Origin of the sequence: Pseudomonas sp. Root401, from assembly GCF_001425105.1 — a bacterium.
GTDB classification, from domain to species: domain Bacteria; phylum Pseudomonadota; class Gammaproteobacteria; order Pseudomonadales; family Pseudomonadaceae; genus Aquipseudomonas; species Aquipseudomonas brassicacearum.
In genome coordinates this window covers 1-57,671 of the sequence record NZ_LMDO01000022.1, presented here as the reverse complement: position 1 = coordinate 57,671, position 57,671 = coordinate 1, and the positions used below count along the sequence as shown (strand labels likewise).

Annotated in this window: 43 protein-coding genes (1 of these 43 running past the window's edge); 29 read left to right on the top strand and 14 right to left on the bottom strand. The window is 62.1% G+C overall.

The annotated features are described in order from the left end of the window. The 4 genes from ASC85_RS16860 to ASC85_RS16845 all read left to right on the top strand — a co-directional run. Positions 1-2, top strand: a 2-nt sliver of a protein-coding gene (locus ASC85_RS16860; RefSeq protein WP_057450562.1) for a TauD/TfdA dioxygenase family protein. Its footprint begins 901 nt before the window's first position; just 2 of its 903 coding nucleotides fall inside the window; its start codon lies off the left edge, out of view; only part of the stop codon is in view: it crosses the left edge, with 2 bases visible at positions 1-2. Between the two features lie 37 nt (positions 3-39). After that, positions 40-1,065 (top strand): ABC transporter substrate-binding protein, encoded by a 1,026-nt coding sequence (locus tag ASC85_RS16855; RefSeq protein WP_057450561.1) that lies wholly within the window; start codon positions 40-42, stop codon positions 1,063-1,065. A gap of 5 nt (positions 1,066-1,070) precedes the next feature. Next, positions 1,071-1,931 (top strand): ABC transporter ATP-binding protein, encoded by an 861-nt coding sequence (locus ASC85_RS16850; RefSeq protein ID WP_057450560.1) that lies wholly within the window; start codon positions 1,071-1,073, stop codon positions 1,929-1,931. Positions 1,932-2,073: 142 nt separating this feature from the next. Then, on the top strand, positions 2,074-2,940 hold the full coding sequence (locus ASC85_RS16845; RefSeq protein WP_057450559.1) for an ABC transporter permease: 867 nt from the start codon (positions 2,074-2,076) through the stop codon (positions 2,938-2,940). 167 nt (positions 2,941-3,107) lie between these two features. Here the strand turns inward: ASC85_RS16845 and ASC85_RS16840 are convergent, their stop codons facing one another. After that, positions 3,108-3,476 carry a DUF6124 family protein gene (locus ASC85_RS16840; protein ID WP_003196566.1) on the bottom strand — a complete coding sequence of 123 codons (369 nt, stop codon included), beginning with the start codon at positions 3,474-3,476 and terminating at the stop codon, positions 3,108-3,110. Positions 3,477-4,078: 602 nt separating this feature from the next. On the opposite strand from ASC85_RS16840, the gene ASC85_RS16835 reads away from it, so the two are divergent. The 7 genes from ASC85_RS16835 to ASC85_RS16805 all read left to right on the top strand — a co-directional run bounded on the left by ASC85_RS16835 (position 4,079) and on the right by ASC85_RS16805 (position 13,778). Then, entirely contained in the window at positions 4,079-4,567 is a 489-nt protein-coding gene (locus ASC85_RS16835; protein ID WP_057450558.1) for a hypothetical protein, read from the top strand. Next, positions 4,560-6,002 carry a TIGR01777 family oxidoreductase gene (locus tag ASC85_RS16830; RefSeq protein ID WP_057450557.1) on the top strand — a complete coding sequence of 481 codons (1,443 nt, stop codon included), beginning with the start codon at positions 4,560-4,562 and terminating at the stop codon, positions 6,000-6,002. Before ASC85_RS16835 ends, ASC85_RS16830 begins: the two co-directional genes overlap by 8 nt. 9 nt (positions 6,003-6,011) lie before the next feature. After that, the gene (locus ASC85_RS16825; protein ID WP_057450556.1) at positions 6,012-8,447 is read left to right on the top strand and encodes an alpha/beta fold hydrolase; all 2,436 of its coding nucleotides are present in this window, start codon (positions 6,012-6,014) and stop codon (positions 8,445-8,447) included. A 606-nt stretch (positions 8,448-9,053) separates the two neighbouring features. Continuing rightward, complete coding sequence (locus tag ASC85_RS16820) at positions 9,054-9,830, top strand: efflux RND transporter periplasmic adaptor subunit (RefSeq protein ID WP_046065226.1); 777 nt, start codon at positions 9,054-9,056, stop codon at positions 9,828-9,830. After that, positions 9,827-11,146 (top strand): efflux RND transporter periplasmic adaptor subunit, encoded by a 1,320-nt coding sequence (locus ASC85_RS16815; protein ID WP_057450555.1) that lies wholly within the window; start codon positions 9,827-9,829, stop codon positions 11,144-11,146. The genes ASC85_RS16820 and ASC85_RS16815 overlap by 4 nt, the downstream gene beginning before the upstream one ends. Position 11,147: 1 nt before the next feature. Continuing rightward, the gene (locus tag ASC85_RS16810; protein ID WP_057450554.1) at positions 11,148-13,244 is read left to right on the top strand and encodes a biotin/lipoyl-binding protein; all 2,097 of its coding nucleotides are present in this window, start codon (positions 11,148-11,150) and stop codon (positions 13,242-13,244) included. Between the two features lie 9 nt (positions 13,245-13,253). Then, entirely contained in the window at positions 13,254-13,778 is a 525-nt protein-coding gene (locus ASC85_RS16805) for a GNAT family N-acetyltransferase (protein WP_057450553.1), read from the top strand. Positions 13,779-13,885: 107 nt separating this feature from the next. Here ASC85_RS16805 and ASC85_RS16800 read toward each other — a convergent pair whose 3' ends face one another. Together ASC85_RS16800 and ASC85_RS16795 are read right to left on the bottom strand one after the other, a co-directional pair. Next, the gene (locus ASC85_RS16800; protein ID WP_057450552.1) at positions 13,886-14,197 is read right to left on the bottom strand and encodes a DUF6916 family protein; all 312 of its coding nucleotides are present in this window, start codon (positions 14,195-14,197) and stop codon (positions 13,886-13,888) included. Positions 14,198-14,243: 46 nt separating this feature from the next. Further along, positions 14,244-14,831, bottom strand: coding sequence for a phage tail protein (locus tag ASC85_RS16795; RefSeq protein ID WP_057450551.1), 588 nt, complete (start codon positions 14,829-14,831; stop codon positions 14,244-14,246). A 306-nt stretch (positions 14,832-15,137) separates the two neighbouring features. On the opposite strand from ASC85_RS16795, the gene ASC85_RS16790 reads away from it, so the two are divergent. The 5 genes from ASC85_RS16790 to ASC85_RS16770 are packed head-to-tail and all read left to right on the top strand — an operon-like array spanning position 15,138 to position 26,568. After that, positions 15,138-15,983 carry a sulfotransferase family protein gene (locus tag ASC85_RS16790; protein ID WP_057450550.1) on the top strand — a complete coding sequence of 282 codons (846 nt, stop codon included), beginning with the start codon at positions 15,138-15,140 and terminating at the stop codon, positions 15,981-15,983. Between the two features lie 52 nt (positions 15,984-16,035). Then, positions 16,036-23,274 carry an Ig-like domain-containing protein gene (locus ASC85_RS16785; protein ID WP_057450549.1) on the top strand — a complete coding sequence of 2,413 codons (7,239 nt, stop codon included), beginning with the start codon at positions 16,036-16,038 and terminating at the stop codon, positions 23,272-23,274. 40 nt (positions 23,275-23,314) lie between these two features. After that, entirely contained in the window at positions 23,315-24,829 is a 1,515-nt protein-coding gene (locus ASC85_RS16780; protein ID WP_057450548.1) for a TolC family protein, read from the top strand. A gap of 12 nt (positions 24,830-24,841) precedes the next feature. Beyond that, complete coding sequence (locus tag ASC85_RS16775) at positions 24,842-25,627, top strand: aspartyl/asparaginyl beta-hydroxylase domain-containing protein (protein ID WP_057450547.1); 786 nt, start codon at positions 24,842-24,844, stop codon at positions 25,625-25,627. After that, positions 25,615-26,568, top strand: a complete 954-nt coding sequence (locus ASC85_RS16770) for an aspartyl beta-hydroxylase (RefSeq protein WP_057450546.1) — start codon at positions 25,615-25,617, stop codon at positions 26,566-26,568. The genes ASC85_RS16775 and ASC85_RS16770 overlap by 13 nt, the downstream gene beginning before the upstream one ends. Before the next feature lie 120 nt (positions 26,569-26,688). Here the strand turns inward: ASC85_RS16770 and ASC85_RS16765 are convergent, their stop codons facing one another. Beyond that, the gene (locus ASC85_RS16765) at positions 26,689-27,450 is read right to left on the bottom strand and encodes a slipin family protein (protein WP_003196596.1); all 762 of its coding nucleotides are present in this window, start codon (positions 27,448-27,450) and stop codon (positions 26,689-26,691) included. Position 27,451: 1 nt separating this feature from the next. After that, positions 27,452-27,976 (bottom strand): NfeD family protein, encoded by a 525-nt coding sequence (locus ASC85_RS16760; RefSeq protein ID WP_057450545.1) that lies wholly within the window; start codon positions 27,974-27,976, stop codon positions 27,452-27,454. A 147-nt stretch (positions 27,977-28,123) separates the two neighbouring features. On the opposite strand from ASC85_RS16760, the gene ASC85_RS16755 reads away from it, so the two are divergent. The 6 genes from ASC85_RS16755 to ASC85_RS16730 all read left to right on the top strand — a co-directional run bounded on the left by ASC85_RS16755 (position 28,124) and on the right by ASC85_RS16730 (position 36,978). Continuing rightward, complete coding sequence (locus ASC85_RS16755; RefSeq protein ID WP_057450544.1) at positions 28,124-28,369, top strand: DUF2789 domain-containing protein; 246 nt, start codon at positions 28,124-28,126, stop codon at positions 28,367-28,369. Positions 28,370-28,493: 124 nt separating this feature from the next. Beyond that, positions 28,494-29,075 carry an alpha/beta hydrolase gene (locus ASC85_RS16750; RefSeq protein ID WP_057450543.1) on the top strand — a complete coding sequence of 194 codons (582 nt, stop codon included), beginning with the start codon at positions 28,494-28,496 and terminating at the stop codon, positions 29,073-29,075. A 47-nt stretch (positions 29,076-29,122) separates the two neighbouring features. Beyond that, positions 29,123-30,046 (top strand): sigma 54-interacting transcriptional regulator, encoded by a 924-nt coding sequence (locus ASC85_RS16745; RefSeq protein ID WP_057450542.1) that lies wholly within the window; start codon positions 29,123-29,125, stop codon positions 30,044-30,046. A gap of 236 nt (positions 30,047-30,282) precedes the next feature. Next, the gene (locus ASC85_RS16740) at positions 30,283-31,242 is read left to right on the top strand and encodes a hypothetical protein (RefSeq protein WP_057450541.1); all 960 of its coding nucleotides are present in this window, start codon (positions 30,283-30,285) and stop codon (positions 31,240-31,242) included. A 28-nt stretch (positions 31,243-31,270) separates the two neighbouring features. Next, positions 31,271-36,016 (top strand): RHS repeat domain-containing protein, encoded by a 4,746-nt coding sequence (locus ASC85_RS16735; RefSeq protein ID WP_057450606.1) that lies wholly within the window; start codon positions 31,271-31,273, stop codon positions 36,014-36,016. A 179-nt stretch (positions 36,017-36,195) separates the two neighbouring features. Further along, positions 36,196-36,978, top strand: a complete 783-nt coding sequence (locus ASC85_RS16730) for a MetQ/NlpA family ABC transporter substrate-binding protein (protein ID WP_057450540.1) — start codon at positions 36,196-36,198, stop codon at positions 36,976-36,978. A gap of 332 nt (positions 36,979-37,310) precedes the next feature. Here the strand turns inward: ASC85_RS16730 and ASC85_RS16725 are convergent, their stop codons facing one another. After that, positions 37,311-38,471: an AAA family ATPase gene (locus tag ASC85_RS16725; RefSeq protein ID WP_057450539.1), complete on the bottom strand. Its 1,161-nt coding sequence runs from the start codon at positions 38,469-38,471 to the stop codon at positions 37,311-37,313. Positions 38,472-38,705: 234 nt separating this feature from the next. On the opposite strand from ASC85_RS16725, the gene ASC85_RS16720 reads away from it, so the two are divergent. From ASC85_RS16720 to ASC85_RS16710, 3 genes are read left to right on the top strand one after another with little or no spacing between them, the layout of a single operon-like run. Then, a complete protein-coding gene (locus ASC85_RS16720) occupies positions 38,706-39,809 on the top strand; it encodes an efflux RND transporter periplasmic adaptor subunit (protein ID WP_057450538.1) in 1,104 nt (367 codons plus the stop codon). Then, on the top strand, positions 39,806-40,870 hold the full coding sequence (locus ASC85_RS16715; RefSeq protein WP_057450537.1) for an efflux RND transporter periplasmic adaptor subunit: 1,065 nt from the start codon (positions 39,806-39,808) through the stop codon (positions 40,868-40,870). Before ASC85_RS16720 ends, ASC85_RS16715 begins: the two co-directional genes overlap by 4 nt. Further along, the gene (locus ASC85_RS16710; protein WP_057450536.1) at positions 40,867-43,914 is read left to right on the top strand and encodes an efflux RND transporter permease subunit; all 3,048 of its coding nucleotides are present in this window, start codon (positions 40,867-40,869) and stop codon (positions 43,912-43,914) included. The genes ASC85_RS16715 and ASC85_RS16710 overlap by 4 nt, the downstream gene beginning before the upstream one ends. Before the next feature lie 151 nt (positions 43,915-44,065). Here ASC85_RS16710 and ASC85_RS16705 read toward each other — a convergent pair whose 3' ends face one another. Continuing rightward, positions 44,066-46,285, bottom strand: a complete 2,220-nt coding sequence (locus ASC85_RS16705; protein ID WP_057450535.1) for a heavy metal translocating P-type ATPase — start codon at positions 46,283-46,285, stop codon at positions 44,066-44,068. 86 nt (positions 46,286-46,371) lie between these two features. Between ASC85_RS16705 and cadR the strand changes: the two genes are divergently transcribed. Further along, the gene (gene cadR, locus ASC85_RS16700) at positions 46,372-46,818 is read left to right on the top strand and encodes a Cd(II)/Pb(II)-responsive transcriptional regulator (protein WP_003196623.1); all 447 of its coding nucleotides are present in this window, start codon (positions 46,372-46,374) and stop codon (positions 46,816-46,818) included. A 192-nt stretch (positions 46,819-47,010) separates the two neighbouring features. Here the strand turns inward: cadR and ASC85_RS16695 are convergent, their stop codons facing one another. The 3 genes from ASC85_RS16695 to ASC85_RS16685 form a co-directional block, all read right to left on the bottom strand. Beyond that, entirely contained in the window at positions 47,011-47,982 is a 972-nt protein-coding gene (locus ASC85_RS16695; RefSeq protein ID WP_014335997.1) for a thymidylate synthase, read from the bottom strand. A 49-nt stretch (positions 47,983-48,031) separates the two neighbouring features. Continuing rightward, positions 48,032-48,841: a prolipoprotein diacylglyceryl transferase gene (gene lgt, locus ASC85_RS16690; RefSeq protein ID WP_057450534.1), complete on the bottom strand. Its 810-nt coding sequence runs from the start codon at positions 48,839-48,841 to the stop codon at positions 48,032-48,034. A gap of 68 nt (positions 48,842-48,909) precedes the next feature. Then, entirely contained in the window at positions 48,910-49,692 is a 783-nt protein-coding gene (locus tag ASC85_RS16685) for a sulfite exporter TauE/SafE family protein (RefSeq protein ID WP_057450605.1), read from the bottom strand. A 331-nt stretch (positions 49,693-50,023) separates the two neighbouring features. Between ASC85_RS16685 and ASC85_RS16680 the strand changes: the two genes are divergently transcribed. After that, positions 50,024-50,770 (top strand): NRDE family protein, encoded by a 747-nt coding sequence (locus ASC85_RS16680; RefSeq protein ID WP_057450604.1) that lies wholly within the window; start codon positions 50,024-50,026, stop codon positions 50,768-50,770. 200 nt (positions 50,771-50,970) lie between these two features. Here the strand turns inward: ASC85_RS16680 and ptsP are convergent, their stop codons facing one another. Together ptsP and ASC85_RS16670 are read right to left on the bottom strand one after the other, a co-directional pair. Further along, entirely contained in the window at positions 50,971-53,250 is a 2,280-nt protein-coding gene (gene ptsP / locus ASC85_RS16675) for a phosphoenolpyruvate--protein phosphotransferase (RefSeq protein WP_057450533.1), read from the bottom strand. Positions 53,251-53,272: 22 nt separating this feature from the next. Beyond that, the gene (locus tag ASC85_RS16670) at positions 53,273-53,752 is read right to left on the bottom strand and encodes an RNA pyrophosphohydrolase (protein ID WP_003186867.1); all 480 of its coding nucleotides are present in this window, start codon (positions 53,750-53,752) and stop codon (positions 53,273-53,275) included. Between the two features lie 143 nt (positions 53,753-53,895). On the opposite strand from ASC85_RS16670, the gene ASC85_RS16665 reads away from it, so the two are divergent. Then, positions 53,896-54,552 carry an HAD family hydrolase gene (locus tag ASC85_RS16665; protein WP_057450532.1) on the top strand — a complete coding sequence of 219 codons (657 nt, stop codon included), beginning with the start codon at positions 53,896-53,898 and terminating at the stop codon, positions 54,550-54,552. Between the two features lie 121 nt (positions 54,553-54,673). Here the strand turns inward: ASC85_RS16665 and ASC85_RS16660 are convergent, their stop codons facing one another. Together ASC85_RS16660 and ilvA are read right to left on the bottom strand one after the other, a co-directional pair. After that, positions 54,674-55,099 carry a DUF2269 family protein gene (locus tag ASC85_RS16660; RefSeq protein WP_057450531.1) on the bottom strand — a complete coding sequence of 142 codons (426 nt, stop codon included), beginning with the start codon at positions 55,097-55,099 and terminating at the stop codon, positions 54,674-54,676. Positions 55,100-55,144: 45 nt separating this feature from the next. Beyond that, positions 55,145-56,659: a threonine ammonia-lyase, biosynthetic gene (gene ilvA, locus ASC85_RS16655; RefSeq protein WP_003196635.1), complete on the bottom strand. Its 1,515-nt coding sequence runs from the start codon at positions 56,657-56,659 to the stop codon at positions 55,145-55,147. A 137-nt stretch (positions 56,660-56,796) separates the two neighbouring features. On the opposite strand from ilvA, the gene rpiA reads away from it, so the two are divergent. Further along, positions 56,797-57,471, top strand: a complete 675-nt coding sequence (rpiA, locus tag ASC85_RS16650; RefSeq protein ID WP_014336005.1) for a ribose-5-phosphate isomerase RpiA — start codon at positions 56,797-56,799, stop codon at positions 57,469-57,471. The last annotated feature ends 200 nt before the right edge of the window (positions 57,472-57,671 follow it).

The window sequence follows — 57,671 nt, the reverse complement described above, 5'->3', positions numbered from 1 at the left end:
GATCGGCTGCGCCTCGCGCAAAGAGCCCGGAGAATCACCATGTCCAAACGCATTGCTTTTGCACCGCTGGCCGCCGCCATCGGCCTGGGGTTCAGTTTGCTGGCCGGCAGCCTGGTCGCGCCGGCCAGCGCCCACGCCGAGGGTGAGATTCGTATCGCCGAGCAGTTCGGCATCGTTTACCTGCTGCTGAACGTGGTCCGCGATCAACAATTGATCGAGAAATACGGCAAGCAGGAAGGTATCGAGATCAAGGTCGACTGGACCCAACTGTCAGGCGGCGCGGCGGTCAACGATGCGTTGCTGTCGGGCTCCATTGATATTGCCGGGGCCGGTGTCGGGCCGTTGTTGACGGTCTGGGACCGCACCCGTGGCAAGCAGAACGTCAAGGCCGTGGCCTCCCTGGGCAACTTCCCTTATTACCTGTTGAGCAACAACCCGAACGTCAAGACCATCGCCGACTTCACCGAGAAGGACCGCATCGCGGTGCCGGCGGTGGGCGTTTCGGTGCAGTCGCGGTTGCTGCAATACGCCGCCGCGAAACAGTGGGGCGACAAGGACTTCAATCGCCTCGACAAGTACACCCTGGCGGTTCCGCATCCGGACGCCACGGCGGCGTTGATTGCCGGCGGCACCGAGTTGACCGGGCACTTTTCCAACCCGCCGTTCCAGGACCAGGCCCTGCAAAACCCCAACGTCCACGTGGTGCTCAACTCCTATGACGTGCTCGGACCGAATTCACCCACGGTGCTGTTCGCCACCGAGAAATTCCGCGATGAAAACCCGAAAACCTACAAGGCATTCGTCGAGGCGCTGACCGAAGCGGCCGAATTCGCCCAGAAGGACAAAGGCGCGGCGGCGGACACCTACCTGCGGGTGACCAAGGCCCAGATCGACCGGGCGACGTTGCTGAAGATCATCGACAACCCGCAGATCGAATTCACCGTCAGCCCGAAAAACACCTACCCGCTGGCCGAGTTCCTCTACCGCGTCGGCGCGATCAAGAACAAACCGGCGTCGTGGGAAGATTATTTCTTCCAGGACGCCAAACCGCTGCAGGGGAGCTGATTGTCATGAACGCGCTTTTGCAAGGCCACGCGGCCAGCAACCCCACTTCCACCGGCACCGCGTTGTTGTCGGTGGATAATGTCAGCCTTGAATACCGCACCCCGCAGCGGGTGGTGCGGGCCACCCACCAGGTCAGTTTTGAAGTCGATCCGGCGGACCGTTTCGTACTGCTCGGCCCATCGGGTTGCGGCAAGTCCACTTTGCTCAAGGCCATTGGCGGCTTCATCACGCCGTGCGAAGGCGAGATTCGTTTGCAAGGCCAGACTGTCAGCGCTCCGGGACCGGATCGGATCGTGGTGTTCCAGGAGTTCGACCAGCTGCCGCCCTGGAAAACCGTGAAGCAGAACGTGATGTTCGCGCTGCTGGCATCCGGCACGCTCAAGCGCCGCGAGGCCGAGGAGCGGGCACTGCACTATCTCGACAAAGTCGGCCTGGCGGCGTTTGCCGATGCCTACCCACACACCTTGTCCGGTGGGATGAAGGCCCGCGTCGCGATTGCCCGAGCGTTGGCGATGCAGCCGAAGGTCCTGCTGATGGACGAGCCCTTCGCCGCCCTCGATGCCCTGACCCGACGCAAGATGCAGGAAGAATTACTGCTGCTCTGGGAAGAGGTGCGTTTCACCCTGCTGTTCGTCACTCACTCCATCGAAGAAGCGTTGGTGGTGGGCAATCGCATCCTGCTGCTGTCACCGCACCCGGGAAGGGTCCGGGCGGAAATCCACAGTCATCAATACGATCTGCACAGCCTCGGCGGCGTGGGGTTCCAGCACACGGCGCGGCGGATTCATCGGTTGCTGTTCGATGAAAGCCAGTCGCCGGACACCGAGCGTGAGCTGGATTTCGCTGACATCCGTATCGCCTACTGACCCTGTAGGAGCTGTCGAGTGCAACGAGGCTGCGATCTTTTGATCTTTCGTCCGAGACTCAAGCGTCAGGGGAAAGATCGCAGCCTCGCTTCGCTCGGCAGCTCCTACGGGGCGGTGCCAGGATCTGAAAAAGAGAGAGTCTATGAGCCAGTTATCGTCTGCGCGCGAAGAATACGAAGTCCAATTACAACCCTTGACCCATGTGCCACTGGAGCGCGAGTTGCCCTTGGGCCAGCGCCTCTGGCAACAGGGTTGCTTGCGCAAAAGCCTGATCCTGTTGCTGCTGGCGCTGGTGTGGGAGGGCGTGGCCCGATACCAGAATAACGACCTGCTGCTGCCGAGCTTCTTGCAGACCGCCAGCGCGTTGTACGACGGTTTGCTCAGCGGCGAGCTGCTGGGCAAGGTGTGGATTTCCCTGGTGGTGCTGCTCAAGGGCTATCTGCTGGGGATCGTCCTGGCGTTTGGCTTGACCACGCTGGCCGTGTCGACCCAGTTCGGTCGCGACTTGCTCAGCACCCTGACGTCGATGTTCAACCCATTGCCGGCCATCGCCCTGTTGCCGCTGGCGCTGTTGTGGTTTGGCCTGGGGCAGAACAGCCTGATTTTCGTGCTGGTGCATTCGGTGCTGTGGGCGCTGGCGTTGAACATGTATGCGGGGTTTCTTGGGGTGTCGGAAACGCTGCGCATGGCCGGGCGCAACTACGGGCTCAAGGGCCTGCGCTTTGTGCTGTTCATCCTGATCCCGGCGGCGCTGCCGTCGATCCTCGCCGGGCTGAAAATCGGCTGGGCCTTCGCCTGGCGCACCCTGATCGCCGCCGAACTGGTGTTCGGCGCCACCAGCGGCAAGGGCGGCCTGGGTTGGTACATCTTCCAGAACCGCAACGAGCTGTACACCGACAAGGTCTTTGCGGGGCTGGCGGTGGTGATTCTGATCGGGTTGCTGGTGGAGAACCTGGTGTTCGACAGTTTGGAGCGGGTGACAGTGAAGCGCTGGGGGATGCAGCGTTGACCAGGTAATACTTCTTGCCCGGGTTTTGGGTTGTCTGGGCTGACGTCATCGCGAGCAAGCTCGCTCCCACAGTCGATCGGTGTTGATCTCGATATTTCTGTTCGACACAGATCCAGTGTGGGAGCGAGCTTGCTCGCGATGGCAATCTTCAACTCACCACAGGCATGTCAGCCCGCCGCTTGAACCTCAAGCCGATCCATCGCCCTCTCCACCAACAAATGCACCCCATCAGCCATCCGGCTGATCGCCAGGATGACGCTGCGGCGCGAACCGTCGACATCATCAGCCAGGTCGGCGGCGATGGCGCTGATGGACAGCAGATCTTCGGAGGCATTGGCCAACAGGGTTTCGGTGTCGATATCAGGGGCGACCATGAAGAGTTGGGCGGTTTGGGTTTTGCCCGAGGCTTCATCGGTGGGTTTGGGATTGAGGTAGTAGTCGAGGACGCGCTCGGCGGCTTCGTCGAGTTTTTTGGTTTTTGAGGACTTGTCGGAGTTGCCAGGGCTTCCTGGCGGATTCGGAGTTACCTTGAACATGTTTTGGCTTCCTATTCAATCAGAGCCGCCCTAGCTCGCTTGCACGCGATATAAGGGTGGCAGCTATGTGAGGGTGTGCAAGACCGAGTAGGAACCACCAAAAAAACCTCGGCAGACCCGAAGGTCTCCCCACACACAGCCGCCATAAAACACGGGCACGAATGCTCATTAAATGGCTGGTGGCATTATTTGGCGTTCTTTTACCCGGACTTGCACGTCCGTGTCACCGTTTTTTCAGTGACAAACCCAGACTAGCGGTGAGCCCAAAGGCGGACAAGTTCACCAACATCGCCACAACTTGAAGGAAATCTCCTAGGACGCTGCTGTACGCAAGCAGCACACCGCTCCGCTGGGCTGCACCCTGTAGGAGCTGACGAGTGCAACGAGGCTGCGATCTTTTGATCTTTCGCTTGGGACTCAAGTGTCTAGGGAAAGATCGCAGCCTCGTTGCACTCGACAGCTCCTACACAGCTCCTACACAGCTCCTACGGTCCAGAGGGCGGTGTGACATTTCGCTAAATCCCCACGCCACAATTAGCCAAGTAAAGCCCCTTCCATTTCCTTTAGACTGGCCGCCCTCAAGCAAGTCTTCAGGACATGGAATGCCACCCCCTCACAGTCCCCTTCGCAAAGCCCTGGTCATTTGGTTATATGCCGCCGCCCTGATGCATCTGCTCGCTGGCGTCACGTTGACCTGGGCCGGTCATTCGGGCTTGCTCGACGGTTATCTGCAGAACATCGAGCAGGCGTTCTGGGGCGCTAATGCCGTGCCCGCGACGGCCCGTGTGCAACAAGTCTGGTGGCTGGCCTTGTTCGGCGCCACATTGCAGAGCTATGGGCTGTACATGCTCGCCCTCGTCCATATCGGCAATCGATTGAAGCGCGCCATGCCCTGGGGTTGGCTGATCGCCGGCATCCTGCTCTGGGCGCCCCAGGACATGCTGATTTCCGCCCAGGCCCAGGTCTGGTCGCACCTGTGGTTCGACAGCGTCGCCCTGCTCGTTTTATTGCCGCCGCTGTTCTGGCTCTATCGCCACGACCGCCGCACTTCCCTGACTGACAACGCGTCGAGTGATTCAAACCATGCCTGACTTTTCACTGCTGGACTGGGCCATCACCCTGCTGATTGCCCAGGCGATCCTCGGTGCGCTGGATACCCTCTATCACCACGAGCTCACCGTCGCCTTGCCCTATCGCCACAGTGCCCGGCTGGAGCTCTCCATCCACGCCCTGCGCTCGTGCTTCTACGGGATCCTGTTCCTGGGCATGGCGCACTTGGCCTTCGAGGGGACGTGGGCGATTGTCATCGCGCTGCTGTTCGCCTTGGAGATCGGCCTGACGCTCTGGGATTTCGTGGTCGAGGACCGTAGCCGCAAGCTGCCCGCCATCGAGCGCATCATGCACACGGTGCTGGCGGTCAACGGCGGGGCCTTCTTCGCGCTGTACGGCGTGCAACTGGCGCAGTGGGCGAGTTTGCCCACCGGCCTGAGCGCGATCGACCTCGGCTGGCGCGGTTGGCTGCTGACCTTGTTCGCCATCGGGGTTACGGCCTCGGGGATTCGCGACGGCTTGGCGGCCTTGCGCATGCAACGCGCGGGCAAGCCCGCCAACCCGTTTGCCGGTGGTGCCTACAAGCGCGTGCTGGTGACCGGGGGCACCGGGTTTATCGGCGAGACGCTGGTCAATCAATTGCTCGACGCCGGGCACACAGTCAGCGTGCTGGCTCGCGATCCATTGAAAGCGGCCTATCTGTTTGACGGCCGCGCCCGTTGCCTGCGTTCGCTGGGCAAGTTGGGTCATGACGAAACCTTCGATGTGGTGATCAACCTGGCGGGCGCGCCGGTGGCCGGTCCGCGCTGGAGCCCCGCGCGCCAGGCGCAACTCATCGCCAGCCGGGTCAATACCACCGAAGCCTTGATGACCTGGTTGAAAAACGCCCGGCACAAACCGGCGTTGTGGATACAGGCGTCGGCCGTCGGTTTTTATGGTGTGCGTGACGCCAGCGAAAGCCTCGATGAAAGTGCCGCCCAGGGCGATGGTTTCATGGCTGAACTCTGTGTGCGTTGGGAAGCCTCGGCTCGGCCTGCCACGGAGTTGGGCGTGCGCCAGGTGGTGATGCGCCTGGGCGTGGTGTTTGGCCCGGGCGGTGCGTTGTTGCCGTTGCTGATTCCATTTCGCCTGGGGTTTGGCGGGCGTATGGGTGACGGTCGGCAAATCATGAGTTGGGTGCACCGCGACGACGTGATCCAAGTGATCGCCCGGGCCTTCGATGACGAAAGCCTGAGCGGCACCTACAACCTGGTGGCGCCAGAAACGGTCAGTCAGGCGCTGTTCGCCGAAAGCGTCGGCAAGGTACTCAAGCGCCCGGTGTGGTTCCACATTCCCGCCGCGCCGGTGCGTGCCTTGGCAGGTGAGATGGCCCAGTTGTTTTTCGACGGCCAGCGCGTGGTACCCAGTCGTCTCGTCGAGGCCGGCTATACGTTCCGTTACCCGACGCTTGACGCTGCCCTGCGCGACCTGGCCTGAGGAGCGCCCATGAGCAAGCCCCGGATGTACCTGCTGGCCGGCAACGGAAGCGCCGCCGATTGGTGGGACGACGCGTTGCCGCATTTTCAACACCACGACGTGGTGCCGCTGGAGCTGCCCGGTTTCGGCAGCAACCCTCAGCCTCCCTGCGAAGACCTGGCGGCCTACGCCCAGGCGTTGCTGGCGGCAACGGACAAGGGCAGCGCGATCATGGCGGTCGGGGTCAACGCCTTGCTGGTGCTGCATGCCTTGCAACGTCAGCCGGGGCATTTTTGTCGCAGTGTGTTGTTGGCGCCGGTGGGTGCTTTTTTATGGCAACGTCGGCTGCCGGCGTTGATGTCGCCGCTGCCGATTCGCAAGACCATTCACTGGCTGCTGGCGAACAAACCGACGCTGTTTGCCCACAAGTTTTCCAGCCAGGCCTGGACGCCCGCGCAGTACCAGCGCATGGGCGCCGGCTATGCTCGCTGCCGCGCCTTTGTGCCGCACTGGGACTTGGTGCGTGCCGACACCGCCTTGCCATTGCTGGAGTGGATCACCGACCCGGTCGAACTGGTGTGGGGCGATCAGGACAAGGTGCTGGGCGTCGCGCAGGCGGCGGCCTGGTCGGCCATTCTTGCTCGCGCCGATCTGACCATCAGCCTGAAACCCGGCTGGGGGCATTACCCGTGGATCGACTCACCCGCTGAGTTCGCGGCGTGGCTGGAATCGGGAGAACGAGGCTTCGTCGCGCACACCAAAGGCGGCCGCTTGCGTCTGGCGGCGTTGGCTGGGCAGCCGGTGCCTGCGGCGCTGTCGCTCAACGATTGCGCTGACCCACGCTTGGCAACCTTTCTGAAGAGCCAGCCGGACGCTATCTGGGCAGTGCGTTCCTCCAGTTATGGGGAGGATCAGGCCGATGCGGCCAATGCCGGCTTGAGTACCACGTTCCTGCGCGAGCCGACGCACAACGTGCCGGCGCGCATTGCCGAGTTGAGTGCGGCAGGTGTCGAAGAAGTGGTGGTGCAGCGCTTCATAACACCACAGCTGTCCGGGATTGCCTTCGTGCGTCACCTGTCAGTCGAACTGGAATGGGTAGAAGGGCATCTGGAGTCGTTGGCCGATGGCAAGGTGAGCCCGGAGCGGGCGATCATTTCCCGTCTTGGTGCGGCGTGGAGCAGCGACACCTTCAAGCCAGCCCACGGCCTGACTGCTGATCTGCTATGGCGTTTCCTGCAGGGCGTGTTGCGGGTTTTTCACTACGTACCCGGCGACGTTGAATGGGCCTGGGACGGCACGCAACTCTGGCTGCTGCAGTACCGGCCGATCAGCGACTACGGCTGGCGCCGCCACCTGACCGCCGCCAACATCGCCGAGATCCTGCCGCCGCAACCCAGCGTGTTGGTGGAGTACGCCCAGCGCCGCGCGGCGGCGAGCATTCCGGCGATCATGGCGCGTTGGGATCCGCGGGTGCTGCAGGACAACGAGCCTTTCACGGCGGTGTTTGGCGGCGCTTCGTATATCAACAACGACCTGTTTCTCGCCCGGCTGGCCGACTGGGGCATCAGCGCCAGCAGCTACGCCGGCGAGGTCGGCGGCGCGACACCGCACCTGCCTTGGCGACCACTGCGCCTGCTGCGTTCGCTGCCGTTGTTCCTGGGCATGCAACGCATTGCTCGCGGGCATTTGCTGACGCTGGAAAACGGCTTGCGACGTTTTGACCAAGAGCTGTATGAGTTGACCGAACAAAGCGCAGACGGCCAGCAACTGGCCGACTGGTTTACCCGTTTCTACGTGTTCGTGGTGCAAGGCAACCTGTGCATCGCCAGTGCCTTGGCCAGCAGCGGCGGCGACTGGCTGGGCCGGCCACCGACCGCCTACGACAATCTTGAACACAGCCCCCATCGGCTGCCCTGGGAAACCGACCCAGCGACGCCACGCCCGGCACCGACCGAGCTGCCGTTGCAGGCCTTCCCACAATGGCCCCTGACGATTCGTCTGGCCCATTCGACCGGCCTGCCTGGGCTGCGCGGCTACTACTTGCAGGTGCGCGAATGGTATCGCGACAACCTGATGCGGATTTTCTTTCGCTTGCATCACGCCATGCCGACGATGGACCGGGCGCATTGGTTCGCGCCGCACCCGGACATCCGCAGCCGCGACGGCAGCTTTTGGCAGGACGGTCGTGAAGGCACCGAGCAGGCGAGTGGGTTCTTGATCTACCCGGGTCAGGCCCAAGGTATTTTGGGCGCGGACATCCTGCTGGAAGACACCCTGGACCCTGGCCGCCATGCCCACTATCAAAGCGCCCGGGCTGTGATCGCACGCATGGGCGGACGCTTGTCCCACGGCTCGACGTTGCTGCGTGAATTGCGCAAACCTTCGGCGGTATTGCCTCAGGTGGATGTGGCTTGGTTGGGGCGTGAGGTGGTGTATTGCGATGGGAAGTTGAGGTTGGTGGAGTAGGCAGCGCGATGTCTGCCAACCACATAACCTGTGGCGAGGGAGCTTGCTCCCGCTGGGTTGCGCGTAGGAGCTGTCGAGTGCAACGAGGCTGCGATCTTTCCCCAGACACTTGAGTCTCAAGTGAAAGATCAACAGATCGCAGCCTTCGGCAGCTCCTACAGGGCATAAGCTGAACGGGAGCAAGTTCCCTCGCCACAGGGAGCGGGTTCAACTCTGGAGCTGTTCTCAATCCCCAGAAACGAAAAAACCGGCCGAAGCCGGTGTTTTCACCCCAACAGCCAGAGAACTTAATCTCTGCGTACGGGGTTGAGTGGAGGCATCCTAAGTGGAAGAAAGTGTGAGGTCAACGCTAATCAGTGCTGATGTAACTCAACCTGTGGCGAGGGGATTTATCCCCGTTGGGGCGCGAAGCGGCCCTGAAAACAGTCATCTCGGTTTGTCAGGCTGTTGGTCTTCACCATTTAGGTCTGCTGCGCAGCCCAGCGGGGATAAATTCCCTCGCCACAGGGTGTGTATGACCACCATATTTCTCACCTCACACCGCTACTCCCTTGACGCCCCCCACCGCTGTCGTAGACTCCGCCCATCCGTCAGGGAGTAGCGGTCATGCGACGTTTATGCAGTTGGGTTGTGGGATTGGCCTTTGTAACCTGTGGGGTCCAGGCGCAAACGCCGGCTTCCGACGATCCGTTGCTTGAGAGCAACGTTTCGGCCAGTGCGTCTGGCAACGAGGCGCGAGGGGTGCTTCGGGCGCGGGATCAGGCGGTGCTGGCCAGTGAGTTGGCCGGGCGGATTGTCGAGTTGCCGTTCAGCGAGGGCGAGTCGTTCAAGAAGGGCGACACCCTGGCGCGTTTTGATTGCTCGGCCTATCAGGCCCAGCTCAATGCGGCCCAGGCGGCCAGCCGTGGTGCCGGTGAAGAACTGGCCCATAACCGGCAATTGGCAGCATTGAAATCCGTCGGGCGTTTCGAGGTGTCACGGGCCGAGGCCCGGCTCAGCGAGGCCCAGGCGCAGTCCCAGGTGTATCAGGTCCAGGTCAAGCGCTGCAGCGTGATCGCACCCTTCGACGGGCAAGTGGTGGCGCGCAAGGTCCAGCGCTATGAAAGCGTTGCGGCCGGCGCGCCGTTGCTGGATGTGGTCGACAACCGCACCCTGGAGATTCACCTGCTGGTGCCTTCACGCTGGATGGACAGGCTCAAGCCCGGTCAGCCCTTTACCTTTGTTCCCGATGAAACCGGCAAGCCGTTGCAAGCGACGGTCAAGCGCTTGGGCGCGCGCATTGACGAGGGCAGCCAGACCTTGCTGCTGGTGGCGAACGTGCCGGATGCCAGCGGCCTGCTGTCGGGCATGAGCGGCACGGCGCGTTTCGCGGAGCCCAAGTGAACGCGCCGATATCGGGCAGCGCCGAGCAGGTGTTTGCCCGCTTCCTCGACCTTGAACGCCAGACCCGGGCCGCACGAACGCCGGCGCAATTGAGCTACAGCCTGGTCAATGACGGCCAGGCCTTGTTCGGCTTTCGCCACGCCGCGTTGTTGATCGCCGGCAAGGTCCAGGCGGTGACCGGCGTCAGCACCGTGGAGCCGAATGCGCCGTTCGTGGCGTTCGTCGAGCAGGCCGTGGCGCAGTTGTTCAAGCAGGGGGTGCTGAAGCAGGCCCGGGTGATTGCCGCCGATGGGGTAAGCGAATCCATTCGGGCAGACTGGCGAAGCTTGTCGGCCGGACAAGTGTTCTGGCTGCCGTTGATCGATCATCAGGGCCAGGTGTTCGGCGGTTTGTGGCTGGCCCGCGACCTGCCTTGGACCCCGCCTGAACAAGTGCTGCTGTCGCAACTGGGCGACACCTACAGCCATGCGTGGCTGGCGTTGCAACCGCGCAAGCCGTGGCGCCTGCGCTGGACGCGCAAGCGCCAGGTGGCCCTGGTGGCGGTGTTGCTGCTGGGCTTGCTGATCCCTGTGCGCCAGTCCGTGTTGGCCCCGGCCGAAGTGGTGCCGCTGGGCGGGCAGGTGGTGGCGGCGCCGTTGGATGGCGTGATCGCCGAATTCCTGGTCAAGCCCAACCAGGTCGTCAAGAACGGTGACCTGCTGCTGCGTTTCGAAAGCACCAGTCTCAAGGCCCAGGCCGATGTGGCCGAACGTGCGTTGGGCGTGGCCGAGGCAGAACTCAAGGCCAATTCCCAGCGCTCGTTTGCCGACGCGGAATCGAGTTCGAAGATCGATCTGCTGGCCGCTCGCGTCGAACAGAAACGCGCCGAGCGCAACTACGCGCTTGAACTGCTCAAGCGTAGCGAAGTCCGCGCCGAGCGTGACGGCATTGCGGTGTTCGCCGACGCCGAGCGCTGGCTCGGCAAGCCCGTGCAGACCGGTGAGCGGCTGATGGAGATCGCCGATCCGAACCAGGCCGAGTTGCGTATTGAATTGGCGGTGGGCGACGCGATTGCCCTGGAGCCCGGTGCGCAAGTGGCGTTGTTTCTCGACAGCGACCCGCTGCAGCGACACCTGGCCTGGCTCGAACGCTCGGCCTATGAAGCGCAGCCGACCGCCGCCGGGCAACTGGCGTATCGGCTGGATGCGCGTTTCGATGCTCAAGCGCCGCGTATCGGCCTGCGAGGTACGGCGAAGGTCTTCGGCGACCGCGCGCCGCTGGCGTTGTACCTGCTGCGTCGACCACTGGCCGGCCTGCGCCAGAGCGTAGGCCTGTAGCATGGACCTGCCGAGCCTGCGGCCGGACCTGCAACTGTCCCCGGCGGCGCCGGACCCGGACGGTTCGCCGCAGTGGACCTTGGCCGATCCGGTACGCGGGCGCTATTTCAAGCTTGGCGCGGCGGCGATGCGCATGTTGCGCCACTGGTCCCTGGGTGATCCGGAGCAGGTGCTGCAAGCCGCGAACCGCGAGCCGGGCCTGCCGCTCAATGGTGAATCCCTGGAGCAGTTGCTGGGTTTCTTGCGCGGTCATGATCTGATCAGCGCGATGGACCCGCAACAGCGCGACAGCTATCTCTTCAAGACCGCCGCGCAACGCCAGAGCCTGTGGCAGATCCTGCTGCATCAATACCTGTTTTTTCGCATTCCGCTGTGGCGCCCGGACGCTTTTCTCAATCGTGCCTGGCCCTGGTTGGCGCGCTTTGGCCCCGGGATCCTGCGCTATGGCCTGCCGCTGACCCTGGGCGTCGGCATCTTCCTGGTGTCGCGGGACTGGCAGCGATTCATCGCGACGTTTCCGCACCTGTTCAGCCTGGGCGGTGCGCTGGCGTTCGGGACGGCGTTGCTCTTCGCCAAGCTGTGCCACGAATTCGGCCATGCCTTCATGGCCAAGCGCGCGGGCTGTCGTGTGCAAAGCATGGGCGTGGCGTTCATGGTGCTGTTGCCGATGTTCTACACCGACGTCAGTGACGCCTGGCGGATCAATGATCGCCGCGCGCGGTTGCTGATCGGTGCCGGCGGGGTCCTGGCCGAGCTGGTGCTGGCATGCATCGCGTTGCTGGCCTGGTCGCTGCTGCCCGACGGGCCGGCGCGCACCGCGGCGTTCATGCTGGCCAGCGCCACCTGGATCACCACGTTGATCATCAACCTGAACCCCTTCATGCGCTTCGACGGGTATTTCCTGCTCAGTGATTTCTGGGCGGTGGATAACCTTCAGGGCCGTGCATTCGCCCTGTGCCGCTGGCGCCTGCGCGAAGCCTTGTTCGGTTATGGCGCGGCGGCGCCGGAACCCTGGTCGCCGAAGATGCGGCGCCGTTTGCTGGTGTGGGGCTATGGCTCCTGGTTGTGGCGAGCGTTGTTGTTTTTCGGGATTGCCCTGGCGGTCTATCACCTGTTCTTCAAGGTGCTGGGCATTTTTCTGATGATGGTGGAATTGGTGTGGTTCATTTTTATGCCCATCGTGAATGAATGGCGGCAATGGTGGAGTCGCCGTGAGCAGGCCCATGGTGTTCGGGTGCTTCTGAGCGGCCTGGTCGTGCTGGCGGTGCTATTGGTGCTGTTGCTGCCCTGGCGCAGCGCGGTGGAAGTGCCGGCCATGCTTGAGGCCGGACGTGCCAGTGCCTTGCACGCGCCAGTGGCGGCGCGGGTCAAGCAGGTGAATGTGCGTGACGGCCAGACCGTGGCCCAGGGTGATGTGTTGATCGAGCTGGAGTCGCCGGACATGGCGTCGCGCCTGACCATCGTGCGCCGGGAAATCGAGATCCAGCAGTTGCAGATGCGTCGTCAGGCCGGGCGCAGCGAAACTGCCGCCGATGCCGGCATCATCGAACAGCAACTGGCCGAAGCGGTGGCCGAATACCGGGGCCTGGTCGCCCAGCGTGAACGCCTGTTGCTGCGCGCGCCCCATGCCGGCCAAGTGCGCGACTTGTTGCCGCAACTGTCGGTCGGGCGCTGGTTGTCGCCCACGCAGGCGCTGGCGCGGGTGGTGCAGACCGATTCGCGGCTGCGCGGGTACTTGACCGAAGCCGAGCTTTGGCGGGTCGAGCCGGGTGCCACGGGGCGGTTCATTGCGGATGATCCAATGCACACCTCGATTGCCGTGCAATTGAATGAAATCGACACCAACGGCGTGGCCTGGGTCGAACAGCAAGCATTGACCTCCGACCATCATGGGCCGATTGCGGTGCGCCGCGACTCGCAGCAACGGGCCGAGCCGGTGCAGGCGCAATACGGCGTGCGCCTGAGTGCGGTCGACGAGGCGTCGGCCCCGGTGCAACCGCTGCGTGGGGTGGCGGTGTTGCAGGGCAAGGGCGAGTCGGTGTTGGGAGCGGCCTGGCGTCGGTTGGCGGCGTTGGGTGTCAGGGAAAGCGGGTTCTAAGGGGCGAGCATGGATTCAGTGGCGGCAGAAGGGTTGGTGGTGCGTCCATCGCGGGTCAGCGATGGGCCGTTCTTGCAGAGCCTGTACCAGGCGGCGCGACCGGACCTGCAGTGGATCGACGGTGAGCACGAGCAAGTGCAACAGGTACTTGCCCAGCAGTTCCAGGTGCAGGAGCAAGGGCTGGGCGAGAACTTCCCCAATGCCATGCATTACGTCGTGGAAAAACTCGGCACCGCCATCGGCGCCTTGAGCACGGATTTCGGCCCCAATGAAATTCGCGTCCTGTACTTGGCCTTCATCCCCCAGGCACGTGGGCAGGGGTATGGCCGGACGGTGTTGCAAGGGGTGCAGAAAGCCGCGCAACAGATCCGTTGCCCGGTGGCGACCGTGGTCTGGACCAGCAATCCCCACGCCCGCCGGCACTACCTGGCGCTGGGCTTCGAAGTGCAAGAGCGCAACCCGGCGGCGGAGCGGTTGGTCTGGTATCCGAAATGTGGGAGCGGGCTGTGTGGGAGCAAGGCTTGCCCGCGATGAAAACGCCGCGGTCTCTTGAGGACCGCAGCGCCTGGATCGCGAGCAAGCTTTGCTCCCACACAGCGCGCTCCGACAATAGGTCTGTTTTGAACTCGGGTTTTGTGTGATCAGTTAAACGCGATGTAGAAATACCCCAGCGCCGGATCCCGCCCCATGGGCGGCATCCGTGACACGAACACCCCCTCGATCTTGCCCAGCTCCGGCACTTCCAGCTCGCAGAGGCCGTCCACGAACGCCGTATTTTCCAGGCTGTTGAATTCCACACTGAAGGGCATGCGCTCGGTGTTCGGCAGCTTTGCCCGAGGTGTCTCTTCGAGGGTTTCGAAGCGCACCTGCAGGCAACTGCCGTCGGGCAGGGTCAGGTTGCCGGTCTGGCCCAGCAGCGGTTGGAAATGGCGGCTATGAACCTGTTGCAGCATGTCGACACTCCAAAAGGCCGGAGGACCGCAGCCCTCCGGCGATTCATCAGTTACGGGACGGGAAGAGGCCATTCAGCGCAACGCTGAAGTTGATCGCCAGGAACGGGTTCATGACCGTCATGGGCAAGCCATTACCTGCGGGGGAAATCGTGCCATTGACGGTCGTGGTCACCCCTTGCAGTGGCACTGGCGAGGCGCCTATCTGGTCAGAATAGATCGCTGCCGCGCCCGGCCCGGTCCCCGAGGTGCCAATGAACGAGTTGGTGGCCGTTGGGGTATTCACCGGGTTGCTGGCCGGGTTGGCCAGTTGCAGGGTGGTCGAGGCGCTGACGCCTGCGAGGGTGTGGGTGTGGTTGGGCAGATTGTTGATCGTGGCGGTGACGTTTTCGGTGCCGGAGACTTCGCCGATGACCCGCGGAGTCAGGCCCAGGCCGTTGCCTTGCCCCAAGGGCAGGCGGCCTTGCAAGTTGGGCAGCATGAAGTTGGTGGTGCCGTTGCCTCCGTAGTATGTGCCGAGCAGGGAGAACAACGCCTGGTATTGGGAGATGCCGAGTGTCTGCCCGTTGCACAGCGCCCAGCCATTGGGCGCGAAGTTAAAGGCGAATGACTGGATAGTGCCCATAAATACTTCCATAGATTCCTCATCCCTTCAGATTGTTGGTATGGCGACGCCGGCAGGGTCTGGGGGAGGAGAAGTGCGATCAGTCCTACTCCTTAACCCCTGGCCTGGTCACGCACGGCTGAGCGTAGACGCGGTTGTTTAATTCTGCTGGGTGAAAAGGGCATGAAAATACTTCGAGTTCGCTTAATCGATTCACGTAGGCCATGGGCCTGCACCGTCCATCTTTTTTACGGCTCAAGGTGTATTTGATGTCAAAGTACTACTAGTCGGCGATTGTTTCCTCGGCTACGCTTGGCGATACAAAAGGACTACAAACAGGTGAAGGGATTGCCGCAGTTTCACTTTATCTCCGGTTTACCGCGCTCGGGCTCGACCCTGCTTTCTGCCATTTTGTTGCAGAATCCGCGCTTTCACGCCGGCATGACCAGTCCCGTCGGCACGCTGTTCAGCAGCGTCCTGCAGCAATGCAGCGCGGGCAGCGAGTTCGGCTCGGTCATCGACACCGACCTGCGCCGCCGCCTTCTGCGCGGTCTCTTCGACTCCTACTACGCCGACAAATCCGACAAGCCTGTCATCTTCGATACAAACCGCCAGTGGTGTGCCCGCTTGCCTGCCCTGCAGGACCTGTTTCCCCAAGCCAAGACCATCGCCTGTGTGCGCAACGTCGCCTGGGTGCTCGACAGCCTGGAGCGGCTCTACCGCGCCAATCCGTTCGAAAACACCAAGCTGTTCAACGACGATGACGAGCGCAACACCGTCTACAGCCGCTGCGAAACCCTGGCCCAGCGCAACCGCCTGGTGGGGTTCGCCTGGACCGCGCTCAAAGAGGCCTACTACGGTGAGAACGCCGAGTCGCTGCTGATCGTTGATTACGATTTGTTGAGCCAGGCCCCGGAGCGGGTGATGCGCCTGGTGTACGAATTCATTGGCGAACCCTGGTTCGAACACGATTTCAATCACTTGACCTACGACGCGCCGGCCTTCGACCAGGCCCTGGGTGTTGCCGGCCTGCACAAGGTCAAGCCCAAGGTCGCGCCGCAAGCCCGGCGGACCTTGCTGCCGCCGGATCTGTTTGAAAAGTATGCCGAGTTGTCGTTCTGGCGCGATGGGTCCGCAAGCGCCGCCAATGTCATTCGTATGAAAACCGACGCCGCGATCAGCTGATTGCGGTTTTTTTCATTTACGTGTTCAAGAAGTTCGAGTCCAGGTGATCGTCATGTGGTGGAGCAAAGGCAAATCGCGGGTAACCGAGGGCGCACAGGCCCTGGCATCGCCAATGATCATGTCCCTGGAGCCGCGAATGCTATTCGACGGCGCGGTGGCGGCAACCGTGGCCGACGCCGCGCAATCGGACGCGCAGCCGACCGCTGATGCCGCGAAGGCGCCGACGGCCGACCAGTCTTCCGACAACCATGCGCCTCAGGGTCAGGCTGACGCCACCGAGGCTGCCGTCCCAGGCAAGTCTGTGGTGTTCGTCGACTCCCGGGTCAAGGATGCCAGCAGCCTTCTACAAGGTGTGGCTCCTGGTACCGATGTGGTGCAACTGGATGCCACCAAAGACGGTTTGCAACAGATCGCCGATTACCTGGACACCCACCAGGGCGTTAGCTCAGTGCAGATCATCGCCCACGGTAACGCCGGTGATTTGTGGCTGGGCAACAGCTACCTGTCGGCGGATAACGTCCAGGCCCGCAGCGAAGTGCTGGCACAGATCGGCCAGGACATGAACGCTGGCGGCGACATCCTGATCTACGGTTGCTACACCGCTGAGGGCGACCGTGGCCTGAGCCTGGTCAACTCGCTGGCGCAGCTCACCGGCCGAGACGTGGCCGCCTCCGACGACCGCACTGGCCTGGGCGGCGACTGGGACCTGGAAATCGCCACCGGCAACATCGAAAGCGCCAACGTGCTGTCGAGCAACGCCATGAGCGAGTACCAATGGGGCCTGGCCACCTGGACGGCCACCAACAACCTCAATTCGGGTATCGGTTCTTTGCGCGCTGCCCTGGACTCGGCGCAGAACGGCGACATCGTCACGTTCAATACCAGCATGACCGTCGCGCTGACCCAGGTGCTGGTGGTCGACAACAACATCACCATCGATGGCGACCTCAACAACGACAACGTCGCCGACGTGACCCTCGACGGTCAGTACCGCACCCAGATCATGCAAGTGACGTCCGGCACCACGGCCACCCTTGATGGCCTGGTGATTACCCGGGGCATGGTGGCAGGCAACGGTGGTAACGGCGGCGACGATGCGCTGGTGTCCCAGGGCGGCGGCATCTACAACGCCGGCACCTTGACCCTGCGCAACGTCACGGTCACCGCGAACGCCGCTTCGGGCGGTGGTGGTGGCGGCGGTGTGACGCCGCAGTACGCCGGCGGCGCCGGTGGCGGCGGTGGCGCGATCACTGGCGGTACCGGTGGCAAGGGCGGCGACACGCTCAACTCCACGGGCTCCAACGGCACGGCCGGACAGGGCGGCGCGGGCGGTGGCTTCTTCAACATTGGCGGGCGCGGCGGTTCCACCACCGGTGGCGCGGGTGGTGCGGCTTATCCGGGCTACAGCACCGGTTCGGCCGGTGGCACGGCCAGCAGCGGAGGCTTGTCCATCGGCGGTGGCGGCGGTGGCGATGGTTATAACGACATCGGCGGCGCTGGCGGCGGCGCGGTGGGGGGGATCTACAACGATACCGGCGCGACCCTGCGGATCATCGGCAACTCGACCATTTCCAACAACGTCGGCGCCGGCGGTGGCGGTGGCGGCGGCGGGGCTGGCGGTAGCTATCTCCAGGCAGGTGGTGCGGGCGGTGTCGGTGTCGGTGCCATCTGGAACAAAGGTTCGATCCTGATCACCGCTGCCAACTTCGCCGCCCTGGCCGGTAACGTCGGCGGCAGCGGCGTGGGTGGGACGAGTGCGGGCACCGCAGGCGTTTCGCCGGCGTCGGTGGCCAACGTCTACGGCGATGGCGGCACCATTAACACCAACTATGTGCCGGACGAAACGCCGCCCACCGCGACCGTCGTGGTGGCCAATACCAACCTGAACTCCGGTGGTACGTCGACGGTGACCATCACCTTCTCCGAGGCCGTGACGGGTCTCACCGCGGCGGACCTGACGGTGCAGAACGGCAGCGTCGGCACCTTGACCAGTGGCGATGGTGGCATCACCTGGACCGGGACGTTGACTGCGGCCAGTGACATCGCCGACACCACCAACATCATCACCCTGAACAATACCGGCGTCGCCGACCTGGCCGGCAATGCCGGTGTGGGCACCACCGACTCGAACAATTACATCGTCAACGACACCGTGGCGCCCACGGCGTCCATCGTGGTGAGCGACACGGCCCTGAGGATTGGCGAGACCTCCACGGTCACCATCACCTTCTCCGAGGCCGTTTCCGGCTTTACCGCGGCCGACATGACGGTGGCCAACGGTACGCTCAGCGGCCTGAGCAGCAGCGACGGTGGCATCACCTGGACGGCCACGCTGACGCCGGATGCGGCGATCACCGATACCTCCAATCTCATTGTCCTGAATAACACTGGCGTGGCGGACCTCAATGGCAACGCCGGCGTGGGGACGACCAACTCCAACAATTACGCTATCGACACGCAACGCCCGACCGCCACCATCGTGGTGTCTGACACCGCGCTGCGCGTCGGTGAAACCTCCGTGGTGACCATCACCTTCACCGAGGCCGTGAGTGGTTTCACCACCGCCGACCTGACGGTCGCCAATGGCACGGTCACCGGCCTGAGCAGCAGCGACGGTGGTATCACCTGGACCGGGACGCTCACACCAAGTGCCAGCGTCAGCGACACCAGCAACCTGATCACCCTGGATAACACTGGCATTGCCGACCTGTCCGGGAACGCCGGCAGCGGGACCACCGACTCCAACAACTACGCGATCGACACCGCGCGCCCGACCGCCACCATCGTGGTGGCCGATACTGCGCTGAACATCGGCGAAACCTCGCTGGTGACGATTACCTTCAGCGAGGCGGTGACCGGTTTCACCCTGGCCGACCTGACGGTGGCCAACGGCAGCCTGAGCGGCCTGAGCAGCAGCGACGGCGGCATCACCTGGACCGCGACGCTCACCCCGAGCGCCAGCGTCACCGACGCTACCAACCTGATCATCCTGGCCAATACCGGTGTGGCGGACGCGGCGGGCAACACCGGCAGCGGCACCACCAGTTCCAACAACTACGCGGTCGACACCCAGCGTCCGACCGCGACTATCGTCGTGGCCGACAACGCCTTGAGCGTCGGCGAAACCTCGCTGGTGACCATCACCTTCAACGAAGCGGTGACAGGCTTTACCACCGCCGACCTGACGGTCGCCAACGGTACGATCACCGGCCTGAGCAGCGGCGACGGTGGCATTACCTGGACCGGGACGCTCACGCCAAGCGCCAGCACCAGCGACACCAGCAACCTCATCACCCTGGATAACACCGGCGTGGCGGACGCGGCGGGCAACGCTGGCAGCGGCACCACCGATTCCAATAACTACGCCATCGACACCGCACGTCCGACCGCCACCATCGTGGTCGCCGACACGGCCATCGCGGTTGGCGAAACATCGGTGGTGACGATCACCTTCAGCGAGCCCGTGACGGGTTTCACCCTGGCGGACCTGAGCGTCACCAACGGCAGCCTGAGCGGCCTGAGCACCAGCGACAACATCACCTACACCGCGACCTTCACGCCGAGCGCGGGTGTCAGCGATGCCACCAACCTGATCACCCTCAATAACACGGGCGTGGTGGACGGTGCGGGCAACGTTGGCAGCGGTACCACCGACTCCAACAACTATGTCGTCGACACCCTGCGCCCGACTGCCACCATCGTGGTCGCCGATACGGCGCTGAGCGTTGGCGAAACGTCGCTGGTCACCATCACCTTCTCCGAAGCGGTCACCGGTTTCGACAATTCGGACCTGAGCGTGGCCAACGGCACGCTGAGTGCCGTCAGCAGCAGTGATGGCGGCATCACCTGGACCGCCACCTTCACCCCGGCCCTCGGGGTCAGCGACACCTCCAACCTCATTGTCCTGAACAACACCGGGGTCAGCGATGCGGCGGGCAACACCGGTACCGGCACCACCAACTCCAACAACTATCAGGTCGACACCAACGTGCCGACGGCGACCATCGTGATTGCCGATACCACGTTGAGCATCGGCGAAACCTCGGTGGTCACCGTGACGTTCAACTCGGCGGTCAGCGGGTTCGACAACGCGGACTTGACCGTCAGCAACGGTACGCTCAGCACCATGAGCAGTACCGACGGCGGCGTCACCTGGACGGCCACGTTCACGCCGAGCGCGAGCATTTCCGACACCAGCAACGTGATCACCCTGGACAATACCGGCTTGATCAACGCTGCGGGCAACGCCGGCGTGGGCACCACCGACTCCAACAACTACGCTGTCGATACGGTGCGCCCAACCGCGACCATCGTCGTAGCCGACACCGCCATTGCCGCTGGCGAGACCTCGCTGGTGACCATCACCTTCAACGAGGCGGTGACGGCATTCACCAGTGCTGACCTGACGGTCGCCAACGGCGTGATCTCCGGGCTGAGCAGCAGCGATGGCGGCATCACCTGGACTGCGACCTTCACGCCGACCAGTGGCGTCACGGACACCAGCAATGTCATCTCGCTCAACAGCGGCAGCATCGTTGACCTGGCGGGCAACCTCAATGTCGGCGGCACCGACTCCAACAACTACGCGCTGGACACCGAACGTCCGACCGCAACGATCGTGCTGGCCGATTCCAACCTCAGTGTCGGCGAAACCTCGCTGGTGACCATCACCTTCAGCGAGGCGGTGACCGGTTTCACCAACGCTGACCTGAGCGTTGCCAACGGCACCCTCAGCGCCGTCAGCAGCAGCGATGGCGGCCTGACCTGGACTGCGACCTTCACGCCGACCCTCGGTGTGCGGGATACATCCAACCTGATCATCCTGGACAATACCGGCGTGAGTGACGCGGCGGGCAACACCGGAACCGGCACGACCAACTCGACCAACTACGCGATCGACACGCAGGTGCCGACGGCGACCATCGTGGTGGCCGATACGTCCCTGAGCATCGGTGAAACCAGCCAGGTGACCATTACCTTCAACGAAGCGGTGAGCGGTTTCGACAACAGCGACCTGACCATCAGCAACGGCACGCTGAGCAACGTGTCGTCCTCCGACGGTGGCGTTACCTGGACGGCCACGTTCACACCGAGCGCGAGCATTTCCGATACCAGCAACCTGATTACCCTGGACAATACCGGTGTCGTCAACGTCTCAGGCAACGCTGGCGTCGGCACCACCGATTCGAACAACTACGCCATCGACACCGTGCGCCCAACGGCGACCATCGTCGTCGCCGACACGGCCATTGCCGCTGGCGAGACCTCGCTGGTGACCATCACCTTCAACGAGGCCGTGACCGGCTTCACCGACGCCGACCTGAGCGTCGCCAACGGTACGCTCAGCGGGTTGAGCAGCAGTGACGGCGGCATCACCTGGACCGCGACCTTCACGCCAACCGCTGGCATCACCGACACCAGTAACGTCATCACCCTTGCCAACAGCGGCGTCGCCGACCTGGCGGGCAACGCGGGCAGCGGCACCACCGATTCGAATAACTACAGCGTCGACAGCCAGCGTCCGACCGCCACCATCGTGCTGAGCGATTCGGTGTTGAAACCGGGTGAAACCGCGCAGGTGACCATCACCTTCAGCGAGGCGGTGACCGGCTTCAGCAACGCTGACCTGAGCGTTGCCAACGGCACCCTGAGCGCTGTCAGCAGCAGCGATGGCGGCCTGACCTGGACCGCAACCTTCACGCCGACCCAGGGTGTGACCGACACCAGCAACCTGATCACCCTGGACAATACCGGCGTGAGTGACGCGGCCGGCAACACCGGGACCGGCACTACCGATTCGGCCAATTATGCCGTCGAGACGCAGGTGCCGACGGCCACGATCGTGGTGGCCGACAGTGCGCTGCGCGTAGGAGAAACCTCGCAGGTCACCATTACGTTCTCGGAAGCGGTGAGCGGTTTCGACAACAGCGACCTGACCATCAGCAACGGCACCCTCAGCAATGTGTCGTCCACCGACGGCGGCGTCACCTGGACGGCCACGTTCACGCCGAGCGCCAGCATCACTGACACCAGCAACCTGATCAGCCTGGACACCAGCGGCGTGGTCAACGCCTCGGGCAACAGCGGTGTCGGTGTGGTGGACTCCAACAACTACGCAATCGACACGGTTCGCCCTGGCGCCACCATCACCGTGGGCGACACCACCCTGGGCATCGGCCAGAGCACCACCGTGACCATCAGTTTCACCGAGGCGGTGTCCGGTTTCGACTTGTCGGATCTCAGTGTCGCCAATGGCGTGTTGTCCAACCTCGCCAGCAGTGACGGTGGCCTGACCTGGACCGCGACCCTGACGCCGACTGCGGGCGTCACCGATGCCACCAACCTGATCTTGCTCGACGCCAGCAATGTGCAGGACCTGGCCGGCAACGCCGGCGTGGGCATCGCGATTTCCGCCAACTACGCACTCGACGCCACCCGGCCGACGGCAACCATCGTGGTCGCCGACCCGAACCTGACAGTGGGCGAGACGACCCAGGTGACTTTTACCTTCAGCGAAGCGGTGACGGATTTCGACCTGTCGGACCTCAGCGTCACCAACGGTGAACTGAGCAACCTGACCACCAGCGACGGTGGCAGAACCTGGACCGCGACGTTCACACCGACGGTGAACCTCACCGACCCGAGCAATTTCATTGCCCTGGACACCAGCAACGTCAACGACCTGACGGGCAACGCCGGGGGCAGCGTGGCGGTGTCCAACAACTATGCGATCGACACTGTGGTGCCCAACGATGTGAAGCCGCCACCGGAGTTCCTGACCGCCGACCCGGTCACGGTTATCCCGCCGTCCGAGGTGCCGCTGCAACCGATCGTCTTTACCCCGCCGACCGGCAACCTCGGTTCGCCGCTGGGCTTCCCGCCGCTGTTCGAGCAACGGGACGTGGGCGGTGGCCTGCGGCCGATTGGGGATATTTTCATCAACCATGGCGCCCTGGCGCCGAGTTATATCGCCCAGGTTTTCAGCACTGACGCCGCGGGCGATGGCAGTGGTCAGGGGTTCCTGGGCTTTGGTGGGGGCGATGGCGGGGTATTCGGCAGCAGCACGCTTTCGACCCTGTTCAGTCAGGACTCCGCTTCCGAGGGCGAATCGATGGAGGCCTTCGGCAGCCAGTCGATGCAGGGCGGCGATGTGTCCCAAGGGGTGCGCGGGATGTTCGGGGCGCCAACCCTGGGTCAACAACTGCAACAGCTCAAGGACACTGAACAACGTCAGGTCGACAGCCTGGCAACCGCGTTACGACAGGTCGGCATCAGCCAAGTGCAGGCCTGAATTCTAAAAAATATTGGGGCAGCCAGGGGCAATCCAGGGAATGAATAGAAGTCAGAAGTTATTCGGTATGAGTTTGCTGGCGTTGGTGGTGAGTGGTTGTGCGGTCACCAGCGATCCGATCGAGCGTAGCGTCAGCGAGCAGCGCGCTCGAACCGACCTGCAGAATATGTACAAGGATCAGGAGCCGCTCAGCGGCCCGCTGACCCTGCACCAGGCCATGGCCCGGGCGGTGAAGTACAACCTCGAAGGCCGCTTGAAGATCATGGAGGAAGCCCTGGCCAAGCGTCAGTTGGACCTGGCCAGTTTCGACATGCTGCCGCGCATGGCCCTGGACGCCGGTTATGTGGGCCGCAACAACGTCAACGCCTCCAGCAGCCAGAGTGTGGAAACCGGTACCCAGTCCCTGGAACCGTCGACTTCCCAGGACCGCGACCGCGAGGTGGCGGACCTGACCATGGTCTGGAACGTGCTCGATTTCGGCGTCAGCTACATCAGCGCCAAGCAGGCTGGGGACCAGCGCCTGATCGTGCAGGAGCGCCGGCGCAAGGTGATCAACACCATCGTCCAGGACGTGCGTTCGGCCTACTGGCGTGCCATGGCCGCCGAGCGTTTGCTCAAGCAGATCGACAGCCTGATGGCCCGGGTCGAGACGGCGCGGGACAATAGCCAGAGCATGAGCGAACAGCGCATTGGCGACCCGGTGCAGGCCCTGGGCTACCAGCGCTCGCTGATCCAGGCCACCCGCCAGCTCGAAGAGCAACGTCGGGCGCTGTCCCTGGCCAAGACCGAACTGGCGACCCTGATCAACTTGCCCTTGGGCACCGAGCTGACCCTGGCGACCCAGGATGAATACGCCATCCCGGAACTCAAGATCGACCTGGCCCGTCTCGAACAGGAAGCCCTGGCCAGCCGTCCGGAACTGCGCGAGCAGGATTACCAGACCCGCATCACCGCCGCCGAAACCCGCAAGGCGATGCTGCGCCTGCTGCCGGGGCTGGAGTTTTCCGCCGGCGGGCATTACGACAGCAACTCGTTCCTGGTGGAACAGGGCTGGGCCGACTATGGCGTGAAAGTCACCTGGAACCTGTTCAACGTGATTTCCGCGCCGGCGGCCATCGACGTGGCCAAGGCCGGTGAAGAAGTGGCGTCGGCGCGGCGCCAGGCGATGTCGATTGCCGTGTTGGCACAGTTGTACGTGGCCAATGCCAACTATCGCGAAGCGCTGCGCCAGTTCAAGACCAGCCAGCAACTGTCGGACATCGACGGGCAGATTGTCGGTCAACTGCGTAACCGTCATGAGGCTGCCGGCATTGGCGAGCTGGACCTGATCCAGGGTGAACTGAACACCCTGCAGGCCGACCTGCGCCGGGACCTGGCCTACGCCGACCTGCGCAACGCCTACGGGCAGATCTTTGCCAGCGCCGGCCTCGACCCGCTGCCAAACGAGGTGCAATCGACCGCAGTCCAGTCGATTGCCACGGCGCTGGCTAACCGTGAAGCGGCCTGGGCCCAAGGCGACATCACGGTGCCGACGACGGCCACGGTGACTCAATAACCGGGCGCTGGCATGACGCGCCCGGCGTTTTCCCGGCTACCGGTGGCGGTGAACCTGCCGTTGCTGTTGCAGGCACTGGCCGCCATTGAAGACGAGCGCTGGCAGGGGCATTTCAACAGGGCCTATTACAGCGGCGACTGGAGCGGTGTGGCGCTGATCTCGGCGTCCGATGCCGTCACCGAATTGTCGCCGGGGCGCGGCCAGCCCTTGCAGCGCGCGCCTTGGTCAACGGATGGCCGCTGGCATGAGGCGTTGCGCGACTGGCCCCTGGAGATCGTCTCGGCCCGGCTCCTGCGGCTCGGGCCCGGCGGGTGCATCCATGAACATCGTGACTATGACCTGGACGGGCCGGACGCCGACCTGCGCCTGCACGTGCCGCTGCTCAGCTCGCCTGGCGTGGACTTCTTCCTGGATGGGCAAATCATTCCGATGACGGCGGGCGAGTGCTGGTTCCTCGACCTGGCGCGGCCTCATCGGGTTGTGAATCGTAGCGCTCATTCGCGGGTTCACCTGGTGCTCGATTGTCGTTCCGGGCCGTGGCTGGCACAGCAGATTGCCGATGGGCTGCCCACCACACCCGCCGCGGGTGTCGGGCCAAGCGACTTTGCCCTTTTTCGGCAGCGTGTAGAAACGGATCCTCATCTCGCCCGAACCTTGCAGAACCTGCATGAGCCGGAAGCTTTCATTGACTCCGCCCTGACGCTGGGGGCCGAACAAGGGCTTCATTTCACCCGGGAGGAGGTGCGGGCTGCGATGCGTACCGGTCGCCAGCAGTGGAGAGACCAATGGAAGACCTGAATCTGCATGGCTGGTTGCCGATCCGCGTATGGCAAGAGGCCGGGCAGTGGCGGGTCGATTGGTGCTGGTTCGGCGACGCGCGACTGTCGCAGCCATTCTTCGGCGACGCCGTGGAAGACGCCCTGCGCTTGCCCTTCAACCAGGCGTTCCGCCGCCAGACACCCTTGGACGTGCTCGGTCAGTGGCAACGACAAAGCCCGGGCCTGGCGCCCAGTGCGTTCATTTTCCATGCCTCTCGTTGCGGCTCGACCTTGATCAGCCAGATGCTTGCCCAATTGGACGATCACATCGTCATCTCGGAACCACCGCCCCTGGATACGTTGCTGCGCAGTGATCTGCCGTCGCCCGAGCGGTGCGTGGCGCTCAAGGGCTTGATGTCGGCCTATGGGCAGCGCCGCCGAGGCGTGGAGCAACGGCTGGTGGTCAAGCTCGACGCCTGGAACATCGGTGAACTGGCGCTGTTGCGAGAGTGTTTTCCCGACACGCCTTGGCTGTTCCTGTACCGCGACCCCTTGGAAATCGCCGTTTCCCACCTGCGGCGTCCCGGCATGCACATGGTGCCGGGGATGATCGGGGCGACGGTCCTGGACGATGGATTGCCGTTCGGCAGCGCGGAAGATTTCATCACGCGCCGGGTGGGGCGGTTGTTGGCGACGGGTTTGGAACACTGTCAGGTATTTGGTGCAATGGCGGTCAACTACACCGAACTGCCCGAGGCGATGACGGGCAGGCTGGCGGCGCTTTTTCGGCTCGATGATGAGCAATGTGGGCAAGTGTTCGCAGCGGTCGGGCAGCATGCCAAGCAGCCGGCGCAAGCGTTTGTAGGCGACAGCGAGGACAAGCGCCGGGAGGCTTCGGCGTTGTTGCGTGAGCGGGTCATGCGCTGGGCGCAGGGGCCCTATGAAGCTCTCGAAACATTGCGCTATGGCGAGGGGTTCTAGCGAAACGCCGCACTTCCCCACTGTGGGAGCAAAGCTTGCTCGCGAAACAGGCGCCTCGATTTCTGAAAGACCGCATCGCCGCCATCGCGGGCAAGCCTTGCTCCCACAGTGGGCAATGCATCAAGCCTTGTTGGGCGACAACTCCGCCATCCCCTTGAGCAATTCAATCGGCAAGGGGAAGACGATGGTGGAGCTTTTATCCCCGGCAATCGAGCCCAGCGTCTGCATATAGCGCAGCTGCATGGCGCCCGGCTGGCGGCCGAGCATTTCGGCGGCCTGCATGAGCTTTTCCGAGGCTTGCAGCTCGCCTTCGGCGTGGATCACCTTGGCCCGGCGTTCCCGCTCGGCTTCGGCTTGGCGGGCGATGGCGCGGATCATCGATTCGTTGAGGTCCACGTGCTTGATCTCGACGTTCGCCACCTTGATGCCCCAGGCATCGGTCTGGGCGTCGAGCACTTGCTGGATATCACCATTCAATTGCTCGCGCTCGGCCAGCAGTTGGTCCAGGTCATGCTTGCCGAGGACCGCGCGCAAGGTGGTCTGGGCCAGTTGGCTGGTGGCCATGAGGAAGTTTTCGACCTGGATGATGGCTTTCTGCGGATCGAGCACACGGAAATACAGCACCGCGTTGACTTTCACCGAGACGTTGTCCCGGGTAATCACGTCCTGGGGCGGTACATCGAGGACAATGGTGCGCAGGTCGACGCGGATCATCTGCTGAACCACTGGGATCAGCAGGATCAACCCCGGCCCCTTGACCTGCCAGAACCGACCGAGCTGGAACACCACCGCCCGTTCGTATTCACGCAGGATCCGGAATGTCGAAGCTGCCAACGCGATCAACAGCAACAACAGCATCGTAAAACCGATTTGCATACCCATCTCAGACTCCTTGCGAATCAGCGGGGGCCACTTCCAGCAGCAAGCCCTTGCGGGTGATGACACGCACCGCTTGGCCAGACCGCAGCGGCGTCGCGCTTGCCACCTGCCAGCGTTCGCCTTCCAACTGGACCCAGCCATGATGATGATTGCCGGCCTGCAACGCGGTCACCGTCGTGACACTGCCCAACAGCGCGGCATCGCCGCTGAAAGGTCGGCGTGGTCGTGTTTTCAACGCACGGACCAACAGGACGATCAGCAGCACGGCACTGACCAGGCCCAGGCCGAGCATCAGCGGAGCCGGTACATCGGTGTTTGTCAGGATGACCGCGCCAATCACACACAGGACAATGCCACCCAGCCCCGCGACGCCATAATTGGGCAGGGCCGCCTCGAAGACCAGCAAGGCCACGCCAACGGCAACCAGCCAGAAACCCAGGGGATCGGTGCCTGGCAGCACGAGGCCATCGGCGCCGAACGCAGGCCCGCTGATCGCCAGCAGTGCAACCGTCAACCAGTGAATGTTCACGGGATCCTCCGCAACGTGTATTCGTCGGGATGTTTATTCAAAGTCTAGTCGAGTCGTGGGTTGATTGAATTTTGATCAGTCTGGTGGTCATTCAGGGCTAGACTGCGGGAAAGAACCCACCACCTCTCTTATGCTCAGGAGCCTCGTATGGAATCCCCGATCCACAGCCTGCCCGCGCTGTTCAAACAATTGGGCCTGTCTGATGACGCCGTTGATATCGACAAATTCATCGCGGCCCATTCGCCTCTCAAGCCTGAACTTCACTTGGCTGATGCGTTTTTCTGGAATGAAGGCCAGCGGCAAATGCTGCGCGACGAGATCCTCGAGGATGCGGACTGGGCGGAAGTGATCGACCAGTTGGATGTGTTGTTGCGCAAGGGGCGTAGCGAGTGATGCACAAGATCCACAGAGTTGATTTGTTATTCCTTTGAGGAATTAACAAATAGCTTCTTATTCCTTAAATAATATAGCTCTCCTCCCTATACTCGTCCGGGAACAGACACGCAGGAGAGCACCCATGCGCAACGAATCGATTCGCTACCTGATTGTGCCGGGCTGGCAAGGATCGCCGGAAAATCATTGGCAAACCCATTGGCAGAACAGCCTGCCCAACAGCGCCCGGGTCGAGCAGGCCGACTGGGTCACGCCCCGGCGTGAAGACTGGGTCGCGGCGCTGGCCGAGGCCGTGGCCGCCGACAGCACGCCAGTGATCCTGATTGCCCATAGCCTGGGTTGCATCACGGTGGCCCATTGGGCTGCCACTGCGCCGGTGCAGTTCCTGCGCCAGGTGCGTGGGGCGCTGCTGGTGGCACCGGCGGATGTCGAGCGGCCGGCCTGTGTCCCGGCGCTGCGTAACTTCGCACCGATTCCCACTGATCTGTTGCCGTTCCCAAGCCAAGTGGTCAGCTCCGACAACGACGCCGCCGTGAGTGCCCCACGTGCCCTGGAACTGGCGCGCAATTGGGGAGCCGAGGCCGGGATCCTGGCGGGGGCGGGGCATATCAACGTGAAGTCCGGCCACCAGCGCTGGGAGCAGGGTTTCGCTTATCTCTATCGTCTGCAAAACCGCATGGAGCATCACGCCCTGCGTCGCGCCTGACTTTTTAGCGCCCCCCGTCTCCCGGCGGCCTGGGGCGGGAGCCTGCCATGAGTTTGCATGAAACCTTCGGTCAGCCCTTGCTGACCTTTCCCGATGCGGAAAAAAGCCCCCTGAGCATTCGCGCCAAGGCGCTGGTGTTCGTCGACCCCCGTTCACGGCAGTTGCGCCAGGAATTGGAGCAACTGGCACCCCGTGCGATTTCGGTGCTGATACGCGGCGAAACCGGTAGCGGCAAGGAACTGCTGGCCCGACATATCCATCGCGAAAGCGATCGCGGCGGATTGTTTGTGTCGGTCAACTGCGGCGCTATCAGCCCGACCTACGCCGACGCCGAACTGTTCGGCTATGCCGTCGGCAGCTACAGTGGTTCGGCCGGCAGCCGGGCCGGTTGGTTCGGTTCGGCCAACGGCGGCACCCTTTACCTGGACGAAATCGGCGATTTGCCGCTGCCGATCCAGATCAAGTTGCTGGCGGCCCTGGAGAACCACGAAGTCACCCGTGTCGGCGCGCATCAGCCCAGTCCGGTGGATGTCCGCCTGGTTGCGGCCACCAGTATCGACCTGGCGCAAGCAGTGGCCGCCGGGAAGTTCCATGAGCGGCTCTATCACTACCTGAGTGAAGGCCGGCTCGAATTGCCCGCCCTGCGTGAGAGAGTGGGCGATATCCTGTCATTGGCCGAGTATTTCCTGGGCATCTACAGCCAACGCCTGGGCCTGACAGTGCCGCTGATCAGTGAAGCGGCGCAACTCGCACTGGAACAGCACAGTTGGCCGGGCAATACCCGCGAACTGGAGAATGTCATTCATTTTGCGTTGTTGGTGAGCACTGGGGATTACATCTTGCCAGAACATCTCAACTTGCCAGCCCTGACGGAACCTTTGGCGGTGGTAAAGCAGATGGCTCTAACGTTGGTCAGGTCCGGCAATCATCAGCAACTGGAGCAGTTGAAAGAGTGGTTTGCTGAGCTCTGATTTGTCCATGTGCGCCGATTTTATTTAGCCCCGACGGCTTTGCCGTCGGGGCGATTTGTTATGTGAGTATTAAAAGTATTGCCTTGATACTGTTATGCCAGTCGTTAAGTTATATATTTTAATATAAATAATATGTTTGATTTGTCCGCTTGATTTACGGAGGTTCTGTGGCCGTTAATTGAATGGCGCAAGCAGTTTTGACTTGCGAATTCATTAACTAAATGTCGAGGTTTTAAATGCAGTTTGAAAATGATGCGTCTGTCGTGGCAAATGCTCCTGCATGGTTCGAGTTGCAAGAGTTCAAGATTTTTTCAGTGTCGGGTGGTAACCGATTATATGGGAATGGCTATCAACAGCTGAAGGTCAGGGTAGTTGTCGCGGTGGCAGATGCGTTTCATAGGAGAGTTCCCCTGACCCAGTCCGAACTTGACTCCATCGTTTTGGTCGATGCATCGAGTGGGTTGCCTTTGTCCAAAAAAAACAGATACGGCCCGGAGGGTACCCATGTATGGGAGTACATGGAGTTCCAAGATAGTCAATTTCGCGAACTGCCTCACAACGGCCCTGTGCCTGGTTCGGTACCGCCGGGACCGTTCGTTTATGTAGTGGACTTTTATGTCAGCAGCACTTCGTATGCACCTATTAGAGTGCGGCCGCGAATAACGCGGGCGGACGGCGAGATGTTCCAGTTTGATACGAAAACCGAACTGGCATCTCTTCAATTGTATTCGCTTCCTGTGGCGGTTTATCGGGCGGAACAGTATTCGCTCAATCGCACTTCGACCCCCTACGCCTCCACCTCGCGTGACATTGAAAAGGTCGAGGTTTTTGTCTTGGAACTGATCATTGATCAGCAGCGAATTGAGTTCGTAACGGGCTTCAATATCGGCACTCATCCGCGGATAGGAAGCTCGGATCGCCGATACACAGGTTATTACCTGGTTGGCTATGGCAATGGCAGGTATATGCGAACAGGCGGGGCGCCGAGGTGGGAGCGACCTGATGCGTTGGGAAGGAGTCGCAGCGAAGAAGGGCAGGTTGCTTTGGTACTTGCCTACGGCAAACCCGGGGGGGATGTGTGGGTCCGAGACCCTGTATCCAACACGCTTATGGAATTTCAAGATATGTATGGGAATCCTCACCAACTGCGCTTGGAGCTAACCGATGATCCGCTTTTGGTCCGGGTTCATCGATAAAAAAAAACACGTTTTCAAGGATGATCCCATGAGTAACTCAATCTCTCCTTCCGGGCAGTTAACTTCGGCTGCCTTCAAGTTTGATAGTTTTGTCCGTTCGGGTGTGGACCCCCGTACCGGTACCTACAGCTGCAGTGTGGCGCTGGACGCGGTGCCGGCTGAGGCAGCCGGCGGCCCGAAGGTCTCACTGACCCTTTCATACGATTGCTTCAATGATAGGAATCTGGGGCTCGGAACCGGCTGGTCTCTTCGTACCTGCAGCTACGATCAACGTCGACGTAAATTGACATTGACGAACGGAGAGACCTATCAGCTATTTATCAGCGGTGGCCAGGTAACTTTCCTTGATAAGAAGCTCGATAACCTACTCGTCACGATACAAGACAATGAAATGCTCATTGAGCACATCGATGGCAGGATTGAAATTCTTTCACGCCCCAGCGCGACCTATAACGAGTGGCTGCTGGAGCGCGAGTATTGGCCCGATGGCAAGGAAACGCTCTACCAGTATCATCTCCTGTCCGGAACGCGACAGTTGGCGACGGTCCATCATCAGCGTCGACGTGTCTTGCATATCGACTATGCCCCGAACAGCCCGGAGCCACCGTCAATTACCGTGTGGCCGGATATTCCCTCCAAGAGGCTTCAGTACCTGCTTGCGCTACGGCTTGGAGAGCTCCAGGGCATCACGCTGGTTACCGCTGAAAATACCGAGTTGAGTTGGAACTTTGGCTATTCCCCGATCAATGGCTTCTTGGTGATGAGCGAAGTTCATCAGCCAAACGGTGCCCAGGAAAGTCTCGCGTACAAGAATCAGGGGCATAGGCTACCCGACGGTGCACCAGTCCCCGACATGCCGTACGTCACCCAATCGATCATGTCTCCCGGCGGAGGCCAGCCGGCGATTATCAATACATACCAGTATTCGGCTAGAAACTTCCTTGGCAATGCTTCAGGTTTTCGCTGGTCCGCTGAGCGTGATGTGCTTTATAGCGTCAGTAGCGATTATCAATACTCCTGCACTCAGATTCAGTGGATTCTTGATAGAAACGGTCGACGCGAATACTCACGAATTATTCGTACCTACAACCGCTTCCATTCGATGATTTCACAAAGGACGATCTGCGGCAGCACGATGCAACTGCGGGAGATCCAATATCACGATATGCCCAATGAGGCTTTCAGGAATCAGCCACCACAGTTCCAGATGCAACGCGCCGTGCATGACAGCTTTTTTTTCAACACCCGCGCGACTGAGGATATGGGGCGCAGCAACGTCCGGACGGAGACCACCCGGACTTCTTATGACGAGCATGGAAATCTGTTGGAAAAAACCAGTCCATGCGGTGCCCGGGAGATTTATGAGTACTTCCCGGCGCAAGGATGCGTGGATTGTCCACCCAGCCCCATAGGCGTGCCTTGTTTCCTCAAGCGCAAGTCGATACACCCTTCGCCTGATTTCGCCGCCGCACCTACCACCGTCGTTCATTACACCTATAGCCAATCGCCCTCACTGCTTGCTGGCCGTCCCTGTGTTCGGCTCGCCAGTGAAACGCTCTACGAAGAGGGCGTCAGCGAGCCACGGGTGGACTGTCGGTTGAAATACATCAACAACGTTAAAGACGCCTTTCATGGGCGGTTGCAGAGCAAAGTTGAAACGGTAGGTGGCGTGCGGAGCGAATATCGTTACGCCTACCAGCATGAAAACGATAACGTTCGCACCGACCAGACCTTTAGCGCCCAAGGACTGAGCCATCTACGACAGGACTGGCATGACGTGTGCGGATGGTTGATCAAGACCAGTGAGGCCGGTGGCTGCGCGGTCAGCATGGAATACGATTCGCTGGGGCAGTTGACCCGTGAAACGGTGATGCCCGACACCGGCCACTCTGCGTCGCGTGAGTTCATCTATCAGTCGGCCACCATGCCCGGCGGTCATGTCACCGTCACCGTCAAGGGCGCCCGCGGCGGCCTGACAGTGACCCGCAGCGACGGACTGGGTCGCACCCTGAACGTCGAGAAACAGGACGTCGATATGCCCGGCGCGCCAATGCGGGTCGTTTATGAGGCCCGATACGACGGCCTCGGTCGCCTGCAGTCGGATAAACAAATCGACTGGTTCAACGGCGAGCCGAAAACGCTGGAAACGCTTTACGACTACGACCAGTGGGGGCAGCAGAACCGTACCAATCGTCGTGGGCAAGTGATCGCTCATGATGAGTTCGACCCTGTGGCACGCACTCGTACCCACTGGACGGATGGTGGCGGCAAGACCCGTACATTCATTAACGCTCTGGATAAACCGGCGCGCGTCGAACGTATGGATCTGTCAGGCGTTGTGCGGGAGGTTACTGTCTATGAATACGATGGCTTGGGACGGTGTATCAGGCAAATCGCTTCCGACGGTGCGGTTACCCGCTACACATACGATTTGGCTGGCCGGGTGCTGAGTACGACGCTACCGGACGGTACTGTCATCGAGAAAAAGTACGCGCCGCAAAGTCAGGCTGACCACCCCACGCAAATCAGCGCGAACGGCTATGTACTGGGAACTCGTGCCTACGATGGCTTGATGCGCATTACCGACAATCAAAGCGGCGGTCGCAGCGAACGGATGAGCTACGCGGGTTCCAGCAGGAACGCTTCGCACAAGCGCACTCCCGCCGGGAAAGAGCTGCGGTTCACACTTGATCCAATGCTCGATGATTGCATCACCAGCCGCTCCGGCAGCCAGGCATCCGTCGCCACGAAGCATCGGTTTGATCCGCACACCGGCTTGCTTCAGGAATCGGCCAATTCGTTGGTGCAGCGGCGTATGGAATATGGTCCTTCAGGCCGGCTCAGTCGAGAATCCTGGGTCACCGCGCTTGACCGGTTCGATAGTGAGCAAACCTATTCATTGATGGGCAAGCCGATTGGCCATAAGGATGTCAACGGCATGGCCCGCATCTGTCTTTATGATCAAACGGGACGCCTGTCGGGAGTCACACAAGGCCCGGTCGCCGCCTCCGCTCAAGAGCGCATCACCGCCACCTATGCATACGACGCCCAAGGGCACGTCAAGTGCATCACCGTCACCGATCCTCGATCAGGCCTTTCGATGGTCACCGATCTGGTATACGACGAGTTTGGCCGCGAAATCCTTCGACGTTCCGCCTCCTCGGCCAATGACGTCGTCGAGGTGGCCCAGTCGTTCGGCCCGGGGGATAAGCTCAGCCGGCGTACGCTCAAGTCAAACGGGGTGCTGCGTGTCGAGACGTTTGCCTATGATTTGCGGGGCCGCTTGACCCGTTACGCCTGTCAAGGCCCGCAAGCGCCCGTGGACGTACAGGGCAAAATCATCGCTTCACAGGATTACACCTATGACTATCTCGATAATATCCGGCGGGTCGTCACGCGTTTCGCGGGCGGCGAGAACACCGCCACGTACCGATATGACCTGGCTGACAAAACGCAACTGAGCGCTGTTATCCACAGTCATCCCGATTATGTGTCCGCCAATTCGACCTTCCGATATGACGACGACGGCAACTTGCTCAACGACTCATGGGGTCGCCAGTTGACCTACGATGAATTGGGCCGCCTGGAGCGGGTGAGTTCGGCTGACTCAAGGTCGACATTGGCGCGCTATCGGTACGATGCTTCGGACCGGCTTCATGCCGTTGAGTTGACGGGGCAGGAGCCGTGTCGCCGGTTCTACCGAGAGGAGCAGTTATCCAGCGAGGTAACAGAAAAGGGCAGTCGCAGCATCGTTCGCGAAGAACGACAGTTGCTGGCGTTGTTGGAGGGGCAAGAGACGGCGTTATTCAGAACCGACGGCTGCGGCAATGTCCTGCAAGCGCTTTCTGGCGGCGACAATCGCCATCACGCCTATTCGCCTTACGGCCAACGCCCGGGGGGAGACGGGTTGGGTAGCCTGTTCGGTTTCGGCGGCGAACCGCTGGATCCGGTCACTGGCTGCTACCTGCTTGGCAATGGCTATCGGGCCTACGATCCGGTACTGATGCGATTTCATAGGCCCGACAGTTGGAGTCCTTTTGATGGCGGTGGCCTGAACCCCTATGCCTATTGCCTCGCAGACCCGATCAATCTCAGCGATCCGACCGGTCATATTTCTACCTGGGGCTGGATCAAGATCGGCCTTACTGCTGCTTTCGCGATAGCCTCTGTTGCATTCACCATTGCGACACTTGGCGCATCCGCGCCATTGGTAGGGGTGTCGTTTTCGGCTGCGGCGGCCTTGACGCTGGAGGTGGTGGGAGGCGCGGTATCGATTGCTTCGGTGGTGTTGGAAGAGGCCGCTCCGGACGCCGTTGCCGCTCAAATCCTGAGCTACACCAGCCTTGCCTTGGGCGCCGTCTCCGGCGGGGCTGCCCTGGCCGGCAAATTGCTGGGAAGGGGGACATCGCTCGCCCTGCGCAAAACCGTTGATTCGCTCGGTGACGTGGTGACGCTGGGTCGCAGCAATGTGCGCGCGACACGTGCTGGCAGCTACTCCAAGGCCGCGAGCCCTTTGGTTCGGGAAGGCCAGCGCAACTTCATCGGCCTGCAAGACGATCTCGCAAATGTGCTGACGGCCAAGGATGTAGTCGGCTACGCCAATTACCCGGTTAAAGGCGTCACTTATACAATCGAGAGAGAAAAATACATTGAAAAGGCCAAAGGATATCTTCGACAGGCGGACGAATGGTTCAGCAATCACGAGCGAGCTGAAGCCCCCGAAGATATTTACGGTGAAGTCAGGAAGCGAGGCTCTGACATCCGATTTGCATGACGAAGGTACGTCCGTTTGTTTTTTGTATATGCAATATTGATATATGAATGTCGATAAAAAATATTGTTAGGGTATAAAAAATATCGGTATCTTCCCCATCACGCCAGCGATAGCACTTCGCTGGCACTCCCACGTTGGCTGTCGTCCATGACGACAGTGATATTCGATAAGGACACTGCATGAAAAAGGTTCTGTTGTTCACCGCATTGGCGGCAGCCCTGACCTCGGGCCTGGCCCAGGCCGCGGAAAAACTGGTCGTGGCGGCCACGCCGGTGCCCCACGCTGAAATCCTCGAGCTGATCAAGCCAACCCTGGCCAAGGAAGGCGTGGACCTGGAAATCAAGGTCTTCACCGACTACGTCCAACCCAACGTGCAGGTGGATCAGAAGCGCCTGGACGCCAACTACTTCCAGACCCTGCCGTACCTGACGAACTTCAACGAAGGCAAAGGCACCCATCTGGTGACCGTGATCGGCGTTCACGTCGAACCGTTCGGCGGCTACTCGAAGAAGTACAAAAAATTGGCTGATCTGCCAAACGGCGCAACCATTGCGCTGCCTAACGAAGGCAGCAACAGCGGCCGTGCGCTGATCCTGCTGCAGAAGGCTGGTCTGATCGAGTTGAAAGACCCGAAAAACGCGTTGGCGACCCCGAAAGACATCGCCAAGAACCCGCACAACTTCAAGTTCAAGGAACTGGAATCGGCCATGCTGCCGCGCGTGCTGGACCAGGTCGACCTGGACCTGATCAACACCAACTATGCCCTGGAAGCGGGTCTTAACCCGGCCAAGGATGCACTGGTGATCGAAGGTGCGGATTCGCCTTACGTCAACTTCCTGGTGGCCCGTCCGGACAACAAGGACAGCCCGGCCATCCAGAAACTGGCCAAGGCCCTGACCAGCCCTGAAGTGAAGGCGTTCATCGAGAAGAAATACAGCGGTGCGGTACTGCCGGCGTTCTGATTCGCGCGGCAAACCCTTTCATTGTTTCAAACGCCGACGGCTGATACAGCGTCGGCGTGATCGTTCCCTCAGGCCACCCCGCTCTTCAACGCCCGGCGCAACGCCATCAATAATTTCACCATTTCCTGCGGTTCCAGTCGCTGCGGCACTTTTACGTCAGCCATGTTCTCTTCCTTGTGATGGTTCGGCCGGGTGAAAAACAGTGCTCCCTTGGAGGGGTACTTCAAAACAATCCGTCTTTCGGCGAAAAGAAAAGTAGTCGTCTTTGTCCTTTGCGGCAAATTCGGGGTGTGGGAGCGAGCTTGCTCGCGATTCGGTTTATCAGGCGCTGATTAATCCGGCCAATGCCACGCCGGCTCATCCAACACCCGCTGCCCGACAATCCCGGTCTGCCCAAGCTCCTTTTCCAGCACGATGCAATTGCAACCCTCATCCTGCTCCAGGGCGGCGATCAGGCGCGTGGCGTGGGACACCACCCAGACCTGGCAATTGACTGACGCCCGGATGATCAGTCGCGCCAAGGCCGGCAACAGATCGGGGTGCAGGCTGGTTTCCGGTTCGTTGAGCACCATCAGCGAGGGCGGTCGTGGTGTGAGCAGGGCGGCCACCAGCAACAGATAGCGCAGGGTCCCGTCCGACAGTTCGGCGGCGGATAGCGGGCGCAGCAGGCCATGCTGCTGGAACGCGATGGCGAAACGTCCGCCTTGCAGTTTCTCGATGTGCAGGTGGGCACCGGGGAACGCGTCGCCGATGGCGGCATGCAAGGCCTCGACGTCACCGATTTCAAGGATCGTCTGCAGCGCGGCGGCGAGGTCGCGTCCGTCGTGGTGCAGCACCGGCGTGCGGGTGCCCAGTTGCGGTTGGCGCACCGGGGCGTCGGCATCGCTGCGAAAATGATCGTAGAAGCGCCAGCGACGAATGAACTCGCGCATCTGCAAGACCTCCGGCGAAGTGCGCAGGCTGCCGACCTGGTCGAACAGGCTGTCGAAGGTCGGCGTGTGCTGGGCCAGCACATCCCAGGAACGACTTTCGCGGGCTCGGATCATCGGCCCGTTGCGGTCCACCAGCAGGCTGGCCGGCCGAAACACCGGGCCGGCCCAGATGCATTCGCGCTTGATTTCAGGGTCCAGTGAAAACGCTGAAAGACTGGGTTCCGGCAAGCCCAGGGCGATCGAATAGCTGAAGTCTTCACCGGCGAAGCCCAGGCGCAGGCGCTTGGTGCCCTGGCGCACAACCGCCTGGACCGGCACCTCGCCGTTACGCATGCGCCGGCTGATTTCTTCCGGCCCGGCCCAGAAGGTCGAGTCCAGTCCGCCTTCGCGGGCCAGGGCGTTGACCACCCCGCCCTGGGCCGTCTCTGCCAACAGGCGCAGGGCGCGGTACAGATTGGACTTGCCGCTGCCGTTGGGACCGGTGATCAGGTTCAGCCGGCCCAGGGGGATGACCAATTTATTGATCGATCGGTAGTTGGCTACCGCCAGGGTCTTGAGCATGAGCAGACTCCCTGCTACTTGAGTGTGTAGGAGCTGTCGAGTGAAACGAGGCTACGATCTTTCCAGGCCCAATTGAATCTCAAGTGAAGGATCAAAAGATCGCAGCCTCGCTTCGCTCGACAGCTCCTACGGGAAAGTGATCAGTCTGCCTGACTGCTACGCATTCGTTGAACCCTGTTCTAAGCTCACAGTCGTATCGTCACTGGTACGTCCGTACAGCGCAAAGGAGTCTGCATGGCTGGTCCCCGAATCAAACTGGTAGTTGGCCTGGGCCTCTGTGCTGTGTTGGCCGGATGCGGTGATGACAAGCCTGTTGAAAAAGCCCTGCCGCGGGTTTTCGTGCAGCAAGCCGTGCCCAGCGAATACGCCGCTTCGGTGACCCTGACCGGCGATGTCCAGGCGCGGGTGCAGGCTGACTTGTCGTTTCGCGTGGGTGGCAAGATCATCGAGCGCAAGGTCGATGTCGGCGCCCGGGTCTCGGCCCGGCAAGTGCTGGCCCGGCTCGATCCTCGGGACCTGCAGACCAACGTCGACTCCGCCGAGGCCCAGGTAGCCGCCGAGCAGGCGCGGGTCAAGCAGAGTGCGGCGGCGTTCGTGCGCCAGCAGAAACTCTTGCCCAAGGGCTACACCAGTCAAAGCGAATACGACGCCGCCCAGGCTCAACTGCGCAGCAGCCAGAGTGCGCTGACCGCCGCCCAGGCCCAACTGGCCAACGCCCGCGAGCAACTGAGCTACACCGCACTGATTGCCGAGGCCCCGGGCATCATCACCGCGCGCCAGGCGGAAGTCGGCCAGGTGGTGCAGGCCACGGAGCCGATCTTCAGCCTGGCCCGGGACGGCGAACGCGACGCGGTGTTCAACATCTACGAATCGCTGTTGAGCGAACCGCCGTCGGACCCTGCAATCACCATCAGTCTGCTGGATAACCCCGCCATCAAGACCACCGGCACGGTGCGCGAGATCACCCCGGCGGTGTCTGCCCAGACCGGAACCGTGCAGGTCAAGGTCACCCTCGATGATTTACCCGAAGGCATGCACCTGGGCTCGGTGGTCAGTGCCACGGCCAAATCCGCCGGCAAGACCGCCTTCGAGCTGCCTTGGTCAGCCCTGACCAAGAACCTCAGTGACCCGGCCGTGTGGCTGGTGGACGGTGAGGGCAAGGCGCAGTTGCAGACGGTGACCGTCGGCCGCTACCTGACCGGCAAAGTCATCGTCAGCGATGGCCTCAAGGGCGGTGAGAAAATCATCACCGCAGGCGGGCAATTGCTACACCCTGGCGTACGCGTCGAGATCGCTGAAAACACCTCTGAAAAAACCAGGCCGGGAGCCCAGCCATGAAGCGTTTGTGGATGGTCTCGGCGGGCCTCTTGCTGGCCGCCTGCTCCAAGGAAGAAGCGCCGCCCGAACCGGTGCGCCCGGTGTTGTCCGTTGAAGTCAGGTCCCTCGACCAGCAGGCACTCGGGCGGTTCGCTGGCAATATCCAGGCGCGCTATGAGAGCAACGTGGGTTTCCGCGTGCCAGGACGGATCGCCAGCCGCAATGTCGATGTCGGTACGCAAGTGAAGAAGGGCGACCTGCTCGCCACGCTCGACCCTACCGACCAGCAAAACCAGTTGCGCGCCGCCCAGGGCGATCTGGCGCGGATCGAGGCGCAGTACATCAATGCCCAGGCCAATGCCCGTCGCCAGCAGCAATTGTTCGACCGTGGCGTCGGTGCCCAGGCGCAACTGGACATCGCCCAGACCGACCTGAAAACCACTGGCGCCTCTCTCGAACAGGCCAAGGCCTCGGTGGAGCAGTCCCGCGACCAGCTCAACTACAGCGCACTGCATACCGACCATGACGCCGTCGTCACGGCCTGGAATGCCGAAGCCGGGCAGGTGGTCACCGCCGGCCAGCAAGTGGTGACCCTGGCCCGCCCGGACATCAAGGAAGCAGTGATCGACCTGCCGGCCGGGCTGGTCGAGCGCCTGCCCACGGACGTGGTGTTCGAGGTCGCCGCGCAGTTGGATCCGAGTATCCACACCACCGCCACCGTGCGCGAGATCGAACCCCAGGCCCAGAGCGCCACTCGTACCCGCCGCGCGCGCCTGACATTGGCCGATACGCCGCCAGGTTTTCGCCTGGGCACGGCCATCAGCGTGACCCTGAGCTCGACCATCGAACCGCGCATCGAGCTGCCACTCAGCGCGTTGCAAGAGATCGACGGCAAGGCGCGGATCTGGCTGGTCGACCCGCAAACCCAGACCGTCTCGCCCCGTGACGTACGGATTCTCGAACGTTCGGCCAGCTCGGTGCTGGTGGCCAACGGCATCAAGGCCGGCGATCGGGTGGTCAGCGCCGGGGTGAACAGTCTCCAGCCGGGGCAGAAAGTGAAACTCGACGAGGACGCACGATGAAAGGGCCTTTCAACCTATCCGAATGGGCCCTGCGGCATCAGTCGTTCGTTTGGTACCTGATGTTCGTTGCGTTGTTGATGGGCGTGTTTTCGTACATGAACCTGGGTCGCGAAGAAGATCCATCGTTCACCATCAAGACCATGGTCATCCAGACCCGTTGGCCTGGCGCGACCCAGGAAGAAACCCTCAAGCAGGTCACCGACCGCATCGAGAAGAAACTCGAAGAGCTCGATTCCCTCGACTACGTCAAAAGCTACACCCGACCGGGGGAGTCGACGGTGTTCGTGTACCTGCTCGACACCACCGGGGCCAAGGAAATCCCCGAGATCTGGTACCAGGTGCGCAAGAAGATCAACGACATTCGCGGCGATTTTCCCGACGGCCTGCAAGGGCCCGGGTTCAACGACGAGTTCGGCGATGTCTACGGTTCGGTGTATGCCTTCACCGGCGATGGCCTGTCGATGCGGCAGTTGCGCGACTACGTGGAACAGGTGCGTGCCGAGATCCATGACGTCCCGGGCCTGGGCAAGGTCGAGATGGTGGGCGAGCAGGACGAAGTGCTCTACCTGAATTTCTCCACGCGCAAACTTGCCGCCCTGGGGATCGACCAGCGCCAAGTCGTGCAAAGCCTGCAAACCCAGAACGCCGTGACCCCGGCCGGGGTCATCGACGCCGGGCCGGAGCGGATTTCCGTGCGCACGTCCGGACAGTTCCAGTCCGAAAAAGACCTGGCCAATGTCAACCTGCGGCTCAATGACCGCTTCTATCGACTGGCCGACATCGCCGATATCAGCCGCGGTTACGTTGACCCTGCCACGCCGATGTTCCGTTTCAACGGCACGCCGGCCATCGGCCTCGCCATCGCAATGAAGAAGGGCGGCAACATCCAGGACTTCGGCAAGGCGTTGCATGCGCGCATGAGCGAGCTGACCGCCGACCTGCCGGTGGGCGTTGACGTGCATACCGTGTCGGACCAGGCCGAGGTGGTGGAGGAGGCAGTCGGCGGCTTCACCAGCGCCTTGTTCGAGGCGGTGATCATCGTTCTGGTCGTCAGCTTCGTCAGCCTCGGCGTCAGGGCCGGACTGGTGGTGGCCTGCTCGATTCCGCTGGTGCTGGCGATGGTCTTCCTGTTCATGGAATACAGCGGCATCACCATGCAGCGGATTTCCCTCGGTGCGTTGATCATCGCCCTCGGCCTGCTGGTGGACGACGCGATGATCACCGTGGAAATGATGGTCACACGCCTGGAAAAAGGCGACAGCAAGGATCAGGCGGCGACGTTCGCCTACACCTCGACGGCGTTCCCGATGCTCACCGGGACCCTGGTAACCGTGGCCGGTTTCGTGCCCATCGGCCTGAACGCCAGTTCCGCTGGTGAGTACACCTTTACCCTGTTCGCGGTCATCGCCGTGGCGATGCTGGTGTCATGGATCGTCGCGGTGTTGTTTGCCCCGGTGATCGGCGTGCACATCCTCAGCACCAACGTGAAACCCCACAGCGCCGAGCCGGGGCGGATCGGCCGGGCGTTCAACGGTGGCCTGTTGTGGGCGATGCGCAATCGCTGGTGGGCCATCGGCATCACCGTGCTGCTGTTCGTGCTGTCGGTGTTTTGCATGCGCTTCGTGCAGAACCAGTTCTTCCCGTCCTCGGACCGGCCGGAAATCCTGGTGGACCTCAACCTGCCGCAAAACGCCTCGATGGACGAGACCCGCCAGGCCGTCGATCGCCTGGAAGCGACCCTCAAGGGCGACCCGGACATCGAGCGCTGGAGCACCTACATCGGCGAAGGCGCGATTCGCTTTTACCTGCCGCTGGACCAGCAACTGCAGAACCCGTACTACGCGCAACTGGTGATCGTCAGCAAGGGCCTGGAGTCGCGCACGGCCCTCACCGAGCGCCTGCAAAAGCGTCTGCGTGAGGATTTCGTCGGGATTGGCAGCTACGTGCAGGCCCTGGAAATGGGCCCGCCGGTGGGTCGGCCGATCCAGTACCGGGTCAGCGGCAAGGACATCGACCAGGTGCGCAAGCATGCGATCGAGCTGGCCACCGAGCTGGACAAGAACTCGCACATTGGCGAGATCATTTACGACTGGAACGAACCGGGCAAGGTGCTGCGCATCGACATCGCCCAAGACAAGGCGCGGCAGTTGGGCCTTTCTTCCGATGATGTGGCCAGGCTGATGAACAGCATCGTCAGCGGCTCGCCCGTGACCCAGGTCAACGACGACATTTACCTGATCGACGTGGTCGGCCGTGCCGAAGATGCCGAGCGTGGTTCGCCGGAAACCCTGCAGAACCTGCAAATCGTCACCCCGGGCGGCACCTCGATTCCGTTGCTGGCGTTCGCCACGGTGCGCTATGAACTGGAACAGCCCTTGGTGTGGCGTCGTGACCGCAAGCCGACCATCACCATCAAGGCTGCCGTGCGCGACGAGATCCAGCCCACCGACCTGGTCAAGCAACTGCAACCGGAGATCGACAAGTTCGCCGCCGGCCTGCCAGTGAGCTACAAGGTCGCCACGGGCGGTACGGTGGAAGAGAGCAGCAAGGCCCAAGGGCCGATCGCCAGTGTCGTGCCGCTGATGCTGTTCTTGATGGCGACCTTCCTGATGATCCAGCTGCACAGTGTGCAGAAACTGTTCCTGGTGGCGAGCGTCGCGCCCCTCGGGTTGATCGGCGTGGTGCTGGCGCTGGTGCCGACGGGCACGCCCATGGGCTTCGTGGCGATCCTCGGGATCCTCGCGTTGATTGGCATCATCATCCGTAACTCGGTGATCCTGGTGACCCAGATCGATGAATACGAACGTGACGGCTACGAGCCCTGGGATGCGGTGGTGCAAGCCACCGAGCACCGGCGTCGACCGATCCTGCTCACGGCGGCCGCGGCGAGCCTGGGGATGATCCCGATTGCCCGGGAAGTGTTCTGGGGGCCGATGGCCTACGCGATGATCGGCGGGATCATCATCGCGACGCTACTGACGCTGTTGTTCCTGCCGGCGCTGTATGTGGCCTGGTACAAGATCCGCGAGCCCAAGCGCGATTGACTCGGCCTTAAATCATGGGGCTGCTGTGCAGCCCATCGCGAGCAAGCTTTGCTCCCACAGCAGATCCGTAGTGAATTCAGATTCTGTATTCGCAAAGATCTGTGGGAGCAAAGCTTGCTCGCGATGAGGCCAGTCCAGTCACCCTGGCCTTTTACTTGCGCAACAACCGCAACCCATTGAACACCACCAGCAAACTCACCCCCATGTCGGCGAACACCGCCATCCACATGGTGGCGAACCCGGCGAAGGTGAACCCGAGAAAGATCGCCTTGATCACCAACGCCAAGGCAATGTTCTGTTTCAGGATGCTTGAAGTCTGCCGCGACAGGCGAATGAAGGCCGGGATCTTGCGCAGATCATCGTCCATCAAGGCGACATCGGCGGTTTCGATGGCCGTGTCGGTGCCGGCCGCCGCCATGGCGAACCCGATTTCCGAACGGGCCAGGGCCGGGGCGTCGTTGATGCCGTCGCCGACCATGCCGACGCGGTGACCCTGGGCGTACAACGCTTCGATGGCTTGCAGCTTGTCTTCCGGTAACAAGTCGCCCCGAGCCTGGTCCATGCCCACCTGCGCGGCAATCGCGTCGGCGGTGTGGGCGTTGTCGCCGGTGAGCATCAAGGTCTTGATGCCCAGGTCATGCAGTTGCCGGATGGCTTCGCGGCTGGAGTCCTTCACAGTGTCGGCCACGGCAAACAGCGCCAAGGGGCCTGTAGCGTCGAGCAGCAGCACCACGGACTTGCCTTGTTTTTCCAGGGCGAAGAGTTTCTCTTCCAGTTCGGGGGAGCACAGGCCGAGGTCTTCCACCAGGCGGTGATTACCCAGGTGATACGTCTGCCCGCCGATGTCGCCGCGCACACCGCGCCCGGCAAGCGCCTCGAAGTTATCCACAACCTGCTGTGCCAGTTGCTTATCCACAGCCGCGTTGGCAATCGCCCGGGAAACCGGGTGGTCGGAGCGGGCCGCGAGGCTGGCGGCCAGGGCCGGAGCGGTGGTTTCCACGCTCGAGTCCAGCGCCATATAGTCGGTTTGCACCGGCTTGCCGTGGGTGATCGTGCCGGTCTTGTCCAGGGCCAGGTAGTCGAGCTTGTAGCCGCCCTCCAGGTATACGCCGCCCTTGACCAGGATGCCTTTGCGCGCGGCGGCGGCGAGGCCGCTGACGATGGTCACGGGGGTGGAAATCACCAGTGCGCACGGGCAAGCGACCACCAGCAGCACCAGCGCTCGGTAGATCCAGTCGAACCACGCCGCGCCCATGAACAACGGTGGGATAACGGCCACGGCCAAGGCCAGGACAAACACCGCCGGGGTGTAGATTTTCGAGAACTGGTCGACGAAGCGCTGGGTCGGCGCGCGGGAGCCCTGGGCCTGTTCCACAGCGTGGATGATCCGCGCCAGGGTGGAGTGATCGGCCGCCGCGGTCACGGTGTATTCCAGCTCGCCGGCCTGGTTGATGGTGCCGGCAAACACCTTGTCACCGATGGTTTTTTCCACCGGCAGGCTCTCGCCCGTGATCGGTGCCTGGTCAATGGTCGAACGACCGGCGACCACGTCGCCGTCCAGGCCAACCCTTTCGCCCGGGCGAACCCGTACCCGCGCACCGAGGGCGATGACTTTTACGTCTTGCGCCTGCCAGCTGCCATCGGCCTGTTGCACGGTGGCCTGTTCCGGGGCCATCTGCATCAGGCCGCTGATGGCGTTGCGCGCGCGGTCGAGGGATTTGGCTTCGATCAACTCGGCCACGGTGAACAGGAACATCACCATCGCCGCTTCCGGCCATTGGCCGATCAACACGGCGCCGGTCACGGCGATGCTCATCAGCGCGTTGATGTTCAAGTTGCGGTTTTTCAGGGCGATCCAGCCCTTCTTGTAGGTACCCAGGCCGCCGCTGAGGATCGACACCAACGCCACCAGCGCGACCACCCAGTTAGGCGCGGCGCTGGTGAAGTGGATCAACTCGGCACCCAGGGCCGTCACGCCGGACAGCGCCAGCGGCCACCAGGGCTTGGCCGGGGCGGGCAAGTCAGGGGTGGCTTTCTCTTTGCCCGGGGTCATCGGCTCGGCCTGCATCCCTAAGGATTCGATGGCCTTGATGATCGGCGCGTCGCTAGGCAAATCGTGGGTCACGCCCAGCACGCGGTTGATCAGGTTGAAGTCCAGTTGCTGCACGCCTTCGAGCTTGCCGAGCTTGTTCTGGATCAGCGTCTGTTCAGTGGGGCAGTCCATGGCTTCGATGCGGAAACTGCTCAGCCGCGCACCGTCCGTCGGCGTTTTGCCGAGGATGACCTGCGACGGGGCTGCTTTCGATGCGCAGCAGGAATGTCCGTGGTCATGGCCGTGGTCGGGTTTGTGGATGTGAAGGGAATCGCTCATCGGGTGACGTCCGTGAAAAGTGCCTGTTGCGCAGTAAAGACCCTGTAGCCACTATAGGGTCAAGCACCTATTTGGGAGGCCGCATCATGAAGATCGGAGAACTGGCGAAAATCACCGACTGCCAGGTCGAAACCATCCGTTACTACGAGCGCGAAGGCTTGCTGCCGGAACCGGCCCGCAGCGACGGCAATTACCGCGTCTACACCCAGGCCCATGCCGAACGGCTGACGTTCATCCGCAATTGCCGCACCTTGGACATGACTCTGGAGGAAATCCGCAGCCTCCTGGCCCTGCGCGACAGCCCCCAGGACCAGTGCGAAAGCGTCAACGCGCTGATCGACGAACACATCCAACACGTCAAGGCCCGCATCGACGGCCTGCTGGCCTTGCAGACGCAACTGATCGACCTGCGCCATCGCTGCGGCGAAGGGCCGGACCTGGATCAATGCGGGATCTTGCAGCGTTTGGAAGTGAGCGGGGCGGTGGCGCCGGAGGTGGAGCATTCCCATGTGGGGCGTAGTCACGGGCATTGAGCCCTTGCCGCCAATTCGAATACACAGAGCCGCCTATGAGCGAGCCTGTGGGAGCAAAGCTTGGTGCGATCCTGTGGAAGCAAAGCTTGCTCGCGATGAACGATAACGCGATCTTCTGACGGATCGAGGCGTTTCCATCGCGAGCAAGCTTTGCTCCCACAGGCCCGCACACAGGGGGATGGTGGGATTCTTCTAGACCGCCATCGGCGCGGTCATCGGCGCGTGGTGCTGGTAGCCTTCGAGGGAAAAGTCGCCCGGTTCCACCAACTCCAGCCACTCGGGCTGGTACACGCCGGTCTTGGCAAACTCCGGCACACGCTCGGAAATCACCAGCTTGGGCATCGGGAACGGCTCGCGCGTGAGCTGTTCGTTGAGCATGTCCAAGTGGTTTTCGTAGACGTGTGCATCGCCGATGAAATAGGTGAACCAGCGCGGCGTGTAGCCGGTCAGGCGACCGATCAGGCTCAGCAGCGCGGCGCCTTCGGTGAGGTTGAACGGCGTGCCCAGGCCCAAGTCGTTGGAGCGGATGTAGAGGGTCAGGGAGATTTCCCTGGTCTCGACATTCGGGTGGAACTGGTAGAGCAGGTGGCACGGCGGCAGGGCCATCTCATCGAGCTGGGCGCAGTTCCAGCCGTGGAACAGGATGCGTCGGCTGCCCGGGTCCTTGATGATGGTGTCGACGCACTGGCGAACCTGGTCGATGGCCTTGTACAGCACCACGTAGGCCTGGCCGTTTTCTTCGCCTTCGGCGATCTGCCGGTAACCCTGGGCCAGGGTCTGCTCGATGGCCGCCGGGTTGCTCAGGGGGATCTGTTTGTAGGCCGGCCATTTGCGCCATTGCACGCCGTAGATCTCGCCCAGGTCGTCTTCGCCTTGGCGGAACGGGTTGGCCAGCCACTGGGCGTTTTCGTTGGCGTTCTGGTCCCAGACCTTGCAGCCCAGGGCACGGAATTCGGCGGCGTTGTTCACGCCGCGCAGGAAGCCGCACATCTCGCCGATGGCCGATTTGAAGGCCATTTTGCGGGTGGTGATGGCCGGGAAGCCGTCCTTCAAGTCATAGCGCAGCATGGCGCCGGGGAAGCTGATGGTGTTCACACCGGTGCGGTTGGCTTGCTTGGTGCCGTTCTTGATGACGTGGGCCACCAGATCGAGATATTGCTTCATGGATTACCTGTGTCCTTGAACCCGGGGCCAGAGCCCCGGGGTTCGAATTTTAAACCTTGGCCGCCGCAGCCGGCGCGCGATGATAAGCCAGCCAGATCAGCGCCAGGCCGCCGATGATCATCGGCAGGCACAGCACCTGGCCCATGGTCAGCCAGTTCCACGCCAGATAGCCGAGTTGGGCATCCGGTACGCGGACGAATTCAACGATGAAACGGAAGATCCCGTAGAACAACGCAAACATGCCCGACACCGCCATGGTTGGCCGCGGCTTGCGCGAGAACAGCCAGAGGATCAGGAACAGTGCCACACCCTCGAGGGCGAACTGATAGAGCTGCGACGGGTGGCGCGGCAACTGCGCCGGGTCGCTGAACGGCGGGAAGATCATCGCCCATGGCACGTCGGTCGGCTTGCCCCACAACTCGGCATTGATGAAGTTGCCGATGCGCCCGGCACCCAGGCCGATCGGCACCATCGGCGCGACGAAGTCCATCAGTTGGAAGAACGATTTGTTGTTGCGCTTGCCGAACCACAACGCCGCCAGCATCACGCCAATGAACCCGCCGTGGAACGACATGCCGCCTTTCCAGACTTCAAAGATCAGCGTCGGGTTGGCCAGGTACGCACTCAGGTCGTAGAACAGCACGTAGCCCAGGCGCCCGCCAACGATCACGCCCATGGACAGCCAGAACACCAGGTCGGAGAGCTTTTCCTTGTTCCAGGTCGGGTCGAAACGGTTGAGCCGGCGCGACGCCAGCAACCAGGCGCCGCCGATGCCGACCAGGTACATCAGGCCGTACCAGTGGATTTTCAGCGGGCCGATGGCCAGGGCCACCGGATCGATCTGCGGGTAAGGCAGCATTGATATTCCTCATAAACGTCAAAAATACCCGGGCGACGCTGCCACCTCGGGATTAAGCCAGGATTGCGTCAGAACAGGAAACTCAAGCCGACGCAGAATAGCAGGGCGGCGAACAGCCGCTTGAGCAAGCGCGGCGACAGGCGATGGGCCAGCCGCGCACCGAAGCGGGCGAAGACCATGCTGGTCAGGGCGATGCCCAGCAGCGCCGGCAAATACACAAAACCGAGACTATGGGCCGGCAGCAATGGATCGTGCCAGCCCAGAATCATGAAACTTAATGCACTGACCACGGCGATGGGCAGTCCGCAGGCCGATGAGGTCGCGACCGCTTGCTGCATCGGCACGCTGCGCCAGGTCAGGAACGGCACGGTCAGCGAGCCGCCACCGATGCCGAAAATCGCCGAGGCCCAGCCGATCACCGTGCCGGCCAGGGTCAGCCCGGCCTTGCCCGGTACGCTGCGACTGGCGTTGGGCTTGAAGTCCAGGGCCAGTTGCAGGGCAACGATCAGGGCGAACACGCCGATGATCTTTTGCAGGTGCGGGCCGGAAATCGCTTCGGCGGTGATCGCGCCGAATCCGGCACCGATCAGGATGCCGACGGTCATCCAGGCGAACACCGGCCAGCGCACCGCGCCTTTGCGCTGGTGCTCACGCACGGCATTGACCGAGGTAAAGATGATCGATGCCAGCGAGGTGCCGACGGCCAGGTGCGTCAACACCTGCGGGTCGAAGCCCTGCAGGGTGAAACTGAACACCAGCACCGGGACGATGATGATCCCGCCCCCCACGCCGAACAACCCGGCCAGCACGCCGGCGCAGGCGCCGAGCAGCAGATAGAGCACAAATTCCACCAGCGTCTCCCCGCCCATCCCCGAAATAAGAGCGGCATGGTAACGGATCGAGGGGCTTGGGCTCTACTGAAGGCGATGGATGCGAGGGCGATGTGTGGGTAGAGTGGCGAACAGATGTTGTGGCGAGAGAGCAAGCTCGCGCCCGCTAGCTCGACTGCGCCCGTAGGAGCTGTGTAGGAGCTGTCGAGTGCAACGAGGCTGCGATCTTTCCCCAGACACTTGAATCTCAAGCGAAAGATCAAAAGATCAAAAGATCGCAGGCTTCGCCAGCTCCTACAGAGCCCAGCGCGAGCCTTATTTGGTGATTGGCATTTTTAAACAGGACAACCTGATGTGCCTGATCGTATTTGCCTGGCGACCCGGCCATGCCCGGCCGCTGATCGTGGCGGCCAACCGCGACGAGTTCTATGCCCGGCCGACCTTGCCCCTGGCCCAGTGGCCTGATGCGCCCTATGTGCATGCCGGGCGCGATCTGGAGGCTGGCGGCACCTGGCTCGGCATTGGCGCCGAGGGGCGCTTTGCGGCGCTGACCAACATTCGTGACCCGGGCCAGTTGCCGGCATTCAAGTCGCGTGGCGAACTGGTGGCGCGGTTTCTGACCGGGAATCTGTCGATCGCCGATTATTTGAGCGAAATCGTGCCCCGCGCCAGCGAGTATGGCGGGTTCAACCTGCTGCTCGGCGATGGCGTCGAGCTGTGGCACCACAACGCCCGCGATACCCAGCCGCAGCGGTTGGGCGAGGGGCTCTATGGCTTGTCGAACGCTGGGCTGAACACGCCATGGCCCAAGCTGCTCAAGGCTCGTGCGGCGCTGGGCGAGGCGCTGGACGATCCGCAGCCCGAGGTACTGCTTACGCTGCTGAACGACCCGCAGCCTGCTCCGGTGGCTGAGCTGCCTGATACGGGGGTGGGCGTGGCGACCGAGATGCTGCTGTCGAGTGTATTCATCGCCAGCCCGGCCTACGGGACACGGGCAAGTACGGCGCTGATTGTCCATGCCGACGGGACGCGGCAGATGGTCGAGCGCAGTTTCGGGCCGCATGGGGGGCATTTGGGGGAGGTGGCGCTGCACATTTGATTCAGCCCTGTAGGACCTGTGCAGGAGCTGCGTAGGAGCTGTGTAGGAGCTGTGTAGGAGCTGTCGAGTGCAACGAGGCTGCGATCTTTCCGCTGCCAATTGAATCTCAAGCGAAAGATCAAAAGATCAAAAGATCGCAGGCTTCGCCAGCTCCTACAGAGCCCAGCGGGAGCAAGCTCCCTCGCCACAGGTGCTCGTGCCTAGAGGGTCTTGTTCGAAGCCGGATTGATCATCCGCGCCAACCCGAGGTTCTTCAGCGCCAGTTGCAAGGAGCTGTGGATCACTTGCGGGTTATCGATGGTCATCACCTCCGCGAGCAACTCCTGGGCCTTGCTGAGGTTGATCTGGCGCAGCATCCACTTCACTTTCGGCAGATTGGTGGCGTTCATCGACAAGCTGTCGAACCCCATCGCCATCAGCAGCACTGCCGCCGCCGGGTCGCCGGCCATTTCGCCGCAGATGCTCACCGGCTTGCCTTCGGCATGGGCATCACGCACCACGTTCTGCAAGGCTTGCAGCACCGCCGGGTGCAGGTAGTCGTACAGGTCCGCCACCCGTGGGTTGTTACGGTCCACGGCCAGCAGGTACTGGGTCAGGTCGTTGGAGCCCACCGACAGGAAGTCCACCTGCCGCGCCAGTTCCTTGGTCTGGTACACCGCTGCCGGAATCTCGATCATCACCCCGATCGGCGGCATCGGCACGTCGGTACCTTCGTCGCGTACTTCGCCCCAGGCCCGGTGGATCAGGTGCAGGGCTTCTTCCAGTTCATGGGTGCCGGAGATCATCGGCAGCAGGATGCGCAGGTTGTTCAGGCCTTCGCTGGCCTTGAGCATGGCACGGGCCTGGACCAGGAAGATTTCCGGGTGGTCGAGCGTCACGCGAATGCCGCGCCAGCCGAGGAACGGGTTGTCTTCCTTGATCGGGAAGTAGGACAGGGACTTGTCGCCGCCGATGTCCAGGCTGCGCATGGTCACCGGTTGCGGGTGGAACGCGGCCAGTTGTTCGCGGTAGATCGCCAGCTGTTCCTTTTCGCTGGGGAAGCGCTGGTTGATCATGAACGGCACTTCGGTGCGGTACAGGCCCACACCTTCGGCGCCACGTTTCTGCGCCCGGGCCACGTCGGCCAGCAGGCCGGTGTTGACCCACAGTGGCATGCGGTGGCCGTCGAGCGTCACGCACGGCAGGTCCCGCAGCGCATCCAGGCCCAGGGACAGTTGCTTTTCTTCCTCGACCACATCGGCAAACTGCTTGCGCAGCACGTCGCTGGGGTTGGTGTAGACCTCGCCGTGGTAGCCATCGACGATCATCTGGATGCCGTCGACCTTGGAGTACGGCAGGTCCACCAGGCCCATCACCGTCGGGATGCCCATGGCCCGGGCCAGGATCGCCACGTGGGAGTTGCCCGAACCCAATACCGAGACCAGCCCCGCCAGCTTGCCTTCGGGCACTTCGCCGAGCATGGCCGGGGTCAGCTCTTCGCTGACCAGGATGGTGTTGTCGGGGTAGACCAGGGTCTGCTGGCGCTCTTGCTGCAAGTAGGCCAGCAACCGGCGGCCAAGGTCCTTGACGTCCGAGGCCCGCTCGCGCAGGTAGGCGTCGTCCATCAGTTCGAAACGGTTGACGTGGTCGGTCACCACCTGGCGCAGTGCGCCCTGGGCCCACTGGCCGGTCTTGATGACGGTGGTCACTTCGCTGCCCAGGGAGGCATCGTCGAGCATCATCAGGTAAACGTCGAACAGCGCGCGCTCTTCAGGGCGCAACTGCGTCGCCAGCTTGGCCGACAGGGCGCGCATGTCGGCGCGCACGCCTTCGATGGCGGTCTTGAACAAGCCCAATTCGGCGTCGATATCGGTAATGGTCTTGTCCGGCACCACGTCCAGGTCGGCGGGCGGCAACATGACCACCGCCGTGCCCACCGCCGCGCCCGGTGAACCCGGTACGCCGACGAACTTGGCTTCCTGGATGCCCTTGCCCTGGCGACCCAGGCCGCTGATCGAGCCGGTGGCCTCGGCGTGGGCGATAACCCCGGCCAGCTGCGCGCTCATGGTCACGAGGAAGGCTTCTTCACCCTCATCGAACTGGCGGCGTTCTTTTTGCTGGATGACCAACACGCCGACAACGCGGCGGTGGTGGATGATCGGTGCGCCGAGGAACGAGGCGTAGCGCTCTTCGCCGGTTTCGGCAAAGTAGCGGTAGCGCGGGTGATCCGCGGCGTTTTCGAGGTTCAGGGGTTCTTCGCGTGTGCCGACCAGACCGACCAGGCCTTCATTGGGGGCCATGCTGACTTTGCCGATGGAGCGCTTGTTCAAGCCCTCGGTGGCCATCAGCACGAAACGATTGGTCTCGGGGTCCAGCAGGTAGACCGAGCAGACCTGGCTGCCCATGGCCTCTTTGACACGCAATACAATAATCCCCAACGCCGCCTTGAGATCCTTGGCGGAGTTAACTTCCTGGACGATCTTGCGCAGCGTATTGAGCATGGCTCGGGGTCGAACTCCGTCGTCAGTCGCGCGTCAGCAGGCGCGGGGCAAGCTCTTTGAGAGCGCGTCGGTACACTTCGCGCTTGAATGTCACCACCTGGCCCAACGGATACCAATAGCTGACCCAGCGCCAGCCATCGAACTCCGGTTTACCGGTCAAATCCATCCGCACCCGCTGCTCGTTGGAGATCAGGCGCAGGAGAAACCATTTCTGCTTCTGGCCGATGCACAGCGGTTGGCTGTGCGTCCTGACCAGGCGTTGCGGCAAACGATAGCGCAACCAGCCTCGGGTGCAGGCGAGTATTTCGACATCTTCTCGCTCAAGCCCCACTTCTTCGTTCAACTCGCGGTACAAGGCCTCTTCCGGCGTCTCCTGGGGGTTGATCCCGCCCTGGGGAAACTGCCAGGCGTCTTGATTGATACGGCGAGCCCATAGCACCTGCCCTGCATCATTCGTAAGAATGATCCCCACATTGGGGCGGAAACCATCGGGGTCGATCACGGCAACAACCTCGCAAACGCATGTCGCCGCATTGTTCCACAAAGGTTGTGAAAGCAGCAACGAGCCCGCCTAGCTTATGTGCACTCTTGTGAAAAGTCCGTATTCTGGACGCCTTTCTTCAGATTTTTCAGCGAGTAACTGCAATGCGGCTGGCTTTATTCGACTTGGACAACACATTGCTGGGCGGCGACAGCGACCACGCGTGGGGCGATTACCTGTGCGAGCGCGGTTTCCTGGACGCTGTGACCTACAAGGCACGCAACGACGAGTTCTACCAGGATTACCTGGCCGGCAAGCTCGACAACGCCGAGTACCTGAATTTTTGCCTGGAAATTCTCGGTCGTACCGAAATGCACGTGCTGGCCCAGTGGCACCTGGACTACATGCGCGATTGCATCGAACCGATCGTGCTGCCCCAGGCCATCGAATTGCTGGAAAAGCACCGTGACGCTGGCGACAAGCTGGTGATCATCACCGCCACCAACCGCTTTGTCACCGGGCCGATTGCCGAGCGCCTGGGCGTCGAGACCCTGATCGCCACCGAGTGCGAGATGATCGATGGGCGCTACAGCGGGCGCAGCACGGATGTCCCGTGCTTTCGCGAGGGCAAGGTGACCCGGCTGAACCGTTGGCTGGAAGAGAGCGGGCATTCGCTCGACGGCAGCTATTTCTACAGCGACTCGATGAACGACCTGGCGCTGCTGGAGGTGGTGACGCATCCGGTGGCGGTGGATCCGGATCCGAACCTTAAAGCCGAGGCCCAGAAGCGGGGTTGGCCAGTAATTTCGTTGCGCAATTGACAGTGGGAGCAAGGCTTGCCCGTGAGTGGCTGTGGGAGCAAAGCTTGCTCGCGATTGGCATACGTACCTTCGCATCGCGTAAAGCCAATCGCGGGCAAGCCTTGCTCCCACAGACTGTGTTTTAAACCGGCTTGGCCCCCATCAACCCCGCAATGGCGATAAAGCAGACAACGCTGAACAACGCCAAGGCAAAGGTAAACTTCCCGCTACCTCCCGGCGCCTTGCGCAATTTGTTCAGTCGCACCACCAGCCAGAACCCCGCCAGCGCCGCCACGGTGTAGAGCACGCTGGAAGCCAACAGCCAGGTCTGCCCCAGCGACCAGCCCACCTGATGCACCATCCACCAGCCCGTGAAGGGCAGGCTCACCAGAGCCAGGATCATCACCAGCCAGATGAACAGCCGCGGACGTTGCAGCGTGCGCGCCGCCGCCGTGGCATCGCCGTTGCGGCGCGTGCGCCAGACCCAGACGGCCAGCCCCAGGGCGCCTGCCAGCAGCAGTACGGTGGCGATGACGTGAGCGATCTTCAGCGCAGTCAATGTTTCCATTGTTGAATTTTCCTCAAGTCTTGCTCAAAGCCTAGCCCGGCTTTATCAACCCAGGAACAGTTGATAGGCCGGGTTATCGCTTTCATCCCAGTACGGGTAGCCGATTTCTTCCAGGGCGGCCGGCACCAGGTGGCGCTCATCGTGCGGCACCTGCAGCCCGGCGACCACACGGCCATCCGCCGCGCCATGGTTGCGATAGTGGAACATCGAGATGTTCCAGCGCCCGCCCAGCTTGTTGAGGAAGTTGAACAGCGCACCCGGGCGTTCCGGGAATTCGAAGCGCAGCACCACTTCGTCGATCACGTGGGCCGCATGCCCGCCGACCATGTGGCGAATGTGCAACTTGGCCAGTTCGTTGTCGGTCAGGTCCAGCACCGGGAAGCCTTGTTCGGTCAGGCTGGCGATCAGCGCGCTGCGCGGGTCGTTTTCCGGGTGGGTCTGCACGCCGACGAAGATGTGCGCTTCGCTGCCGGTGTTGTAGCGATAGTTGAATTCGGTGATCTGGCGCTTGCCGACGGCTTCGCAGAACGCCTTGAAGCTGCCCGGCTTCTCGGGGATGGTCACGGCGATGATCGCTTCGCGGCCTTCGCCCAGTTCGGCGCGTTCGGCAACGTGGCGCAAGCGATCGAAGTTGACGTTGGCACCGGAGTCGATGGCCACCAGGGTCTGGCCGCTGATGCCCCGTGACTCGACGTATTTCTTGATCCCGGCCACGCCCAAGGCGCCGGCAGGTTCGGTGATCGAGCGGGTATCGTCGTAGATATCCTTGATCGCGGCGCAGATCTCGTCGGTGCTGACGGTGATGACTTCGTCCACGTAGTGCTTGCAGATATCGAAGGTGTGCTGGCCGATCTGCGCCACGGCGACGCCATCGGCGAACAGCCCCACGGTCGGCAGGACCACGCGCTCGCCAGCGGCCATGGCCGCTTGCAGGCAATTGGAATCGTCCGGCTCGACGCCGATGATCTTGATGTCCGGGCGCAGGTATTTCACGTAGGCCGCGATCCCGGCAATCAGCCCGCCACCGCCCACCGGGACGAAGATCGCATCCAGGCGCCCCGGGTGCTGGCGCAGGATTTCCATCGCCACGGTGCCCTGCCCGGCAATGGTGTGGGGATCGTCATACGGGTGGATGTAGACGTAGCCTTTTTCGTCGACCAGTTTCAGCGAATAGGCCAGGGCTTCGGGGAACGAGTCGCCGTGCAACACCACTTTGCCGCCACGCGAGCGCACGCCTTCGACCTTGATTTCCGGGGTGGTCTTGGGCATCACGATGGTGGCCTTGACGCCCAGCACCTTGGCCGCCAGGGCCAGGCCCTGGGCGTGGTTGCCCGCCGAAGCGGTGACCACGCCGCGTGCGCGCTCTTCGTCGCTGAGCTGGGTCAGCTTGTTATAGGCCCCGCGAATCTTGAACGAGAACACCGGCTGCAAGTCTTCGCGCTTGAGCAAAATGCTGTTGCCCAGCCGCTCGGAGAGCTGGCGAGCGGTCTGCAGCGGGGTTTCTACGGCAACGTCGTAAACGCGCGAGGTGAGGATCTTTTTGACGTACTGTTCAAGCATCGGAAAGCATCACTGAGCGGGTTGGGCAGGGCCAAGGAGTCTAACCCGGCTTTTAGCTGGGCGACCACACGAATCCCAAGGTTTTGTTGGGTTATACTCGCGCCCCTCTTTACTTCCTGCCCGCTTTCGGAGCCCGCATGACCCAGGATCAACTCAAACAGGCCGTGGCCCAGGCCGCCGTCGACCTCATCCTCCCGAAGCTGGATGACAAGAGCGTCGTCGGGGTTGGCACCGGCTCTACGGCCAATTGCTTCATCGACGCGCTGGCGCAACACAAGGGCGCTTTCGACGGTGCGGTCGCCAGCTCCGAAGCAACCGCTGCGCGCCTCAAGGGCCACGGGATCCCGGTGTACGAGCTCAACACTGTGAGCGACCTGGAGTTCTACATCGACGGCGCCGACGAAAGCGACGCGCACCTGAACCTGATCAAGGGCGGCGGCGCGGCCCTGACTCGCGAGAAGATCGTCGCGGCCGTGGCCAAGACCTTCATCTGCATCGCCGACGCCAGCAAACTGGTGCCGGTGCTTGGCGCGTTCCCATTGCCAGTGGAAGTCATCCCGATGGCCCGCAGTCATGTGGCCCGTCAGCTGGTGAAACTGGGCGGCGACCCGGTGTATCGCGAAGGCGTGTTGACCGATAACGGCAACATCATCCTGGACGTGCACAACCTGCAGATCACCAACCCGGTGGAACTGGAAAGCCAGATCAACGCCATCGTGGGCGTGGTCACCAACGGTTTGTTCGCGGCACGTCCGGCGGATGTACTGCTGCTGGGGACCCCTGAAGGGGTGAAGACCCTGCGGGCTGAATAAACCGGGCGATCAGTTATTGGATTCAACACCGGACCCTGTGGGAGCGAGCTTGCTCGCGATGGCGGTATGTCAGTCGATACCTTCATGGCTGATACACCGCTATCGCGAGCAAGCTCGCTTGTATGTTTAGACTTGAAGGGGTGGGCGGGACTAAAAGCTCGATTCCGACTCTAGCCAGTACGGACCGTGGGAGACTTCTC

Bases quoted from the DNA above. Each gene is read 5' to 3' on its own strand.
- ASC85_RS16855 (WP_057450561.1), top strand. From the start codon at position 40: ATGTCCAAACGCATTGCTTTTGCACCGCTGGCCGCCGCCATCGGCCTG.
- ASC85_RS16850 (WP_057450560.1), top strand. From the start codon at position 1,071: ATGAACGCGCTTTTGCAAGGCCACGCGGCCAGCAACCCCACTTCCACC.
- ASC85_RS16845 (WP_057450559.1), top strand. From the start codon at position 2,074: ATGAGCCAGTTATCGTCTGCGCGCGAAGAATACGAAGTCCAATTACAA.
- ASC85_RS16840 (WP_003196566.1), bottom strand. From the start codon at position 3,476: ATGTTCAAGGTAACTCCGAATCCGCCAGGAAGCCCTGGCAACTCCGAC.
- ASC85_RS16835 (WP_057450558.1), top strand. From the start codon at position 4,079: ATGCCACCCCCTCACAGTCCCCTTCGCAAAGCCCTGGTCATTTGGTTA.
- ASC85_RS16830 (WP_057450557.1), top strand. From the start codon at position 4,560: ATGCCTGACTTTTCACTGCTGGACTGGGCCATCACCCTGCTGATTGCC.
- ASC85_RS16825 (WP_057450556.1), top strand. From the start codon at position 6,012: ATGAGCAAGCCCCGGATGTACCTGCTGGCCGGCAACGGAAGCGCCGCC.
- ASC85_RS16820 (WP_046065226.1), top strand. From the start codon at position 9,054: ATGCGACGTTTATGCAGTTGGGTTGTGGGATTGGCCTTTGTAACCTGT.
- ASC85_RS16810 (WP_057450554.1), top strand. From the start codon at position 11,148: ATGGACCTGCCGAGCCTGCGGCCGGACCTGCAACTGTCCCCGGCGGCG.
- ASC85_RS16805 (WP_057450553.1), top strand. From the start codon at position 13,254: ATGGATTCAGTGGCGGCAGAAGGGTTGGTGGTGCGTCCATCGCGGGTC.
- ASC85_RS16800 (WP_057450552.1), bottom strand. From the start codon at position 14,197: ATGCTGCAACAGGTTCATAGCCGCCATTTCCAACCGCTGCTGGGCCAG.
- ASC85_RS16795 (WP_057450551.1), bottom strand. From the start codon at position 14,831: ATGGAAGTATTTATGGGCACTATCCAGTCATTCGCCTTTAACTTCGCG.
- ASC85_RS16785 (WP_057450549.1), top strand. From the start codon at position 16,036: ATGTGGTGGAGCAAAGGCAAATCGCGGGTAACCGAGGGCGCACAGGCC.
- ASC85_RS16780 (WP_057450548.1), top strand. From the start codon at position 23,315: ATGAATAGAAGTCAGAAGTTATTCGGTATGAGTTTGCTGGCGTTGGTG.
- ASC85_RS16775 (WP_057450547.1), top strand. From the start codon at position 24,842: ATGACGCGCCCGGCGTTTTCCCGGCTACCGGTGGCGGTGAACCTGCCG.
- ASC85_RS16770 (WP_057450546.1), top strand. From the start codon at position 25,615: ATGGAAGACCTGAATCTGCATGGCTGGTTGCCGATCCGCGTATGGCAA.
- ASC85_RS16765 (WP_003196596.1), bottom strand. From the start codon at position 27,450: ATGGGTATGCAAATCGGTTTTACGATGCTGTTGTTGCTGTTGATCGCG.
- ASC85_RS16755 (WP_057450544.1), top strand. From the start codon at position 28,124: ATGGAATCCCCGATCCACAGCCTGCCCGCGCTGTTCAAACAATTGGGC.
- ASC85_RS16750 (WP_057450543.1), top strand. From the start codon at position 28,494: ATGCGCAACGAATCGATTCGCTACCTGATTGTGCCGGGCTGGCAAGGA.
- ASC85_RS16745 (WP_057450542.1), top strand. From the start codon at position 29,123: ATGAGTTTGCATGAAACCTTCGGTCAGCCCTTGCTGACCTTTCCCGAT.
- ASC85_RS16740 (WP_057450541.1), top strand. From the start codon at position 30,283: ATGCAGTTTGAAAATGATGCGTCTGTCGTGGCAAATGCTCCTGCATGG.
- ASC85_RS16735 (WP_057450606.1), top strand. From the start codon at position 31,271: ATGAGTAACTCAATCTCTCCTTCCGGGCAGTTAACTTCGGCTGCCTTC.
- ASC85_RS16730 (WP_057450540.1), top strand. From the start codon at position 36,196: ATGAAAAAGGTTCTGTTGTTCACCGCATTGGCGGCAGCCCTGACCTCG.
- ASC85_RS16725 (WP_057450539.1), bottom strand. From the start codon at position 38,471: ATGCTCAAGACCCTGGCGGTAGCCAACTACCGATCGATCAATAAATTG.
- ASC85_RS16720 (WP_057450538.1), top strand. From the start codon at position 38,706: ATGGCTGGTCCCCGAATCAAACTGGTAGTTGGCCTGGGCCTCTGTGCT.
- ASC85_RS16715 (WP_057450537.1), top strand. From the start codon at position 39,806: ATGAAGCGTTTGTGGATGGTCTCGGCGGGCCTCTTGCTGGCCGCCTGC.
- ASC85_RS16710 (WP_057450536.1), top strand. From the start codon at position 40,867: ATGAAAGGGCCTTTCAACCTATCCGAATGGGCCCTGCGGCATCAGTCG.
- ASC85_RS16705 (WP_057450535.1), bottom strand. From the start codon at position 46,285: ATGAGCGATTCCCTTCACATCCACAAACCCGACCACGGCCATGACCAC.
- cadR (WP_003196623.1), top strand. From the start codon at position 46,372: ATGAAGATCGGAGAACTGGCGAAAATCACCGACTGCCAGGTCGAAACC.
- ASC85_RS16695 (WP_014335997.1), bottom strand. From the start codon at position 47,982: ATGAAGCAATATCTCGATCTGGTGGCCCACGTCATCAAGAACGGCACC.
- lgt (WP_057450534.1), bottom strand. From the start codon at position 48,841: ATGCTGCCTTACCCGCAGATCGATCCGGTGGCCCTGGCCATCGGCCCG.
- ASC85_RS16680 (WP_057450604.1), top strand. From the start codon at position 50,024: ATGTGCCTGATCGTATTTGCCTGGCGACCCGGCCATGCCCGGCCGCTG.
- ptsP (WP_057450533.1), bottom strand. From the start codon at position 53,250: ATGCTCAATACGCTGCGCAAGATCGTCCAGGAAGTTAACTCCGCCAAG.
- ASC85_RS16665 (WP_057450532.1), top strand. From the start codon at position 53,896: ATGCGGCTGGCTTTATTCGACTTGGACAACACATTGCTGGGCGGCGAC.
- ASC85_RS16660 (WP_057450531.1), bottom strand. From the start codon at position 55,099: ATGGAAACATTGACTGCGCTGAAGATCGCTCACGTCATCGCCACCGTA.
- ilvA (WP_003196635.1), bottom strand. From the start codon at position 56,659: ATGCTTGAACAGTACGTCAAAAAGATCCTCACCTCGCGCGTTTACGAC.
- rpiA (WP_014336005.1), top strand. From the start codon at position 56,797: ATGACCCAGGATCAACTCAAACAGGCCGTGGCCCAGGCCGCCGTCGAC.